The 57,671-nt window shown below is 64.9% G+C and carries 47 protein-coding genes and 3 tRNA genes; 25 read left to right on the forward strand and 25 right to left on the reverse strand.

Features of this window, described 5'->3' with window-relative positions; all coding sequences use genetic code 11:
* Window positions 1-487: 487 nt before the first annotated feature.
* From CXR03_RS00005 to CXR03_RS00015, 3 genes are all read right to left on the reverse strand, one after another.
* On the reverse strand, window positions 488-1,273 hold the full coding sequence (locus CXR03_RS00005) for an MBL fold metallo-hydrolase (protein WP_104101128.1): 786 nt from the start codon (window positions 1,271-1,273) through the stop codon (window positions 488-490).
* A 24-nt stretch (window positions 1,274-1,297) separates the two neighbouring features.
* A complete protein-coding gene (locus tag CXR03_RS00010) occupies window positions 1,298-2,404 on the reverse strand; it encodes a branched-chain amino acid aminotransferase (RefSeq protein ID WP_104101129.1) in 1,107 nt (368 codons plus the stop codon).
* A 61-nt stretch (window positions 2,405-2,465) separates the two neighbouring features.
* The gene (locus tag CXR03_RS00015; protein ID WP_104101130.1) at window positions 2,466-3,527 is read right to left on the reverse strand and encodes a 3-isopropylmalate dehydrogenase; all 1,062 of its coding nucleotides are present in this window, start codon (window positions 3,525-3,527) and stop codon (window positions 2,466-2,468) included.
* Between the two features lie 120 nt (window positions 3,528-3,647).
* Between CXR03_RS00015 and CXR03_RS00020 the strand changes: the two genes are divergently transcribed.
* From CXR03_RS00020 to CXR03_RS00045, 6 genes are all read left to right on the forward strand, one after another.
* Window positions 3,648-4,859, forward strand: coding sequence for a sensor histidine kinase (locus tag CXR03_RS00020; protein WP_104101132.1), 1,212 nt, complete (start codon window positions 3,648-3,650; stop codon window positions 4,857-4,859).
* Window positions 4,860-4,861: 2 nt separating this feature from the next.
* Complete coding sequence (locus CXR03_RS00025; RefSeq protein ID WP_181034452.1) at window positions 4,862-5,602, forward strand: response regulator transcription factor; 741 nt, start codon at window positions 4,862-4,864, stop codon at window positions 5,600-5,602.
* Window positions 5,603-5,641: 39 nt separating this feature from the next.
* Entirely contained in the window at window positions 5,642-5,956 is a 315-nt protein-coding gene (locus tag CXR03_RS00030) for an MmcQ/YjbR family DNA-binding protein (RefSeq protein WP_104101133.1), read from the forward strand.
* 69 nt (window positions 5,957-6,025) lie between these two features.
* Window positions 6,026-6,790, forward strand: coding sequence for an ABC transporter ATP-binding protein (locus tag CXR03_RS00035; RefSeq protein ID WP_104101135.1), 765 nt, complete (start codon window positions 6,026-6,028; stop codon window positions 6,788-6,790).
* 2 nt (window positions 6,791-6,792) lie between these two features.
* Window positions 6,793-9,291: an FtsX-like permease family protein gene (locus CXR03_RS00040; RefSeq protein WP_104101136.1), complete on the forward strand. Its 2,499-nt coding sequence runs from the start codon at window positions 6,793-6,795 to the stop codon at window positions 9,289-9,291.
* A 110-nt stretch (window positions 9,292-9,401) separates the two neighbouring features.
* A complete protein-coding gene (locus CXR03_RS00045) occupies window positions 9,402-9,932 on the forward strand; it encodes a hypothetical protein (protein ID WP_104101139.1) in 531 nt (176 codons plus the stop codon).
* Window positions 9,933-10,024: 92 nt separating this feature from the next.
* On the opposite strand, the gene metG is transcribed toward CXR03_RS00045, so the two are convergent.
* The 9 genes from metG to ilvD all read right to left on the reverse strand — a co-directional run bounded on the left by metG (window position 10,025) and on the right by ilvD (window position 22,010).
* Window positions 10,025-11,584, reverse strand: a complete 1,560-nt coding sequence (gene metG, locus CXR03_RS00050) for a methionine--tRNA ligase (RefSeq protein WP_104101140.1) — start codon at window positions 11,582-11,584, stop codon at window positions 10,025-10,027.
* Window positions 11,585-11,630: 46 nt separating this feature from the next.
* Window positions 11,631-12,404, reverse strand: a complete 774-nt coding sequence (locus CXR03_RS00055; protein ID WP_104101142.1) for a hypothetical protein — start codon at window positions 12,402-12,404, stop codon at window positions 11,631-11,633.
* A gap of 55 nt (window positions 12,405-12,459) precedes the next feature.
* Window positions 12,460-13,821 (reverse strand): FtsX-like permease family protein, encoded by a 1,362-nt coding sequence (locus CXR03_RS00060; RefSeq protein WP_104101144.1) that lies wholly within the window; start codon window positions 13,819-13,821, stop codon window positions 12,460-12,462.
* Window positions 13,818-14,543, reverse strand: coding sequence for an ABC transporter ATP-binding protein (locus tag CXR03_RS00065; protein WP_104101146.1), 726 nt, complete (start codon window positions 14,541-14,543; stop codon window positions 13,818-13,820). Before CXR03_RS00065 ends, CXR03_RS00060 begins: the two co-directional genes overlap by 4 nt.
* Window positions 14,544-14,640: 97 nt before the next feature.
* Entirely contained in the window at window positions 14,641-16,236 is a 1,596-nt protein-coding gene (gene serA, locus CXR03_RS00070; RefSeq protein WP_104101148.1) for a phosphoglycerate dehydrogenase, read from the reverse strand.
* A gap of 205 nt (window positions 16,237-16,441) precedes the next feature.
* Window positions 16,442-17,467 (reverse strand): ketol-acid reductoisomerase, encoded by a 1,026-nt coding sequence (gene ilvC / locus CXR03_RS00075; RefSeq protein WP_104052390.1) that lies wholly within the window; start codon window positions 17,465-17,467, stop codon window positions 16,442-16,444.
* A 69-nt stretch (window positions 17,468-17,536) separates the two neighbouring features.
* Window positions 17,537-18,052, reverse strand: coding sequence for an acetolactate synthase small subunit (ilvN, locus tag CXR03_RS00080; protein WP_104052391.1), 516 nt, complete (start codon window positions 18,050-18,052; stop codon window positions 17,537-17,539).
* 4 nt (window positions 18,053-18,056) lie between these two features.
* Entirely contained in the window at window positions 18,057-19,964 is a 1,908-nt protein-coding gene (locus CXR03_RS00085) for an acetolactate synthase large subunit (RefSeq protein WP_104101150.1), read from the reverse strand.
* Between the two features lie 342 nt (window positions 19,965-20,306).
* Entirely contained in the window at window positions 20,307-22,010 is a 1,704-nt protein-coding gene (ilvD, locus tag CXR03_RS00090; RefSeq protein WP_104052393.1) for a dihydroxy-acid dehydratase, read from the reverse strand.
* 161 nt (window positions 22,011-22,171) lie between these two features.
* Between ilvD and CXR03_RS00095 the strand changes: the two genes are divergently transcribed.
* Window positions 22,172-22,618: a hypothetical protein gene (locus CXR03_RS00095; RefSeq protein ID WP_104101152.1), complete on the forward strand. Its 447-nt coding sequence runs from the start codon at window positions 22,172-22,174 to the stop codon at window positions 22,616-22,618.
* A 33-nt stretch (window positions 22,619-22,651) separates the two neighbouring features.
* Here the strand turns inward: CXR03_RS00095 and CXR03_RS00100 are convergent, their stop codons facing one another.
* Window positions 22,652-23,608 (reverse strand): 2-hydroxyacid dehydrogenase, encoded by a 957-nt coding sequence (locus CXR03_RS00100; protein ID WP_104101154.1) that lies wholly within the window; start codon window positions 23,606-23,608, stop codon window positions 22,652-22,654.
* A gap of 565 nt (window positions 23,609-24,173) precedes the next feature.
* Between CXR03_RS00100 and CXR03_RS00110 the strand changes: the two genes are divergently transcribed.
* A tRNA-Lys gene (locus tag CXR03_RS00110) sits at window positions 24,174-24,249 on the forward strand.
* A 266-nt stretch (window positions 24,250-24,515) separates the two neighbouring features.
* Window positions 24,516-24,591 (forward strand) — tRNA-Lys (locus CXR03_RS00115).
* A gap of 228 nt (window positions 24,592-24,819) precedes the next feature.
* Here CXR03_RS00115 and CXR03_RS00120 read toward each other — a convergent pair.
* Window positions 24,820-25,347, reverse strand: a complete 528-nt coding sequence (locus CXR03_RS00120) for a MarR family winged helix-turn-helix transcriptional regulator (protein ID WP_308470569.1) — start codon at window positions 25,345-25,347, stop codon at window positions 24,820-24,822.
* Window positions 25,348-25,527: 180 nt separating this feature from the next.
* On the opposite strand from CXR03_RS00120, the gene bcp reads away from it, so the two are divergent.
* The 6 genes from bcp to CXR03_RS00150 all read left to right on the forward strand — a co-directional run bounded on the left by bcp (window position 25,528) and on the right by CXR03_RS00150 (window position 31,135).
* The gene (gene bcp, locus CXR03_RS00125) at window positions 25,528-25,995 is read left to right on the forward strand and encodes a thioredoxin-dependent thiol peroxidase (RefSeq protein ID WP_104101159.1); all 468 of its coding nucleotides are present in this window, start codon (window positions 25,528-25,530) and stop codon (window positions 25,993-25,995) included.
* A gap of 69 nt (window positions 25,996-26,064) precedes the next feature.
* Window positions 26,065-26,146 (forward strand) — tRNA-Leu (locus tag CXR03_RS00130).
* 269 nt (window positions 26,147-26,415) lie between these two features.
* Window positions 26,416-27,117: a fasciclin domain-containing protein gene (locus tag CXR03_RS00135; protein ID WP_104101160.1), complete on the forward strand. Its 702-nt coding sequence runs from the start codon at window positions 26,416-26,418 to the stop codon at window positions 27,115-27,117.
* Window positions 27,118-27,391: 274 nt separating this feature from the next.
* Complete coding sequence (locus tag CXR03_RS00140; RefSeq protein ID WP_104101162.1) at window positions 27,392-29,089, forward strand: ABC transporter substrate-binding protein; 1,698 nt, start codon at window positions 27,392-27,394, stop codon at window positions 29,087-29,089.
* 94 nt (window positions 29,090-29,183) lie between these two features.
* Window positions 29,184-30,188 (forward strand): ABC transporter permease, encoded by a 1,005-nt coding sequence (locus tag CXR03_RS00145; protein WP_104052401.1) that lies wholly within the window; start codon window positions 29,184-29,186, stop codon window positions 30,186-30,188.
* Window positions 30,185-31,135 carry an ABC transporter permease gene (locus CXR03_RS00150; protein ID WP_104101164.1) on the forward strand — a complete coding sequence of 317 codons (951 nt, stop codon included), beginning with the start codon at window positions 30,185-30,187 and terminating at the stop codon, window positions 31,133-31,135. The genes CXR03_RS00145 and CXR03_RS00150 overlap by 4 nt, the downstream gene beginning before the upstream one ends.
* 70 nt (window positions 31,136-31,205) lie before the next feature.
* Here the strand turns inward: CXR03_RS00150 and CXR03_RS00155 are convergent, their stop codons facing one another.
* The gene (locus tag CXR03_RS00155) at window positions 31,206-33,005 is read right to left on the reverse strand and encodes an ABC transporter ATP-binding protein (protein ID WP_104101166.1); all 1,800 of its coding nucleotides are present in this window, start codon (window positions 33,003-33,005) and stop codon (window positions 31,206-31,208) included.
* 152 nt (window positions 33,006-33,157) lie between these two features.
* On the opposite strand from CXR03_RS00155, the gene CXR03_RS00160 reads away from it, so the two are divergent.
* From CXR03_RS00160 to CXR03_RS00195, 8 genes are all read left to right on the forward strand, one after another.
* The gene (locus tag CXR03_RS00160) at window positions 33,158-34,840 is read left to right on the forward strand and encodes an ABC transporter substrate-binding protein (protein WP_308470570.1); all 1,683 of its coding nucleotides are present in this window, start codon (window positions 33,158-33,160) and stop codon (window positions 34,838-34,840) included.
* A 68-nt stretch (window positions 34,841-34,908) separates the two neighbouring features.
* A complete protein-coding gene (locus CXR03_RS00165) occupies window positions 34,909-36,432 on the forward strand; it encodes a malate:quinone oxidoreductase (RefSeq protein WP_104101168.1) in 1,524 nt (507 codons plus the stop codon).
* A 150-nt stretch (window positions 36,433-36,582) separates the two neighbouring features.
* Window positions 36,583-39,729 carry an efflux RND transporter permease subunit gene (locus CXR03_RS00170; protein WP_104101170.1) on the forward strand — a complete coding sequence of 1,049 codons (3,147 nt, stop codon included), beginning with the start codon at window positions 36,583-36,585 and terminating at the stop codon, window positions 39,727-39,729.
* 109 nt (window positions 39,730-39,838) lie between these two features.
* Window positions 39,839-40,852 carry a hypothetical protein gene (locus CXR03_RS00175; protein ID WP_104101171.1) on the forward strand — a complete coding sequence of 338 codons (1,014 nt, stop codon included), beginning with the start codon at window positions 39,839-39,841 and terminating at the stop codon, window positions 40,850-40,852.
* 102 nt (window positions 40,853-40,954) lie between these two features.
* On the forward strand, window positions 40,955-41,758 hold the full coding sequence (locus CXR03_RS00180) for a hypothetical protein (RefSeq protein ID WP_104101173.1): 804 nt from the start codon (window positions 40,955-40,957) through the stop codon (window positions 41,756-41,758).
* A gap of 101 nt (window positions 41,759-41,859) precedes the next feature.
* Window positions 41,860-42,969 carry an LLM class flavin-dependent oxidoreductase gene (locus CXR03_RS00185; RefSeq protein ID WP_104052408.1) on the forward strand — a complete coding sequence of 370 codons (1,110 nt, stop codon included), beginning with the start codon at window positions 41,860-41,862 and terminating at the stop codon, window positions 42,967-42,969.
* Between the two features lie 9 nt (window positions 42,970-42,978).
* Window positions 42,979-43,446: a MarR family winged helix-turn-helix transcriptional regulator gene (locus CXR03_RS00190; protein ID WP_104052409.1), complete on the forward strand. Its 468-nt coding sequence runs from the start codon at window positions 42,979-42,981 to the stop codon at window positions 43,444-43,446.
* Between the two features lie 42 nt (window positions 43,447-43,488).
* A complete protein-coding gene (locus CXR03_RS00195) occupies window positions 43,489-44,400 on the forward strand; it encodes an oxidoreductase (protein ID WP_104101175.1) in 912 nt (303 codons plus the stop codon).
* A gap of 13 nt (window positions 44,401-44,413) precedes the next feature.
* Here CXR03_RS00195 and CXR03_RS00200 read toward each other — a convergent pair whose 3' ends face one another.
* On the reverse strand, window positions 44,414-45,928 hold the full coding sequence (locus CXR03_RS00200) for an MFS transporter (RefSeq protein WP_104101177.1): 1,515 nt from the start codon (window positions 45,926-45,928) through the stop codon (window positions 44,414-44,416).
* A complete protein-coding gene (locus CXR03_RS00205) occupies window positions 45,928-47,334 on the reverse strand; it encodes a M20/M25/M40 family metallo-hydrolase (RefSeq protein WP_104101178.1) in 1,407 nt (468 codons plus the stop codon). Before CXR03_RS00205 ends, CXR03_RS00200 begins: the two co-directional genes overlap by 1 nt.
* A gap of 88 nt (window positions 47,335-47,422) precedes the next feature.
* On the opposite strand from CXR03_RS00205, the gene CXR03_RS00210 reads away from it, so the two are divergent.
* Window positions 47,423-48,094 (forward strand): GNAT family N-acetyltransferase, encoded by a 672-nt coding sequence (locus CXR03_RS00210; RefSeq protein ID WP_104101180.1) that lies wholly within the window; start codon window positions 47,423-47,425, stop codon window positions 48,092-48,094.
* Here the strand turns inward: CXR03_RS00210 and CXR03_RS00215 are convergent.
* The 7 genes from CXR03_RS00215 to CXR03_RS00245 all read right to left on the reverse strand — a co-directional run bounded on the left by CXR03_RS00215 (window position 47,991) and on the right by CXR03_RS00245 (window position 55,423).
* A complete protein-coding gene (locus CXR03_RS00215; RefSeq protein ID WP_104101182.1) occupies window positions 47,991-48,509 on the reverse strand; it encodes a universal stress protein in 519 nt (172 codons plus the stop codon). The two genes, CXR03_RS00210 and CXR03_RS00215, sit on opposite strands and share 104 nt — an antisense overlap.
* 84 nt (window positions 48,510-48,593) lie before the next feature.
* Window positions 48,594-49,859 carry a cysteine desulfurase family protein gene (locus CXR03_RS00220; RefSeq protein ID WP_104101183.1) on the reverse strand — a complete coding sequence of 422 codons (1,266 nt, stop codon included), beginning with the start codon at window positions 49,857-49,859 and terminating at the stop codon, window positions 48,594-48,596.
* A complete protein-coding gene (gene nadC / locus CXR03_RS00225; RefSeq protein ID WP_181034453.1) occupies window positions 49,856-50,746 on the reverse strand; it encodes a carboxylating nicotinate-nucleotide diphosphorylase in 891 nt (296 codons plus the stop codon). The genes CXR03_RS00220 and nadC overlap by 4 nt, the downstream gene beginning before the upstream one ends.
* A 23-nt stretch (window positions 50,747-50,769) precedes the next feature.
* On the reverse strand, window positions 50,770-52,410 hold the full coding sequence (nadB, locus tag CXR03_RS00230; RefSeq protein ID WP_258073428.1) for an L-aspartate oxidase: 1,641 nt from the start codon (window positions 52,408-52,410) through the stop codon (window positions 50,770-50,772).
* On the reverse strand, window positions 52,407-53,720 hold the full coding sequence (nadA, locus tag CXR03_RS00235) for a quinolinate synthase NadA (RefSeq protein ID WP_104101187.1): 1,314 nt from the start codon (window positions 53,718-53,720) through the stop codon (window positions 52,407-52,409). The genes nadB and nadA overlap by 4 nt, the downstream gene beginning before the upstream one ends.
* Before the next feature lie 3 nt (window positions 53,721-53,723).
* Window positions 53,724-54,482, reverse strand: a complete 759-nt coding sequence (locus CXR03_RS00240; protein WP_104101189.1) for an NUDIX domain-containing protein — start codon at window positions 54,480-54,482, stop codon at window positions 53,724-53,726.
* A 437-nt stretch (window positions 54,483-54,919) separates the two neighbouring features.
* Window positions 54,920-55,423: an Lrp/AsnC family transcriptional regulator gene (locus tag CXR03_RS00245; RefSeq protein ID WP_104052419.1), complete on the reverse strand. Its 504-nt coding sequence runs from the start codon at window positions 55,421-55,423 to the stop codon at window positions 54,920-54,922.
* Window positions 55,424-55,674: 251 nt separating this feature from the next.
* Here CXR03_RS00245 and CXR03_RS00250 point away from each other — a divergent pair, with 251 nt between their 5' ends.
* On the forward strand, window positions 55,675-57,015 hold the full coding sequence (locus CXR03_RS00250) for an amino acid permease (protein WP_104102711.1): 1,341 nt from the start codon (window positions 55,675-55,677) through the stop codon (window positions 57,013-57,015).
* A gap of 278 nt (window positions 57,016-57,293) precedes the next feature.
* Here the strand turns inward: CXR03_RS00250 and CXR03_RS18085 are convergent, their stop codons facing one another.
* Window positions 57,294-57,575, reverse strand: coding sequence for a hypothetical protein (locus tag CXR03_RS18085; protein WP_146070438.1), 282 nt, complete (start codon window positions 57,573-57,575; stop codon window positions 57,294-57,296).
* Window positions 57,576-57,671 lie beyond the last annotated feature (96 nt).

Raw genomic sequence — 57,671 nt, forward strand, 5'->3', positions numbered from 1 at the left:
CGGAAACAACCAGTTCAACCAATTAAAATAATTGGTATCAATAAACTTGGCACACTATTGAGTTCTCAAACAACAGATGCATCCGAAATACTCGGAAAAACAAACAATGTTTTTCTTTTCTCTTCGCTGCAGTGTTTCTTTATTCTATTTCATCCGGACCGTATTAGCAATTCCGCGATATTCGCGGTAATTGGCTGAAACAACCGTTTGAACCCGCCACAAAGCACTCGGATGAAATCCGCTGCTGTGTTTTTGGGCTGTTGCCGGATCCGGGAGCCTTGCCAGCGGAGCATGTCCGCCAGGCACTCACCGGGGCAACTCACTAAACTTTACACAGACTTGCCGGTCCTTGCAAACCGCCGGAGTGTGACCTCCTGCACTCTGCCGGACCCGGACGTCTGCGCTAAATCTGCGCGTTGCCGAACCAACTTCTAATAGTTTGCGACGGAAGTCCAGGTCCCTGCAAGTTCGGCGGCCGTTGTCTCACTCACAGTGGATCGTTGCCCCGCAGATACTGCAGCTGGGCAGCCACTGACAGTTCCGCCGCTCCGCGGACGTTGGCCGGCACATCGGCGTAGACCAGGTCCGCCACCTCGGAAACAGAGGCCCCTTCTCCTGCTTCATCCAGCGCGGCACGAATCTGCTCCAAACGCTCCTGACGGTGGTCCCGGTAGGTCAGGACCACTGTGCTGAGGTCGGAGAGCACAGGCCCGTGCGCCGGAAGCACCGTTGCATGCCCCAGCTCTGACAACCGTTCCAGGCTGGCGAAATAGTCTCCGAGTGTTCCGTCCGGGAAGTCCAGAACTGTGGTGCCGCGCCCCAGGATCGTGTCGCCGGTCAGGACGGATCCGCCCGGCCCGTCGGCGGGAAGGTGGAAACAGACAGAATCCGAGGTGTGGCCGGGGGTGGCCAGGACCGTGATGTCCACTCCCCCGGCATGCACCACTTCACCGTCAGCGAGCGGATCTCCGTCCACGCAGTAGGCAGGGTGGAAGGCACGGACCGGAGCCCCGGTCATTTCGGCGAACCGTACGCTTGCCTCGGTGTGGTCGGGGTGCCGGTGCGTAATGAGGACCAGTTCCACAGTCCCGGCGGAGGCCAGCAGCTGCAGGTGCGCTTCATCCAGGGGCCCAGGGTCCACCACCACCACATGGTCTGAATCCTCGGCAGCAATGACATAGCTGTTGGTTCCCTCCAGGCTCATCGGACCGGGGTTCGGCGCCAGGGCAAAGCGGGTCAGCGGGCTGCTGCGGGTCAGGGTGGTGGTGGACATCGGGTTCCTTTGTTGAGCCGGCGTTTAGGCCAGTCGGGTCAGCCAGCCGTGGGTATCTTCCACGGTGCCGGTCTGGACGCCCAGAAGCTGTTCGCGGATGGACATGGTGACCGGGCCGGCAACGGCGTCGGCCGATCCAATGGTCTCGGTTTCAGTCTTCAGCTCGCCCACCGGCGTGATGACAGCAGCAGTGCCGCACGCGAAGACCTCGGTGATGTCCCCGGAAGCAACGCCGTCGCGCCATTCATCCAGGGTGATCTTGCGTTCCTGGACATTCAGGCCGCGGTCGCGGCCGAGCTGTAGAACCGAGGAGCGGGTAACACCGTGCAGGATGGTGCCCGACAGTGCCGGCGTGACCAGGCTGCCGTCTTTGAAGACAAAGAAGACGTTCATCCCGCCGAGTTCTTCCACGGCGTTGTCATTGGCCGCGTCCAGGAACAGCACCTGCTTGCAGCCGTGCGCCTCGCCTTCCATCTGGGCGATCAGGGAAGCAGCGTAATTGCCGCCGCACTTGGCTTCGCCGGTGCCCCCGATGCCTGCGCGGGCGTACTTGGTGGACAGCCAGATGGAAACGGGCTTCAGCTCGCCGCCGAAGTAGTTGCCGGCGGGCGAGGCGATGACACGGTAGGACACCTCGCGTGCCGGGCGAACGCCGAGGAACGCTTCGGTGGCGATCATGAAGGGGCGCAGGTAGAGCGCGGCGCCGTCGCCTTCGGGGATCCAGTCCGAATCCACCGACACCAGCCGGCGGAGCGATTCCAGGAACAGCTCTTCGGGCAGTTCCGGCAGGGCAAGACGGAGGGCGGAGAGGTTCATGCGGGCGGCGTTGGCTTCCGGGCGGAACGTCCACACCGAGCCGTCGGCATGCCGGTACGCCTTGAGTCCCTCGAAGATTTCCTGGCCGTAGTGCAGCACGGCCGCGGCCGGATCCATGGCGATGGGACCGTACGGTTCAATCCGGGCGTTCTGCCAGGTACCGGTTCCGGTTTCATCGGCCTTGTAGTCGATGACCGCGGTGTGGTCCGTGAAGTAGTCTCCGAATCCGGGGTTGGCCAGTATGGCCGCACGCTCCTGCGCCGACTTGGGGTGGGCAGAGAGCTGCTGGGAGAATTCCAGAGCGCTGACAGACATTTTTCCTCCACGGTGGGCGGCGCGGGCCGTCCGACGAATTGGTTATTGATACTCCCCGAGCTTATGACACCGCTGCGGCTATCGCATTGCCGACTTCCGCCGTCGTACGCGGTTTCCCGGTGCGTGCGGCGAGGTCCTCCTCCACCGCCTGTTCCACGCGGGCGGCTTCTTTTTCCAGCCCGAGGTGGCGCAGCAGCAGTGCCGCGGAGAGGATGGCTGCCGTGGGGTCGGCTTTCTGCTGTCCCGCGATGTCGGGGGCGGAACCGTGCACCGGTTCAAACATGGAGGGAAAGGTGCCGTCCATGTTGATGTTGCCGGATGCTGCCAGGCCGATGCCGCCGGTCACAGCGGCGGCCAGGTCCGTGATGATGTCGCCAAAGAGGTTGTCCGTGACGATCACATCAAAACGTGAGGGATCAGTCACCAGGAAAATGGTGGCCGCGTCCACATGCAGGTAGTCGTGGCTGACCTCGGGGAATTCGACGGCGACGCGTTCCACGGTGCGCTTCCAGAGCCTGCCGGCGTAGACCAGCACGTTGTGCTTGTGCACCAGGGTGAGCTTTTTGCGCGGACGCTCGTTGGCGCGGCGGAAGGCATCCCGGACCACGCGTTCCACACCGTAGGCCGTATTGAGGGAAACCTCGGTGGCAACCTCCTGCGGCGTTCCTTCGCGCAGCACTCCCCCGTTGCCGGTGTACGGGCCCTCGGTGCCTTCGCGGACCACAATGAAATCCACGTTGCCGGGGTTGGCCAGCGGACTGGCGACGCCGGGATAGAGCCGGAACGGACGCAGATTCACGTAGTGGTCCAGGTTGAAGCGCAGCTTAAGCAGCATTTCCCGCTCCAGGAGCCCGGACGGAATGCTCTTATCCCCCGGAGCCGCCCCGACGGCGCCGAACAGGATGGCGTCATGGCCCTTGAGTGCTTCCAGCGTGGAGTCCGGCAGGGTTTCACCCGTGGCCAGCCAGTGCTCGGCGCCGAGCGGATACTCAGTCAGTTCGAGGCGCACGGGGCCGCCGTCCGTCACCGCAAGGAGTACCTTGACGGCCTCGGCAGTAACTTCAGGACCAATGCCGTCACCGGGAATGACGGCCAGGGAAACAGTGGAGGACTCTTCGCTCATGCCGCCATTCTAGGAAGGGTGTCCATATCGCGGGCAAACCGTTCCACATACTGGACGCTTCCGGAGATCAGCCCCTGGCATGAGGACCTGCATGCGGGTCAGGCCCTAAAGTTGTTGTCCATGCTCGTGCACCGCCGAATCCAAGCCTGGCTGCAGGCCAATCCCTTCAAGGTAGACACCACTCTCATGTTTTTCGGTGTCCTCTTTTTTGTGCTTTCGGCAACGGCGGTCGGAAGCACGCATCCGGTATTCGACATCGTCGTGTCCCTGGGCATTGTGGTGCCCCTGGCGTGGCGCCGGACCCGGCCGGTGCTGTCCGGCAGCATCACCGCCTTTTTCTGTTTGGTGCAGGTAATCTTCAGCAGTTTCCCCCTGCCGGCGGACATCGTTGCGCTGGCAACCGTCTATGCCCTTGCCGCCTATGCGCCGCGCTGGGCCAGCCTGGGCGGGCTGGCCCTGGCGCTGGTGGGCGGGGTGCTGTTTGTTATGCGCTACTTCGCCACTCCCTTTGACGGCCCCGGGAGCATGAGCACGGCCATGTTCGTTTTCAACGTCATTGCCATTGACGCCGTGATCCTGGTGGCCTGGACCTTCGGCGATCTGACCCGCACCCGCAGATTGGCCCTCCAGGCACTGGAGGACAGGGCACGGAGGCTGGAGACCGAGCGGCAGCAGGAGCGCGATCTTGCCGCCGCTGACGAGCGGACCCATATTGCCCGGGAAATGCATGACATCGTGGCCCATTCCCTCTCGGTCATCATCACCCAGGCGGACGGCGCCCGGTACGCGAGCGCCCAGGACCGCGAGATTGCCGCCAAGACGCTGGGCACCATCGCTGAGACGGGCCGCGCTTCGCTGCGTGAAATGCGGCGCCTGCTCGGAGTGCTGCGCGGTGACGAACTGGCTTCCACCCGCCCGCTGCCCTCGCTCGCCGACATCGATTCCCTGGTGGATGCGGTCAAGCGAGCCGGTCTGGAGGTGAACGTGCATCGGAGCGGAACCATGCGCCGCCAGCTTCCCGCCGGAGCGGAGCTCACTGCGTACCGGGTCATCCAGGAGTCGCTCACCAACGTGCTCAAGCACGCCGGTCCCTCGGTGCGGGCGGACGTGGATCTGGAGTGGACGTCCCGCGGCCTGGAGGTCCGGGTATTCGACGACGGACGCGGCGCCGGAGCGGATGCCCCGCCGCCGGCTCCCCCAGCCGCCGGTTCCGGCCAGGGCATCAATGGCATGACGGAACGGGTGGCCCTCTACGATGGAAAACTGGTGGCCGCACCCGCAGTCGGCGGAGGATTCCGCGTTACCGCATTCATTCCCTATACGGAGGCCTGAGCATGACCGGCACCCTGTCCAACCCTTCCGGCAGCGACATCCCCGATCCCGCCCCCATCCGGGTGGCCCTGGTCGATGACCAGCAACTGGTCCGCGGCGGCTTCAAGATGCTGATCAATTCCCAGCCCGACCTGACCGTGGTTGCGGAGGCAGGCAACGGTGAGGAAGCGGTGCGTGTGCTTTCCGCCGTGCGCGCCGACGTCGTCCTCATGGACGTGCGCATGCCCGGGATGGACGGCATCGAGGCAACCTCCCGGATCCTGGAGCGGGCGGCGGCGCAGCCCAAGGGATCCAGCGACGCCGAGCTCAAGGTGGTGGTGCTGACCACCTTCGACCTGGACGAGTACGCCCTGTCCGCGATCCGCGCAGGAGCCAGCGGTTTCCTGCTCAAGGACGCCCCGCCGGAAGAACTCCTCGACGCCATCCGCACCGTGTACCGCGGCGACGCGGTGATTGCGCCGTCGACCACCCGCCGGCTGCTGGACCATGTGGCGCCCCTGCTCCGCGAGCCCACCGCCGAGGTCAGCCGGCATGCGGCCGATGTCGAACGCCTTACCCCCCGCGAGCGCGAAGTCTTCGGACTGATCGCGCAGGGGCTCTCCAATCCGGAAATCGCCGCGCACCTGTTCCTCTCCGACGCCACAGTGAAAACGCACGTGGGCCACATCCTGGCCAAACTCGGCGCCCGGGACCGCGTGCAGGCTGTGGTGATCGCCTACGAGACCGGTATCGTCGCACCGTAGACAGGGGTGCCCCGGCGCCCCGGAGCTAGGGAGGCTGCCGTGTCCGCTGAAGCCGACGTCCGTTCCTTCTGCCTTGGCCTGCCCGGCGTCACCGAACGGCTCAGCTGGCAGCAGCCCGCGTGGTTTGCCCGCACGCTCATGGCCCGCATGTGGGAAGACGGCGTGCTGACCGTCAAGACTCCGGAACGGGACGCCCTCGCGGGCACCAACCCGGACACCTTCTTTTGGACGCCGCACCACGACCGTTCCCCGCTTTTGGTGCTGGTGCGGCTGGACCGGGTGGACCGCGGTGAACTGGAGGAACTGCTGCTGGAGTCCTACCGGCTGGCAGGACCGCTTCCACCCACGGTATGAGAAGGAGGACGGCCGATACCCGCCCCTCCTCCGATGCCGCGGCAGCCGTTCGGAAATAGCGTAGTCGGTATGACAACCCTTACTGAGAAATCTTCCGTGCCCGGCGGCACCACGGCCGCCGCTGCCGCCCGGTCCCTGAACAAGACCTATGGCTCCGGGGACACCGCGGTCCACGCGCTGGCCAACGTTGACGTCACCTTTGACGCCGGTACTTTCACCGCCATCATGGGACCGTCCGGATCCGGCAAATCCACCCTCATGCACTGCCTCGCGGGACTCGACACGGCTGACTCGGGCAGGATCTGGATCGGGGACACGGAGATCACCTCGCTCAAGGACGCCGAGCTAACCCGCCTGCGCCGCGACAGCGTGGGCTTTGTATTCCAGTCCTTCAACCTGGTGCCCACCCTCACGGCCGAGCAGAACATCACGCTGCCCGTGGCCCTGGCCAACGGCAAGGTGGACTCCTCATGGCTGGATTACATCACGGAGACCCTGGGCCTGACCGGCCGGCTCAAGCACCGCCCCCACGAGCTCTCCGGCGGGCAGCAGCAGCGCGTCGCCGTCGCCCGCGCCCTGCTGACCCGCCCTCATGTGGTCTTCGGTGACGAGCCCACCGGAAACCTGGATTCGAAGTCCGGCGCCGAGGTACTCTCCCTGCTGCGCCGCTCCACCCGGGAAATGGGCCAGAGCATCATCATGGTCACCCATGATCCGGTGGCTGCTTCCTACGCAGACCGCGTGGTCCTGATGAACGACGGCGCACTGGTGGGCGAACTGGCCAACCCGACGCCGGAGACCGTGCTCGCTGCCCTGACCAAACTGGGAGCCTGAGCATGCTGCAGGTAGCCCTGGCGCAGGTGCGCCTCAATGCCCGCCGGTTCATCGCCGTCTCACTTGCCGTGATGATCGCCGTCGGATTCCTGACCGCCACGCTGGTCATCAACTCCTCGTCAAAGGCCTCGCTGACCCAGAGCGTGGGTGAAGGTTTCCGGAACGCGGATCTGATCCTCAACGGCGACCCGTACCGCGCCGACCCGGTGGTGCTGAACGAAGACACCCTCGACGTCGTCAGCAACCTTCCCGGGGTGGAGGGCAGCTACGCCGTTCAGCAGGGGTACGCAAAATTTGGTACGGGCCGGGACACCGTGTTTGCCCAGCTGGACAGCATTCCGGAGCACACACCGCTCTTCCCCGCCGAGGTCATCGACGGTTCGCTGCCGGAATCCGACGGCGAGGTGGCCGTGGACAGCAACACGGCCGAGCGGCAGGGCCTGGCTAAAGGCTCCGTACTGAACCTCACCGGCGGCCCCGATGAAGCTGCCGCAGAGCTGACCGTCACTGCCCTGGTTGCACCCTCCAACGATCCGAACAGTATGGGCACTCCCCAGCTCTATGCCACCGGTGCCACCGCGGCGTTGTTCGCCAACACCGAAGACGGGTTCGACACCATCCAGCTGGCACTGGCCGACGGCGCCAAGGCGGACGAGGTCCGGGCCACCGTGGAGCAGGAGCTTTCAGCCGCCGGCATGGACGAGGTTGTTGTCCGCACCGCCCCGGAACAGACCGACGCCGTGGTAGCCATGTACACCGGCGGAGACGACGCCCTGACCCTGATCCTGCTGGCCTTCGCGGCCGTGGCCGTGCTGGTCTGCGCTCTGGTGGTCTCCAACACCTTCTCCGTCCTGGTGGCCCAGCGAACCCGGGAACTCGCCCTGCTGCGCTGCATCGGTGCGGAACGTTCCCAGATCCGCCGCTCCGTTCTCGTGGAAGCCCTGGTCGTGGGCATCGTGGCGTCAGTTGCCGGTGTCGTGGCCGCCGTGGCTCTGGTGGGCGGCATCGTGGCCTACCTGCAGACCATTCCTGAAAGCGGCTTCGCCACGCTGGCGGTCTCCCCTGTGTCGGTCATTGTTGGGCTGGTGGTCGGCGTCCTGATGACTGTCCTGGCCGCGCTGGTTCCGGCCCGTGCCGCGACCGCGGTTGCCCCGCTGGCTGCCCTGCGGCCTGCCGAAGACGTACGGGCCGGATCAAAACGCGGCCGGGTCCGCCTGATCGCCGGGCTGGTGCTGCTGGCTGGCGGTGCTGCCCTCCTGGCAGCCGGCGCGATGTCCGCGGATCTCCTGGTGGCGCTTCCCGGCGGCATCCTCAGCTTCGTGGGCGTGCTGATGTGCGCCACCCTGTTTGTTCCGTCGCTGGTGCGGACTGTCGGTTCGCTGGCCGCACCGCTGGGGGTCCCCGGAAAACTCGCCGCCGTCAACGCCGTCCGGAATCCCCAGCGCACCTCGGCCACGTCGTCCGCCCTCCTGATCGGCGTCACCCTCGTGACCATGATGATGACCGGAGCCGCAACCGTTCGGACTTCCCTGGACAGTATGCTGGCCGGGGAGTTCCCGGTGGATGTGAGCGTCACCGGGCAGGACCGTGCGTTTACCGCAGCTGATGCGGATGCCGCACGTGCCGTCGAGGGCGTACAGGATGCCGTCCTGGTACCTGTGGCAGGGACCACCGATACGAAAACCTACGGGGCGTATGACGTTTACGCTCTGGACCCTGCCGACGCGGCGAAGGTATTGCAGGATTCCAACCTGGTCCTGGCGGATGACACCATCCTGATGCCGCAGGGCGTCAAGGATGAAACCCTGACGGTTGCCGGGGCAACCTCCAGCGTGGAGCTGAAGGTCCTGGTCTCGGAGGACAAAATGCTGCGTCCGCTGATCACGTCCAACACGGCCGCGGCCCTGGGCGGCCCCGCGCCGGTAGCCGCTTCCGCGGACTACGTTCCGATGCCGCAGCTCTGGCTGTCCGTGGAGGACGGTTTGAATACCACTGCCCTGATCGACCTGCGCGCCGAGCTGGCTGAACGGCTGGACGTGGAGGAGTACACCGTGAACGGCTCCGCTATTGAGCGGGCTGCGTTCGAACAGGTCATCAATGTCCTGCTGATGGTGGTCACCGGGCTGCTGGGCGTCGCCGTGGTGATTGCCCTGGTGGGCGTGGCCAACACGCTGTCCCTGTCTGTACTGGAACGCACCCGCGAATCCTCATTGCTGCGGGCACTGGGCCTGACCCGCGGACAGCTGCGCGGCATGCTGGCGCTTGAAGCCGTCCTCATTGCAGGGGTCGCGGCGCTGATGGGCAGCGTGCTGGGATCGGTGTACGGCTGGCTCGGAGCACAATCGGCGCTGGGCTCCTTTGCCTCCGTGGCGCTCTCACTCCCGTGGCTGCAGCTGCTCGGCGTCCTGGCCGTGGCACTGTTGGCCGGGCTGGCCGCCTCGGTCCTCCCGGCCCGCCGTGCCGCCCGCCTCTCCCCGGTGGCTGGACTGGCCGCCGACTAGCCGCCGCTGCGGGTTCCCGGACCGGTCACGCCGCCCGGGAACTCGCGGCAGGTAGGGTGATCTGACAGGATAGTAAGCAAGCTGATCAGCATGAGTCGAAGGAGTATGAGATGTCCAACCCCGGGGCCGCCTGGAAACCCAAGCATGCATCCCTGTCCGCTTATCTGGATGACCATCTGCTGGGCGCTGAAACCGGGGTTCGGTTATTCAGCGCAGCCCGCCGAACCTGGGAAGGGTCCGAGTATGAGCAGACCTTCGCTGACCTGGAATCCGAAATCGCCGGGGAACGGGACGAGCTGGAGCAGCTGATTCTGGCCCTGGGCTACCGGCGGAGCAGGTTCAAGAAGGCCCTGGCGATGGCCGGCGCCGTAACCGGGAAGCTGGGGCCGATCAATCCGCTCAGCACCGGAGGCGGCACCACGGGTCAGTTTGAACTGGAAACCCTGCAGTCCATCGTCCGGGCCAAGGAGTGCCTGTGGCGGACCCTGCTGGCGCTGTCCGCGCACGACCACAGGTTCAATCCGACCCGGCTTCAGGAAATGATCGACATGGCCGGCCGGCAGCAGGATGCTGTGGCCCGGGTGATGGAGGAAACCGCACCGGCCCGGTTCCTGACGGGTACCCTCGCCGCGCATTCCTAAGACTCCAGCGCTGCAACCAACGAAAGAGTGCCCTTTTGACCAGGTCAGAAGGGCACTCTTTCGTTGGTTAATCCGAGTGTTTGACGGTCGCGTTACTCGGCCGGTTCCTCGTACTTCGGGAAGATCGGCGCGGGAGCCGGCAGCGGTGTACCCGGGACCAGCGGAGTACCGATCGCGCTGAACCGGCGGGCGGCGTCGTCGTTCTGGCCCAGCACCGTCAGGAGCTTGGCGGCGCTGTCCGGCATCACCGGCTGGATGAGGATGGCCACGATGCGCAGCACCTCCAGTGTCACGTAGAGCACCGTGTTCATTCGCTCGACGTCGGTCTTCCGCAGCACCCACGGTGCCTGCTCGGCGAAGTACGCATTGGTGTCCCCGAGGACCTTCCAGGTGGCTTCGAGTGCACCATGGAAGTCTTGAACGTCGTAGGCCTTGCGGGAGATTTCCAGGAGCTCGCCGGCGGCGGCCAGAATGGCTTCGTCCTCAGCGGTAAAGTTCCCCGGCTGCGGAACGGCCGCACCGCAGTTCTTGGCCACCATGGACAGCGAGCGCTGGGCCAGGTTGCCCAGATTGTTGGCCAGGTCCGAGTTCATCCGGCCCACCACGGCCTCGTGGCTGTAGGAGCCGTCCCCGCCGAAGGGCACCTCGCGCAGCAGGAAGAACCGCACGGAGTCCAGGCCGTACTGGTCCGCCCATTCCTTGGGCGCCACCACGTTGCCCAGGGACTTGGACATCTTCACGCCCTTGTTGTGCAGGAACCCGTGAATCATGACGCGCTTGGGCAGTTCCAGGTCCGCGGACATGAGGAACGCGGGCCAGAAGATGGCGTGGAAACGCGAGATGTCCTTGCCGATGACGTGGACGTCAGCCGGCCAGTACTTCTGAAAGGACTCCGACTCGGTGTCCGGGAAGCCGACGCCGGTGAGGTAGTTCGTGAGGGCATCCACCCACACGTACATCACGTGCTCCGGGTTGCCCGGAACCGGAACGCCCCAGTCGAAGGTGGTGCGGGAAATCGACAGGTCCTCGAGGCCGCCCTTGACGAAGCTGATGACCTCGTTGAACTTGGACTGCGGCGCGGCGAAGGTCGGCTGGGCCTCATAGAGTGCCAGCAGCTTGTCCTGGTACGCGGAGAGGCGGAAGAAGTAGCTCTCCTCCTCGGTCCACGTCACCTCGGTGTCCGTCTCCTTCGAATACCGGATGCCGTCTTCGCGGACTTCGGTTTCATCGTCCGTGTAGTAGGCCTCATCCCGGACCGAGTACCAGCCGGCGTACTTGGAGAGGTAGATGTCACCCTTCTCCTCCATCCGCTTCCAGATGGCCTGCGCCGCGGCGTAGTGGTCCTTATCCGTGGTGCGGATGAAGCGGTCATGGGAAATGTTCAGGTCCCGGCTCATCTGCTGGAACGCTGAGGAGTTGCGGTCGGCCAGCTCCTTGGCGGTGATGCCTTCCTTGTCCGCCGACTGCTGCATCTTCAGGCCGTGCTCATCGGTGCCGGTCATGAAGAAGACGTCGTAACCGTCCAGGCGCTTGAAGCGGGCCATGGCGTCGGTGGCGATGGCCTCGTAGGCATGGCCGATATGGGGCACTCCGTTGGGATAGGAGATGGCCGTGGTGATGTAGAACGGGGTCTGGGAATCGGAAGAAGTCACATAAGAAAATTACCTTGTTTCGCCTGCGCTTGTCGCTTCGGTCCTTTCAAGCCTCGATGCCGGAGCGCGCCTGCCGGGCGGCACCGCGGCGTTCGGCCCTTGTTTGATACCCCGGAGTATCGAACCTGGCGTAATAACCCAGGCCGAGAAGGGCGAGGGTGTAAAAACAGCTGATGGTGCAGGCAGTACCGACAACGGCCCGGTACGGCAGCCAGGAGTCCCCCTGGGGCAGGATGGCGAACTCCGCCCCGATGCACGCTGCAAGCAGGACCGCGAGGAAAAGCTCCGCCGTCATCCTCAGCTTTCGTTGCCGGTGGCGCGGGGAAAGCAGGAGCAGCAGGGGCGCGACGGGCATAAGCCATACCGCTTCATTGATCCAGACGGTGGCGACCAGCAGAAACGCCGCCACTCCACTTCCGGCATAGAGCAGGACGAACTTCCAGCCCTTCGGCAATCCGCCCCGAACCCCGTAAAGAGCCGTCAACAATGCCCAGGGCGGGAGAGCAGCGTGCACGAGTTCCATGGGACCGGACGGGATCAGCCACAGCAGCAGGGCTGACGGAACCAGGTAAACCGCCAGCCGAACTCCCACGGAAGGCGGGCGGATGGGTGCAAAAACCATCAGCCCGGTCAGGAGCACTGCCAGGGCAAACACCAGACGGTAGACCTGAAATTCAGTGCTCCGGCTGTCCAGTCCGGAAAAGGCCAGCGTGTTGATGAAGACGGCGGTATAGACGCCAATTCCCACCAGCAGCAGGGAGGCCATGGTCCAGGACCGCTCGAGCGGTGTTGCGGCTTGCTCCGCCGGAAGCTGTGACATGGGCCCAGTCTAGGTGCGTTCAGGGCAGACTACCGGGGCATCCAGCGGCCCCTGGCTAAGGCTCAGCGTCCAGTACACCCGTCAGCACCGGGCCTGTCGCCGCAAGCCCCGCGCGCACCAGCGCCACCCCGGCTGCAACCGACGCCGCCAGGAAGATCATGGACACCGGCGCGAACAGCACCGCGGCTCCGGTGAGCGGGAAGAGCAGCAGGGCAGGCACCGCCGTGGACACCACGCTCACCAGCAGAAGCGGCTGCATGACGGCTCCAATGCGGGCATCGTCTATGACGCTGCGCGGCATCCCCATCCGGTCCAGGCTGCGGTACAGGTCCGCACGGTCCAGCACGGTGGCGGCCTGGTTGATGCCGGCCGAGCAGGCGACCATGAGGAATCCGGCAACCACGGTGATCAAAACGCCTGTCATCACGTCCCCGGGCAGGAAATCCTCAGGTCCCTCCGTCTGCACCCCCTGCAGGACCGAGGCACCCGCTCCGGCAACGACGGCGGTGAAGCACACCATGGACAGTGCGCTGACCTGCCGCCAGGCCGCTTTGGGCGCGTCCAGCACAATCCGGGCAGCAAGCAGGGCCTGCGGCGTTGCCGCCCGGCGCAGCCGTCGGCGTGCCGAGACAGCCACCAGCCACGGCCCCACCAGGTTCAGGACCGCCAGCCCGGCGGCAAAGGCACCGAACAGTACGGCCAGTGCCAGGGCGGCCACAGCGATGGGAGTCATCAGAGCCAGGACACAGCCGGCAATGATGACCACGGCTGCGACGGCCCGGCGCCCCCGCACCTTTTGCGGCACGGCACGGGTGCGGACGCCCAGCGGCGAAACCGTCACCCGGCGCAGGCCGACGGCGGAGCTGACCGCGGCCAGGAGCACCACCGCCAGCACCGTTGCGGCACCGGCCGCCGGGTGCAGCCAGTAGGCGGTGCCCAGCGCTGCTCCGCGGAAATGAATCAGCTGGACAAACGGCGCGAGCACCAGATAGCCGGCCACGCCTCCCAGGGCACCCGCGAACGCCTGGGCACTGGCCTCCAGCACCGTCACCCGGCGGACCGTCTTCGCGGAAGCACCCAGCAGGCGCAGGGTTGAGAGGTGCTCGTCGCGGCGGCGGGCGGAGAGCCGCGCAGCCGAACCTCCCAGTGTGATCAGGGGCAGCACCAGGAGGATGAAGGCAAAGCACGCCAGCAGCAGGTACAGGTCCCCCTCCTCGTCCCCCCACTGCAGGAAGGACAGGGCACCGGCGAGGACCGTCAGCAGCAAGGTGGTGACCACGGCGAAGGACGCGGCCGGCAGCAGCGCGGCTGTCCGTCCGGCGGTACCGGGGCGGTTCAGCAGCCAGGTAATACGCAGGGGTACGGCCAGCGGAGAGGAGTCCACTGCGCGGATCAGAGCGGAGGCCACGGCGCTCATCGGCGGATTCCCGCGGCACCGGAAGTGTCCGCCACCACGACGCCGTCGGCCAGGGTGATGATCCGGCTGCACCAGCGGGCAACGTCGGAATCGTGGGTGACAACCACCAGGGCCCGTCCGGTTCCCTGCACCGTTTGCAGCAGCTGTCCCATGACTTCTGCTGAAGTGCGGGAGTCCAGGGCGCCCGTGGGTTCGTCAGCGAACAGCATCCGGGCGCCGGTGACCTGCGCCCGGGCGATGGCTACCCGCTGTGCCTGTCCCCCGGAAAGCTCACCGATCCGCCGTGCCTCCATGCCGGCAAGTCCCAGGGCAGCCAAGGCAGCGGCGGCAGAATGCTCGGCCTGCCGGCGGTCCGTGCCGTCAAGCATGAGGGCGAGGGCCACGTTCTCTCCCGCGGTGAGCTCGGGAATCAGCAGTCCCTGCTGGAACACGAATCCGAACTCCCGCCGGCGCAGGGCGGACCGGGCGTCGTCGTTCAGGGCTGTGACCTCGATCGGCAGCGCGGTATCCCTGAACAACCGGACCCGTCCGGCGTCGGGCGAGATGATGCCGGCCAGGCAGTGCAGGAGCGTGGTCTTTCCGGATCCGGAGGCTCCCATGACGGCGAGGGACTCACCGGGGCGGACAGTGAGGCTGACCCCTGCCAGGGCCGGAGCGCCGTCATACGTCTTTACAAGGTTCTCGGCCGCCAGCAGGGGCGCACCGGACATGGATGCAGTCATGCCTCCATGTTGTCCCGCCGCGGGTAGGCGGCGCCTCGGAGCCCGGCATGAACTCCGAGCCAGGCGCCTCCTACCCTGGGCGGACCCGGCAGGGCTGTTAGCCCTGCAGGTCAACCTCGCGGACCACGGTGGCACCGATTTCGGTGCGCAGCGTTTCCAGCACGTCCTGCGGAACGGAGGAATCCACGGTCAGCAGTGACAGGGCCTGGCCGCCCTCGGTGTTGCGGGCCACCTGCATGCCGGCAATGTTGATGTTCTTCTCCCCCAGGACCCGGCCCAGGGCGCCGATGACGCCGGGGCGGTCAGCGTAGATGAGCACCAGCAGGTGCTCACTGATCGGGATCTCGAGGTCATAGCCGTTGACGCCCACAAGCTTTTCGATCTGCTTGGGCCCGGTCAGGGTACCGGCGACTTCCAGCTGGGTGCCGTCCGAGAGGGCGCCGCGGATGGTCAGTACGTTGCGGTAGTCATCCACATCGGGGGTCTTGAGCAGACGGACCTCGATGCCGCGCTGCTCGGCCAGGACCGGAGCGTTCACGTAGGAGACCTGCTCGGAGACGATGTCCGTGAAGATGCCCTTGAGTGCTGCCAGTTCCAGGGCCTTGACGTCCAGCGCGGCGATCTCGCCGGCCACCTCAATGTCGATGGCGGTGACGGAGTCGGAGGAGAGCGCGGTGAAGATGCGTCCCAGCTTTTCGATCAGCGGGATGCCCGGGCGGACGTCCTCGGCAATGATGCCGCCGGCCACGTTCACGGCGTCGGGCACCAGTTCGCCGGCGAGGGCCAGACGGACCGATTTGGCGACGGAGACGCCGGCCTTTTCCTGGGCTTCCTCGGTGGAGGCGCCCAGATGAGGGGTGACAATGACGTTGTCCAGGGCCTGGAACGGCAGGTCGGTGGAGGGTTCCTTCACGAAGACGTCCACACCGGCACCGGCGATCTTGCCCTCGGTCAGCGCGGTGTAGAGGGCATCCTCATCCACCAGGCCGCCGCGGGCCACGTTCACCACGTAGGCGGTGTCCTTCATCTTGTCGAAGGCCTCGGCGCCGAGCATCCCCACCGTCTCGGGGGTCTTGGGCATGTGGATGGTGACAAAGTCAGCCTGCTCCAGCAGCTCGTCCAGCGTCACTAGGCGGACATTCAGCTGGGCGGCGCGGGCCGGGGTGATGTACGGGTCATAGGCGAGGATTTCGGTGCCGAAGCCCTGCAGCCGGGCGGCCACCAGGGCGCCGATGCGGCCCAGGCCGATGATGCCGATCTTCTTTTCGAACAGCTCAATGCCGGAGTACTTGGAGCGCTTCCACTCGCCGCCCTTGAGGGCTGCGCTGGCCTGCGGAATGTGGCGGGCCAGGGAAAGGATGTGGCCGACGGTCAGTTCCGCGGCGGAGATGATGTTCGACGTCGGGGCGTTGACCACCATGACACCGGCCTGGGTGGCGGCCTTGATGTCCACGTTGTCCAGGCCGACACCGGCCCGGGCAATGACCTTGAGGTTCTTCGCGGCGGCGATGGCTTCGGCATCCACCTGGGTGGCCGAGCGCACCAGGATGGCATCCACGTCCGCAATGGCGGAGAGCAGCTGCGTCCGGTCCGCTCCGTTGGTGGAGCGGATTTCGAAGTCCGGGCCCAGGGCCTGGACCGTGGCCGGGGAAAGTTCTTCCGCAATGAGTACGACGGGCTTGGTGGCTGTCACCGGTGACCTCTTTAGCTGTGGTGGATTCTGGTGGGGATCTTGGTGAAACCCTTTTCTGCGCAAAGAGGCCGGACCCGTTCAACCGGGCCCGGCCTCTTTACCGAAACGGCTTGCTCTTGCGAGCTTATCGTTTCGCTGTTGGGCGCACTCAATCGTGTGCCCTGTGTTACCGGCAGGTTACCGGCCTCCGTTTAGCGGGATCTGCCTAGCGGGAGACGGAGCCTTCGGTGTAATCGTCGTCGGACTTGATCCAGGAGAAGAGCTTGCGCAGTTCGCGGCCGGTGGCCTCGATCGGGTGGTCTTCGCCCTTCTGGCGCAGTGCCTTGAACTCCGTAGCGTCGGCGTCCTGGTCATCGATGAAGCGCTTGGCGAAGGCACCGTTCTGGATGTCCGCCAGGACGGCCTTCATGTTTTCCTTCACGCTCTCGTCAATGACGCGGGGTCCGGAAACGTAGTCGCCGTACTCGGCGGTGTCCGAAACGCTCCAGCGCTGCTTGGCGATGCCGCCTTCGACCATCAGGTCAACGATGAGCTTGAGCTCGTGCAGCACCTCGAAGTACGCGACCTCGGGCTTGTAGCCGGCTTCGGTCAGGGTCTCGAAGCCGTACTGGATCAGCTGTGATGCACCGCCGCAGAGGACAGCCTGCTCGCCGAAGAGGTCCGTTTCGGTCTCTTCGGTGAAGGTGGTCTCGATGACGCCGGCGCGGGTGCCGCCAATGGCCTTGGCGTAGGACAGGGCCAGTTCCTTGGCCTTGCCGGAGGGGTTCTGCTCGACGGCGATGAGGTCGGGAACACCGCGGCCGGCTTCGAATTCGCGGCGCACGATGTGGCCCGGACCCTTGGGGGCAACCAGCGCGACGTCGACGTCCGCCGGCGGCTGGATGTAGCCGTAGCGGATGTTGAAGCCGTGGCCGAAGAACAGGGCGTCGCCGGCCTGCAGGTTCGGGGCGATCTCCTCGGCGTACACGAAGCGCTGGACCTGGTCCGGGGTGAGCACCATGATGAGGTCAGCTTCGGCAACGGCGTCTGCAACGCTAAGGACACGCAGGCCCTCAGCTTCGGCCTTGGCGCGGGACTTCGAGCCTTCCTTGAGGCCAACGCGGACGTCAACGCCGGAATCGCGCAGGCTGAGAGCGTGGGCGTGGCCCTGGCTTCCGTAGCCGATGACCGCGACGGTACGTCCCTGGATGATGGACAGGTCGGCGTCGTCGTCGTAATACATGTCAGTCACAGTGTTCTCCTACTGAAGTTTGTTGCTGGGTTCTTGGATAAAGGTTTGAAGCGGAACTGCAGCGAAAGCCTAGGCGGTGCGCAGGTGCGCACGGTCGCCCATTGACTTGGAGCCGCGGCCGATGGCCAGCGTTCCGGATTGAACTATTTCGCGGATGCCAAAGGGTTCAAGCACTGCAAGGAGTGCATTGAGCTTTTCGGCGGTGCCTGTGGCTTCAACGATCAGCGAGTCGGTGGACACGTCAACCACTGAAGAACGGAACAGCTCGGCTGCCTGGGTTACCTGCAGCCGGGTTGCGGCATCCGCGCGAACCTTGACCAAGATGTGGTCGCGTTGCACGGAAGACTCGGGAACCAGCTCAACAATCTTGATGACATTGACGAGCTTGTTCAGTTGTTTGGTGACCTGTTCCAGCAGGTCGCCCTCGGCCTCGACCACCACGGTGATGCGGGACAGTCCCGGCACCTCCGAGGGGCCAACGGCCAAAGAATTGATGTTGAATGCCCGGCGGGCAAACAGGGACGCGACGCGGGTCAGGACACCGGGAACGTCTTCAACCAGTACGGAAAGGGTGTGGCGTGCCATGGCCCTAGTCCTCCTCTTCCCAGGTGGGTGTCATGTTGCGGGCAATCTGGATCAGGTCATTGGAAACGCCGGAGGGCACCATCGGCCAGACCATTGAGTCGCGGCTGACCACAAAGTCAATGACCACCGGGCGGTCGTTGATCGCCAGGGCCTGGCGGATCGTATCGTCAATGTCCTCTTCGCGCTCGCACCGCAGTCCGGCGCAGCCGTAGGCGTCCGCAAGCTTCACGAAGTCCGGAACCCGGACGGTGTCATGGCCCGTGTTCAGGTCCGTGTTGGAGTAGCGGGACTCGTAGAAGAGGGTCTGCCACTGCCGCACCATGCCCAGGGAGGAGTTGTTGATGATGGCAACCTTGATCGGGATCTTGTTGATCAGGCAGGTGGCCAGTTCCTGGTTGGTCATCTGGAAGCAGCCGTCGCCGTCGATGGCCCAGACCACGCGGTCCGGGTTGCCGACCTTGGCGCCCATGGCTGCGGGCACCGAATAGCCCATGGTGCCCAGCCCGCCGGAGTTCAGCCAGGCGCGGGGACGTTCGTACTTGATGAACTGGGCGGCCCACATCTGATGCTGGCCCACGCCGGCCACGTACACGCCTTCCGGCCCGGTGAGCGCACCAATGCGCTCGATGACCTTCTGCGGGGCAATGTGGCCGTCCTCGGGTTCGCTGTAACCCATGGGGTAGATCTCGCGCAGGCGGTCAATGACTTCCCACCAGGGGGCAATGTCGGGGCGCTCGACGGCGAACTGAGCGCGTACGGCGTCGGACAGTTCAGGGAGGATCTCCTTGACCGACCCCACAATCGGCACGTCCGCAGGCCGGTTCTTGGAGATTTCGGCGGGGTCGATGTCCGCGTGGATGACCTTCGCCCCGGGGGCAAAGGAGGACAGGACGCCGGTGACGCGGTCATCGAAGCGGGCACCGAGGGTGATAAGCAGGTCCGACTGCTGCAGGGCCGTGACCGCCGAGACGGATCCGTGCATGCCGGGCATGCCCGCGTGCTGACGGTGCGAATCGGGGAAGACGCCGCGGGCCTGCAGCGTGGTGACGACGGGCGCGCCCACCAGCTCGGCCAGTTCCAGCAGCTCTGCAGAGGCATCGGCCTTCAGCACGCCGCCGCCAACGTAGAACACGGGACGGTGCGACGCCGCGATCAGGCGTGCGGCTTCGCGCACCTGCTTGGAGTGGCCGCGCACCACGGTGCGGTAGCCGGGCAGATCAATCCGGGGCGGCCAGGAGAACATGGTCTTGGCCTGCTGGGCGTCCTTGGAGATGTCCACCAGCACCGGTCCGGGGCGGCCACTGGTGGCAATGTGGAAGGCCTCGGCCAGGACCCGGGGTATGTCATCCGCGTTGGTGACCAGGTAGGAATGCTTGGTGATGGGCATGGTGATACCCACGATGTCCGCTTCCTGGAAGGCGTCGCTGCCGATGAAGGCGCTGGAGACCTGGCCCGTGATGGCAACCATGGGAACCGAGTCCATGTGTGCATCCGCAAGGGCGGTCACCAGGTTGGTGGCGCCGGGCCCGGACGTGGCGATGCAGACGCCGGCACGGCCGGTAACCATGGCGTAACCCTCTGCGGCGTGTCCGGCTCCCTGCTCGTGGCGGACCAGGATGTGCCGGAGCTTGGTGGAATCCATGAGCGGGTCATACGTCGGAAGGATTGCGCCGCCGGGCAGGCCGAAGATGTCCTCAACGCCCAGCTCTTCCAGCGCCCGGACAATAGCCTTGGAGCCGGTCATCTCGGTGGGCGGAACAACATTGTTGGAGCCCTGCACCCGGGTGTCCACAGCTTCGGACGCTACGGAAACGGAAGAGGCAACATCACGCGTCTTGGCAGCGGCTGCCTTGGCGGCAACGCTGGCCTTGTTGGCCATCAGCGACGGGCTGATTGGCGATCCCTTACTCATAAATTCTTCCTTACGGATACTTATTCATGTGATCTGCTGCGGCGGCCGGCCGGACGATTAGCCCGGGACGGCTTTTCTGCTTTGTCTGAAGCCAATAAAAAAACCCCTCGTGCCGGTTGGCTCCGTAGGGGTTCGCGCGTGACGTTCTTGCAAGCTCGGCGGTTAGGCCACGCGCTTGATAAGGACGACGGGTACGATCTGCATGCCCTTCAGTCTTCCCGTCCCCTGCGGGGGTGTCAAACTTATGAGACTGCCGTCTCATTATGTGGACAACGTGTCCGTTCTTTGGACGTCCAAGGGCAGAACGGCAGGCGCCGGAACGCCTGCCACTCTGTCCGCATTTCAGCCGCAGTAGGCGCCGGTGGAGGCAGAGTTGACCAGTTTGGTGTACTTGCCCAGAACACCGGTGGTGAACTTGCCCGGCAGCGGCTTCCAGCCAACCTTGCGTGCTTCCAGCTCGGACTCATCGACCAGCAGGTCGAAGCTGCGCGCGGCGATGTCCACGCGGATCCGGTCGCCGTCCTTCACGAAGGCAATGGGACCGCCGTCGACCGCTTCCGGCGCCACATGGCCGATGCACAGGCCCGTGGTGCCGCCGGAGAACCGGCCGTCAGTGAGCAGCAGGACGTCCTTGCCCAGACCCGCTCCCTTGATGGCACCGGTGATGGCGAGCATTTCGCGCATGCCCGGTCCGCCCTTGGGTCCCTCGTAGCGGATGACGACGACGTCGCCGGCGTGGATTTCTCCGTTGTCCAGGGCATCCAGTGCACCCTGTTCACGTTCGAACACGCGGGCGGTGCCTTCGAAGACATCCGCGTCAAAGCCGGCGCTCTTCACGACGGCGCCCTCGGGTGCCATGGAACCGTGCAGGATGGTGATGCCGCCGGTCTTGTGGATGGGGTTGTCCATGGCGCGCAGGACCTTGCCGTCGGGATCCGGCGGATTGATGGAGGCCAGGTTTTCCGCAACGGTCTTGCCCGTGACGGTGAGGCAGTCGCCGTGGATCAGGCCGGCGTCGAGCAGTGCCTTCATGATCACCGGCACGCCGCCGATCTTGTCGACGTCGTGCATCACGTAGCGGCCGAAGGGCTTCAGGTCCCCCAGGTGCGGAATCCGGTCACCGATTCGGTTGAAGTCCTCCAGCGTGAGGTCCACATGAGCTTCGCGGGCGATGGCCAGCAGGTGCAGGACGGCGTTGGTGGAACCGCCGAAGGCCATCGTGACGGCAATGGCGTTTTCGAAGGCCTTTTTGGTCATGATGTCGCGGGCGGTGATGCCCTTGCGCAGCAGGTTGACCACGGCTTCGCCGGACTTGCGGGCGAACTCGTCGCGCCGGCGGTCGGCCGAGGGCGGCGCGGCGGAACCGGGAAGGGACATACCCAGAGCTTCACCGATGCAGGCCATGGTGTTGGCCGTGTACATGCCGCCGCAGGCGCCTTCGCCCGGGCAGATGGCACGTTCGATGGTGTCCAGGTCCTTGAGGCTCATCTTGCCGGCGGCGCAGGCACCCACAGCTTCAAAGGCGTCGATGAGCGTCACTTCCCGCTCAGTGCCGTCTTCCATCTTGGCGAAGCCGGGCATGATGGAACCGGCGTACAGGAAGACACTGGAGAGATCCAGCCGCGCGGCAGCCATCAGCATGCCGGGCAGGGACTTGTCGCAGCCAGCCAGGAGGATCGATCCGTCCAGGCGCTCGGCCATCATCACGGTTTCCACGGAGTCGGCAATGACTTCACGCGACACCAGGGAGAAGTGCATGCCCTCATGTCCCATGGAAATGCCGTCGGACACGGAGATGGTGCCGAACTGCATGGGGAAACCGCCGCCGGCGTGGACGCCTTCCTTGGCGCCCTGGGCCAGGCGGTTCAGGGACAGGTTGCAGGGGGTGATTTCATTCCAGGAACTGGCGACGCCGATCTGCGGCTTTGCGAAATCGTCGTCCCCCATCCCGACGGCCCGAAACATGCCGCGGGCCGGGGCTGCATGGATCCCGTCCGTGACGACTCGGCTGCGGGGTTTGATGTCAGGGGTATTCTCCACACTCATGTTCCGATCTTAGAACCTATCGGAGGCCGTTCCGGGGCATGTGACGGATGCATGCCCCGGTTGTTACGGCGCGTGAAGAGCACGTGACAAGTGGATGACCAACCAAGGCGTTGCCGTGGCGGGCTTCCATTGTCCGGGGCTGATGTTCATAGACTGGGCAAATGACTTCGGCACCAGAATTCCGCGACCAGCCCTCAAGCGATGACATCAAGGCTGTGCTCCGGCATGTGTTTGAATCTCAGATCCCCAACTATGGGGACTACAACCTGGTCTGCGCCGTCCCGGGCGGAGACGGCGCCGAAACCTACTATGTGGTGGGTTACCGGTGGCGCCCCGCAGAGCTGGTGTTCGCACCGTTCGATCCCGAAACCCTGGCCGGTACGGAAGCTCCCACAGCAGTTAATTCGACCAACCTCTCCCACACGGATGAAGTGAATTCAGGTGATTACGAAGTGGGAACGAACACCGGACGCCTTTTCCGGTTCCGGGTGCTGTCCACGGCTTTGCTGCCAAAAAACGGCGACGGCGGAGAGCGCCGGATCATCGAACAGGCCGGGGACCTGGAGGATTTCAGCGCTTTTCTCGACCACTTCGTGACTCTGGCCTGAGGCCGTGCCTGGCCGCGCCCAACCCCGGCAGGCTCAATCCCACGGCCCCCGCAGGACAAGGTTCATTGGTTCCTCGCCCCGGGCCAGCCGGCCCACCTGCTCTTTGAGCAGCTTGCGGATGCGCCGCACAAAGGCCTCTGTGTTTCCTCCGACATGCGGGGTGATGATTGCGTTGGGTGCCTTCCACAGCGGATGATCCGCCGGCAGCGGTTCCGGATCGACGACGTCGAGCGCGGCTGACAGACGGCCAGAGACCACCTCCGCAGTGAGCGCCTCCGTATCAACAACGGCGCCGCGCGCCACGTTCACAACCAGCGCCCCGTCAGGCAGCGCAGCCAGGACGTCACGGCCAATGAGGTGCCGTGTTTGCTCGTTCAGCGGGGTAATTACCACCAGGACATCCGCTGTGGCTGCGAGTTCGGCCAATTCATCGACCCCGTGCACCAATCCGTGCTCATCGGTGCGTGCCCGGCTTCCCACCCGGGTGAGTTCAACTTCGAAGGGCTCCAGCCGGCGCGCGATGGCGGATCCTATTCCACCCACACCCACCATCAACACCCTGGAGTCGGCCAGCCCGCGGTAACGCCTGCTGCCCCACGTGCCGGTCTGCGCATTGCGCACGGCGTCATCAACTCCGCGCAGACTGGCCAGCATCAGGGTCAGTGCAAGCTCCGCGGTCCCGGCCGCATGGACGCCCGCAGCGCTGGCGACGGCAACGCCGGGGCCGGCGAGCTCCGGCAGCCCGTCATACCCGGTGGTCTGGGCCTGAATCATCCTGAGGTTGGGTACGCGGCCCAGTGCCTCGCCCCACTCGTTTCCGGCCGCGTACGGCAGGACGACGGCGTCAATCTCGCCGTAGGTTAGCCCGCTGGGCTCCCCCACCAGGTCCCAGACGCCGGCACGGAAGCCGTCAGGCAAAGGTTCCAGCGCATCGAGGAGATCTTCGCTGGGCACGGTCAGGGTGCGGACGGGGCGGAATTGCTCATTCATGCCTGACAGCCTAGCCCCGGGGCTGCACCGCACCGTGCACTCTGGACACCGCTGCGGCGCCGCCGTAACGTCGAAGACTGGTTCAGTGTTGTTGTCCCCGCGGGCCATGCCTGCTGCGGCACACCAGTGGAAGGGCGGGTTGAGTGAAACGCTTGTCTCGGCTTACAACGTCCGCAGCTGCCGCCGCTGCCGGGCTCAGTGCCGGTGCCGCTTTTGGCCTGTTGAGGCGGCTCCTGAACAACAAGGTAGTGGAACAGGCCGGGGGCCTCCCGGTCACCCCGGTCCCCCGGGATACCGTTTCAGCCACTGCCGCGCAAGATTCGGACGAGCCGGCTTCCGGCGCCCCCGGACTTCCCTCCCGAACGTGGATTGTCGATAACAGTGCGGATTGGGACGGCAGTCCGCTGGAACTCGTGGTTCCGGCGGGCCGACACAGGAAGGCAGGTACGCCCAATCCCTGAAATTTCCACCCGATTTCTCTTTTCCCCGGAAGTACTGGTAATGTTTCATGTCGTTGCGGAGAGCAAATCGAGCAAAAAAGCACGGTTGGCACTCTGAGACAAATGCACCTCTAGCTCAATTGGCAGAGCATCTGACTCTTAATCAGAGGGTTCCGGGTTCAAGTCCCGGGGGGTGCACCAATGAGAACCCCGGCTGTTTGGCATTATGACCAAACAGCCGGGGTTTTTCTTTTGTCCGGGAGATACCTCCGGCGCACCCCGTAACGGTCAAGCTGCGCATCCCCTGCTCGCTGTACCGCGAATGCAGGGACGCCGTATGAAGTGCGTCTCAATTGCCCGATTCCACGCCCCCGCGTTCGCGGTCAGGGAAAAAGGCTGGTAATGTTGTCTGTCGTTGCGGATGACAAATCGCCGGTTTGACCGGCGGTACGGCATCCCGGCAAGATGCACCTCTAGCTCAATTGGCAGAGCATCTGACTCTTAATCAGAGGGTTCCGGGTTCAAGTCCCGGGGGGTGCACCACGTCAAGGAGAGCGGTTCTGTCCGGTGAATACCGGTGGGGCCGCTCTCCTTTTTGGTTGGCACAGGGGTGTTGGTCGGCACAGGGTGTTGGTCGGCACGAACCCCGCCCCTTTTGACCCCTCCTGCCGCCGGCAACCCGCACCGGCTGCCTTTAAACAGGAAAGGCACGCTTCCCGCTTGGGTGCGTGCCTTCCTGTAATTGTTACCTCAGAGATACCAGGCTCGGGGTTATTTTCCCGCCTCAACGCCTTCGGTTTCGCCGGACGCCTCGCCCTGGACCTCGCCCGCCGGATCGATCGGAGCTGCAATGGCTTCGATTTCTTCCGGGGCCACCGCCGGAATAGGCAGTCCGGGTACATCCACGGCAAGTTGCCACCGGGGATTGCCCAGCTCGCGGATAACGTTGCGCAGCTGTCCGCGCAGTTCGGGCGACATGAGTTCCTGGCCCTCGGTCAGCGTGCGCTCAATGTCCTGGGCTTCCTGCAGCGCTTCAAGGCCCTGCGGGGTGATGGACACCATGTGGCTGCGCCGGTCGAGGTCATTGCGCACGCGGGTTACGTGGCCGTGAGCTTCAAGCCGGGAGAGAGTCTTACCCATGGTCTGCGCCTGCACACGGACAATTTGTGCAAGGCGTGCCTGCGTCATGGGTCCCTGGGATTCAAGGACTCCAAGCGCGATCACTCCCGCGTGGGTGACCCCTATCCGGACCAGCCTCTCATTCCAGGCATGTTCGACCAGACGTGCGGCCGTAGACAAGAGGCGACCAGTGGGCCAGTGCTCCATATCGGGCATAAAACTGAACTCTTCCTTTCAGGGTGAGGAGGCATCGGCCGATCGGATAACCTGCAAATCCACCACCTACTATGATAGTCACCATGGCCTCCCACTGTCTCGCCGAGGCGTGGTGAGCCGCGCATTGATACCAAGGAGAGACCTATGACCCGCCTGTCCCCCGGTGAAACAGCCCCGGACTTCACCCTTCCGGCCACAAACTCGACTTCCGTCTCGCTCTCCGGATTCCGCGGACGCAGCACCATTGTGTACTTTTACCCCGCTGCCGCCACCCCGGGCTGCACCAAGGAAGCCTGCGATTTCCGGGACAACCTGAACAGCCTGCAGGACGCCGGGTACGCCGTCGTCGGCATCTCCCCCGACTCCGTGCCCAAGCTGGAGAAGTTTGCCGAGGCGGAGAACCTCAACTTTCCCCTGCTCTCCGATCCCGACCACGCCGTGGCCGAGGCGTACGGAGCCTGGGGCGAGAAAAAGAACTACGGCAAGACGTATGAGGGCCTGATCCGGTCAACCGTGGTGGTGGACCCGGAAGGCAAGGTTTCCCTCGCCCAGTACAACGTGAAAGCCACCGGCCACGTTGCCAAACTATCCCGTGATCTGGGACTCGCCTAACCTCGGGTACACTGGAGGCTGGTTTTAGGGCTTTGCGCAACAATTGCGGCAACATCCTGAAAGCAGTGCGCGCGAGTGGCGGAATTGGTAGACGCGCTGGATTTAGGTTCCAGTGTCTTCGGACGTGTGGGTTCAAGTCCCTCCTCGCGCACCGTTTGTGATGAGTCGAGACATCGTTTCCGGATGAGTCGCGACGTAGGTAACACCCCGGTCTTCGGACCGGGGTGTTTTCTTTTCCCCTCCTGCCCCCTTCCTCCCCCGACCGTCCTCAGCCTGTGACGCGGGTCAAAACTTTTCCGGTGTTCCACCCATCCGGCTCCGGAGTCCGGCCGAAGACCTTCTGAGACCTCGCACCAAGAGGTGTTCACCCCAACCACGAGGTTCCGCCGCAACGGGGGCTCTCGCCAGAAGGAGAAAATCATGGCTTTCAAAACCCGCCGAAACATGTCCATCCTCGGAATCGCCGCTGTCTCCATGCTGGGTATGGCCGCCTGCAGCACCGACTCCACCGACACCTCATCAACAAGTTCCGAATCAGGCATGGCATCAGAGTCCAGCATGTCCCCCTCGGCTTCGGAATCCATGAGCTCCGATCCCGGCGCCAGCGAGTCCATGAGCGCTGACCCGGCGGCCAACCTGGTGGGCGCCAGCTGCGCCGACTACGCGGCAGCCGTTCCCGAAGGCGCCGGTTCCATTGAAGGAATGTCCCTTGATCCCGTGGTCACTGCGGCTTCCAACAACCCCATGCTCACCACCCTCACGTCAGCTGTCTCCGGCGAGCTAAACCCGGATGTAAATCTCGTGGACACCCTCAACGGCTCCGAGTTCACCGTCTTTGCCCCCACCGATGATGCATTTGCAAAGCTGGATCCGGCCACCATTGAGGCGCTGAAGGCTGATCCGGACCTGCTCTCCAGCATCCTGACCTACCACGTGGTTCCCGGCCAGATGACACCCGATGAGCTGTTCGGCTCATACGCCACCGTCAACGGCGAAGAAGTTGAGGTCACCGGTTCCGGAGACAGCCTCATGGTCAACGACGCCACAGTGGTTTGCGGCGGCGTCCAGACTGAAAACGCCACCGTTTACCTGCTGGACACCGTCCTGATGCCCGGAATGTAACCAAAGCGGCCGGTTAGCGCCGGCAGGCTGTGCCGACCTTCGCAGCCGAGCAAAAGGCGGGTGCCCCTCCGGGTGCCCGCCTTTTGTGTGCCCGCCCCGCCTCTTGTGTGACCGAATTGTGACCGCGCCGCCGGGCGTTCAAATACCGTCGGAATCCCGGTCACCCATTAGGCTCTGGTCCATACGTTTGTGTCGCACGACACACATCGGATGACACGCCCCGCACGGCACCCGCCACACGCACGGGTATCTCTCGCCCCAGAGGAGTACGACCATGTCATATGCCGGCCGATCTACGAGCGGTTCGCGCCCTAAACGGCGCGCCGCGGCCATCACCACAGGGATCGCGCTCAGCGCCCTGATTCTCTCGGGCTGTGCCCAGAGCGAGCGCGACGAAGGAACGGGCGACGCCGGGGCGTCGTCGGACGTTGACGGAACCTTTGTGTTCGCAGCGTCCTCGGATCCCAAGTCGCTGGACCCCGCCTTCGCTTCCGACGGCGAGTCCTTCCGCGTCAGCCGCCAGATCTTCGAGGGCCTGGTGGGCGTCAAGCCGGGCACCGCGGATCCGGAGCCGCTGCTGGCCAAGTCCTGGGAGACTTCCGAGGACGCCCTGACGTACACCTTCGAGCTGCAGGACGGCGTCACCTTCCACGACGGCACCGCTTTCAACGCTGAAGCCGTTTGCGCCAACTTTGACCGCTGGTACAACTTCACGGGTATCCAGCAGGCCGAGAGCCTGGCCTACTACTACAGCAAGCTCTTCAAGGGCTTCGCCGATACCCCGGAAACCGCCACCTACGAGTCCTGCGAAGCCACGGGCGACACCGAAGCCGTAGTCACCCTGGCCAAGCCGTTCGCCGGGTTTATCGCTGCATTGTCGCTGCCGGCCTTCTCCATGCAGAGCCCGACGGCGATGGAAAAGTATGCGGCCAACGAAGCCTCCGGCACGGCCGAAGCTCCCACGCTGACCGAGTACGCCAAGAGCTATCCCACCGGGACCGGTCCGTTCAAGTTCGAGAGCTGGGAAGTGGGCAACCAGGTCACCCTCTCCGCCTATGACGACTACTGGGGCGAGCAGGGCCAGGTCACGGACATTATCTTCCGCGTCATCGACGATCCCAACTCCCGCCGCCAGTCCCTCGAGGCGGGCACCATTGACGGCTACGACCTCGTGGCTCCGGCCGACACAAAGTCCCTGGCTGATGCCGGATACAACGTCATGGCCCGCGAGCCGTTCACCATCCTCTACCTCGGGATGAACCAAAAGGTGGAGCAGCTGGCGAACCCGCTGGTTCGTCAGGCTATTGCCCACGCCATCGACAAGCAGGCGCTGGTGGACCAGACCCTGCCCGAGGGCACCAAGGTGGCTTCCCAGTTCATCCCCGACGTGGTCAACGGCTACAACGAAGACGTCACCGAATACGAATACGATCCCGAGAAAGCCAAGTCTCTGCTGGCAGAGGCCGGCTACCCGGACGGCTTCACCTTGGACTTCAACTACCCGACCAACGTTTCCCGTCCGTACATGCCGACGCCGGAGCAGGTCTACACCAACATCACCGCCCAGCTCGAAGAAGTGGGCATCACCGTCAATCCCCAGCCGAACAAGTGGTCCCCGGATTACCTGGACCGCGTCCAGGCCTCTGAAGACCACGGCATCCACCTGCTGGGCTGGACCGGCGACTACAACGACACCGACAACTTCGTGGGCGTGTTCTTCGGCGGCGAGAAGCCCGAGTTCGGCTTCAACAACCCGGAGATCTTCGGTGCACTGGAGGAGGCCCGCCAGGTCAGCAGCCTCGAAGAGCAGACTCCCCTGTACGAACAGATCAACGAGGACATCGCCGAGTTTGTGCCTGCCATTCCGCTGGCACATCCGGCTCCCTCACTCGCCTTCAACGAGCGCGTGGTTTCCTACCCCGCCAGCCCGGTGAATGACGAAGTGTTCAATAAGATCGAACTCAGCAAGTAAGCAGCACAGGGCCGGGGTCTCTTCGGAGACCCCGGCCCTTTCCCTGTTTCTTTTTCCTTCTTCCAGCGCCTTTACCCGCTGAGAAAGGACAACTGTGCTGCAAGTCATCGGCAAACGCCTTCTCATGCTGATCCCCACACTCATCGGTTTGTCCATCCTCTTGTTCGTCTGGGTCCGCAGCCTTCCGGGCGGCCCCGCCACTGCTCTGCTCGGCGACAAAGCAACACCCGAGGCCATTGCGCGGATCAATGCCGCCTACGGCTTTGACCGGCCCCTCCTGGAGCAGTACTTCGTCTATGTGGGCAAGCTCCTGCAGGGCGACTTCGGCGTCTCCACGGTCACCGGCCGGCCTGTCCTGGAGGAATTCGCCACACGTTTCCCAGCGACACTGGAACTGTCCCTGGTGGCGCTCATCTTTGCCATCGGCATCGGGATCCCGCTCGGCTACCTCGCGGCCACCCACTACGGACGTTTCTGGGATCATTCCTCGGTGGTGCTCTCGCTTGTGGGAATCACCATTCCGGTGTTCTTCCTGGCCTTTATCCTGAAGTGGCTCTTTGCCATCCAGCTCCCCTGGTTTCCCCCGGACGGCAGGCAGAACCCGCGTATTGACGCCACCCACATCACGGACTTTTACGTGCTGGACGGGTTGCTGACCCGGGAATGGGACGCTTCCTGGGACGCACTGATGCACCTGGTGCTGCCCGGAATTGCCCTGGGTACCATTCCGCTGGCAATCATCGTGCGCATCACCCGCGCCTCCGTACTGGAGGTCCAGGGGGCTGATTACGTACGTACCGCCCGCGCCAAGGGCCTGATGGAGAAAACCATCCGCGGCAGGTTTGTGCTGCGCAACGCCATGCTTCCGGTGACCACCACCATTGGCCTGCAGACGGGCCTGCTGATTTCCGGTGCCGTGCTGACCGAAACGGTGTTTGCCTTCAGCGGCATCGGCAGATTCCTCCGTGATGCCATCTTTAACCTGGACTATCCCGTGCTGCAGGGATTCATCATTTTCATCGCCATCGCCTATTCACTGATCAACCTCATTGTTGACGTGTCCTATGGCTTCATCGACCCGAGGGTGAGGGTGCAATGAGTACAGTTCTCCCACCGGCTCCCGGCGGCGCGATCCGCCCCGACGAGCCCGCAGCACCGGTCCAGGCCAACACCCGCGGAACCGGCATGTGGCAATCGGCCTTCAAGCGGCTGCGCCGCAACCCTGCGGCCATTGCCGGCGCAGTGATTATTGGGCTGTTCATCCTGGTCTCTATTTTGGCGCCCGTGCTGGCACCGTTCGGCGGTGACGATCTTCCGGGCCGGACGGACATCACGCCCACGTCCATCCCCGGGCCCGGCGACATCGATGCCTACCCGCTGGGACTGGACCGGTTCGGAGGCGACGTCCTGTCCAAGCTCATTTGGGGCGCCCGTGCCTCGCTGATCATCGGTGTCATTTCCACCGCGCTGGGACTGGCGGGCGGAATGCTCCTGGGCATCATCGCCGGCGGGATCGGCGGTTGGGTGGACAACGTCATCATGCGTTTCGTGGACATCCTGCTCTCCATCCCGAACCTGCTGCTGGCGGTGAGCATTGCCGCCATTCTGGGCCAGAACACCTACGCGATCATGATTGCCATTGGTGTTTCCCAGATTCCCATCTTTGCCCGGCTGCTGCGCTCATCCATGATTTCCCAGCGCAGTGCGGACTACATCCTCTCGGCGCAGTCCCTGGGTTTGAGCCGGCGCACCATCACCATGAGCCATCTGCTGCCCAACAGCATGGGTCCGGTGATCGTGCAGGGCACCCTGACCCTGGCGACGGCTGTCATTGACGCCGCCGCCCTGTCCTTCCTCGGCCTCGGCGGCGGCAAGCCGCAAACGGCGGAGTGGGGGCGGATGCTGACCTACGCACAGAACGAACTGGCCGTGGCACCGCAGCTGGCGTTCCTGCCGGGCATCTGCATCGCCGTCACGGCCCTGGGATTCACCCTGCTGGGCGAATCCCTGCGGGAGGCCCTGGATCCCAAGACCCGGAAGAAATAGCCGGTCCGCCCCACGAGAAAAGCGCCGCTCCTGTTCACAGGGGCGGCGCTTTTCTCGTTCGTCGAGCAGATTAGGAAGCCAGTTCGTCATCCTCGATGTTCAGCTCGTTGCCCGGAATCGAAGCCAGCAGTTTCCGGGTGTACGGGTGGCGGGGGTTGGAGAAGACTTCCTCCGACGACGCCGCCTCCACCAGTTCACCGTCCTTCATCACGCAGACATAGTCCGAGATCAGCCGGACCACGGCCAGGTCATGGGAGATGAAGAGGTAGCTCAGTCCCAGTTCCGCCTGCAGGTCCCCCAGCAGTTTCAGGATCTGGGCCTGGACCAGGACGTCCAGGGCAGAGACCGGCTCGTCACAGACGATCAGTTCCGGCTTGAGCGCCAGAGCACGCGCAATCGCCACGCGCTGGCGCTGCCCGCCGGAGAGCTCCGCGGGGTAGCGGCCCAGCATCGAATGCGGCAGCGCCACCTGGTCCATCAGCTCGCGCACGCGGGCCTCGCGCTCGCTCTTGGAACCCCGCTTGTAGGTCTTCAGCGGCTCGTCCAGGATCCGCTGAATCGTGAACATGGGATCCAGGGAGGAATACGGATCCTGGAAGATAGGCTGCACCCGCTGCCGGAAGTCCCTCAGCTTGGCCTTCTCCAGGGAACCCACGTCAACCCCGTCGAAGGTCATGGTGCCGCTGGTGGGTTCGACCAGCTTCAGCAGCATCCGGGCAGTGGTGGTCTTGCCGGAGCCGGATTCACCGACGATGGCCACCGTACGCCCGCGGGGAATGTCCAGCGTGACGTTTCGGGCGGCATAGAAGTCCTCGGAACGGCCGCGGATCTTGTAGACCTTGGTCAGATCCCGGATCTCCACAATGTTGTCCGGTGCCGCGGTTTCCGGCGAGCCCGCCTCGGTCACTCCGGCGCTGTGCTTCGGTGAAGGAACCGCATCAGCCGGGGCACCGCCGTCGTTCACTGGCGTGTTGGTTCCGTCCGACTGTTCGGCGTACACCTGCTCAGCGAGCCGCAGGCGCTGCGCCGCCGGGGCCTTAAAGGCCCCCGGGCTCAGGCGCACCGCTGCGACGCTGGGCGCCGCCGCCACCAGTGACTGGGTGTAGGGATGCTGGGGATCCTCCAGCAGCTGACGGGCGGGTCCGGTTTCCACCACGAGGCCCCGGTGCATCACGACAAGCTCCGAGGCGCGTTCGGCTGCCAGCCCAAGGTCGTGCGTGATGAGCAGCACCGAGGTTCCCAGCTCCTCGGTCATTTTTCCGATCTGGTCCAGGATGGTCCGCTGCACAGTGACGTCCAGGGCCGAGGTGGGCTCGTCGGCAATCAGCAGCCGCGGCCGGCAGGCCAGTCCAATGGCGATCAACGCGCGCTGGCGCATACCGCCGGAGAACTCATGCGGATACTGCTTGGCGCGCTCCGCGGCGTCCGGCAGCCCGGCTGCCGTCAGTACCTCGATGACCTTCCGGTCCACATCCTTGGACGTTGCCATGCCGTGGACCAGCAGGGTTTCCGCAACCTGGGTGCCAATCTTTGTGACCGGGTTCAGGTTGGACATGGGGTCCTGGGGCACCAGCCCAATGGACCGTCCCCGGATGGCACGCATCTTCGCCTCGGGCAGGCCCACCAGTTCCGTGCCGTCAAAGCGGATGCTGCCCTCGGCCACCTTGCCGTTTCCGGGCAGCAGCCCGATGACGGCCATGGCTGTGGTGGATTTGCCGGAACCCGACTCCCCCACAATTGCCAGCGTCCCTCCGCGGGGCAAGGTAAAGGAGGCGTTCTTGACGGCTTGGACCTCTCCGTCGGTGGTGCGGAAATTAACCGCGAGATCCGTCACCTCAAGCAGAGGTGAATCAAGGCTGATTTCAGTCATTTCCCTATCCTGCCCTACTTGCAGGGCAGCTGTGAGCCGTGTCTCACCGGCTGTTGCCGGATTTTTATCATTTAGACTGGCAATTCGTATAAGTACACCCGATAGAACCAAACGCACCGTTGACGGAGCGTCTCCGGAGGAGAACAACAGCTGTGACAAATTCCGGCATGGGCCGCCGCTCCTTCCTTCGGGCCGGTGCAATGATTGCCGCTGTAACTCTCGCCGGATGCACCGCCGCTCCGCCCGAGGGTACTGCCACGGCCTCAGCTTCGGCGACAGTAAGCGCAACGGGTTCAGAACCCACCGCCACCTTCACCTTCGCCACCGCCGCCCGCCCGTCCACTCTGGATCCGGCCCTGGCGACGGACACCGAAAGCCACCGGGTCACCCGCCAGATCATGGAGGGGCTGGTTGGTGTTGATCCCCTGACCTCTGCACCCACTCCCCTGCTGGCCGAGAGCTGGACCGAGTCCGAAGACGGACGCACGTACACCTTTACCCTGCGGCGGGACGTCACCTTCCATGACGGCGAGCCGTTCAACGCCGATGCCGTCTGCGCCAACTTTGACCGCTGGTACAACCTGCCTGTCTCCGCACGCGGATCCGGCAACCTTGCCTACAAAGCCGTCTTCAATGCCTTCTCGGACGCCCCCAATTTGGCTGTGTACAAGTCATGCACTGCCGTCGACGAGTACTCCGTCCAAATAGACCTGGCCACCCGGCTCAGCGGTTTCATTCCCGCCCTGGCATCGCCGGAATTTGCGATCTCCTCCCCCAAGGCTCTGCAGCAGTTCAAAGCCGACGTGCTGACCGTGGAAAAGGACGGCCAGAAAGTCTCCGACTACGCGCTGCACCCGACAGGGACGGGTCCCTTCACTCTCGAGTCCTGGGACGGCGACGAAGTGCGGCTGGCCGCCAACCCTGACTACTGGGGTGTCCGCGGGCAAATCGGCACCGTGGTCTTCTCCACCATCAGCAGCCCGGAAAGCCGCCTGCGGGCCCTGAAAACCGGGCAGGTGGACGGCTATGATCTGGTCACCGTGGCGGATGTGGACGATCTCGCCCGCAACGGCCTCCAGATCCTGCAGCGGGACCCCTATTCAGTGCTTTATCTCGGCATCAATCAGGCCTTCCCCGGCATGGATGACCTCAAGATGCGCCAGGCCATCGCCCACTCCATTGACAAGGGCGCGCTCCTGGACGGGCTCTTCCTTAACGGCACCAAGCAGGCGAACCAGTTTGTGCCGGAAAAGCTCGGGGTTTCCTCCGGGTCCGTCACCAACTACGGCTACGATCCCGAGAAGGCCGCCGAGCTGTTCAAGGAAGCCGGTTACGACGGCGCCGAGCTCCCCTTCTACTATCCGCGTCACGTGACGCGGGCCTATCTGCCCACCCCCGAACGGGTGTACGCGGAACTGAGCCGCCAGCTGACCGCTGCGGGGCTGAACATTAAACCCGTTCCGGTGGAGTGGTCCGATGATTATCTCTCCAGCGTGCAGACCAGCGGGGACCGCGCCCTGCATTTGTTCGGCATCAGCGGCACCTATGACGATCCGGACAACTTTGTGGGCACCCTTTTCGGCAGTTACACCGAAGAGTTTGCCTACGATGACACGCAGTTGCTGAGCAAGATCGACCGGGCACGGACCCTGCAGGAAGGTCCGGAACGGACGGAAGCGTACACCGCGATTACGGACCGCATCTCCACCCGGGTGCCGGCCGTTCCGCTGGCCTTCCCCATTTCCGCGCTGGCCCTGTCCCCCAGGATCGGTTCCTACCCCACGTCGCCGCTGCTCAACGAGGTCTTCAACCGGATCGAGCTTCGGGACGAGTAACGAGCGCGTATTCGCTCGTTGCAAACTGCAGGTGATTTTAGTAAGGCCCCTTGGAGCGATACGCTTCTATGGCTAGCGCCCACGCGACTGGAGATATGAAGTTGACTGCTAATAGCCCGGCGGATACGTCCGCAACAAAAACCGATGTACTGCTGATCGGCGGCGGCATCATGAGCGCGACCCTCGGGGCGTTCCTGAAGCAGCTGGCGCCGGACTGGGACATTTCCTTGTTTGAGCGCCTCGACCGCGCCGGACTGGAAAGCTCGGACCCTTGGAACAACGCCGGAACCGGCCACGCCGCACTGTGCGAACTGAACTACAGCCCCGCAGCTGCGGACGGCTCAGTGGATTCGGCCAAGGCGGTGGGCATCAACGAGCAGTTCCAGGTGTCCCGCCAGTTCTGGTCCCATATGGTCTCATCCGGCCATATCTCCAACAGCTTCATCAATCCGCTGCCGCACATGAGCTTTGTGTGGGGTGACGCGCACTCCGAGTACCTGCGCCGCCGGTACGAGTCGCTGAGCGCCCAGCCGCTGTTCAAGTCGATGGAATTCTCCGAAGACCACTCCAAGCTGGCCGAATGGGCTCCGTTGATCATGGAGGGACGCGATCCTTCCCAGCGTGTTGCCGGTTCCCGCGTCGTCGGCGGCACCGACGTCGACTTCGGCGCGCTGACCCGCGAACTGACCGGTTACCTGGCCGGCAGCGGCGTGGAGATGAATTACGGCCACGAAGTCAGCAACGTCACCCGCTCCTCCTCCGGCGGCTGGGATGTCAAGGTCAAGAACCGCGCTACCGGGGCCTCCCGCACGGTGTCCGCACGCTTCGTCTTCATCGGCGGCGGCGGCGGTGCCCTGCACCTGCTCCAGGCCTCCGGCATTCCCGAAGGCAAGGGATTTGGCGGGTTCCCGGTCTCCGGCCAGTTCCTGCGCTCCACGGACGAGTCCATCATTGCCCGCCACAACGCCAAAGTGTATGGCCAGGCCTCAGTGGGCGCCCCGCCCATGTCCGTCCCGCACCTGGACACCCGCTTCGTCAACGGCAAGCGCTCGCTGCTGTTCGGCCCGTACGGCGGCTTCTCCCCCAAGTTCCTGAAGACCGGCTCCTATCTGGACCTGCCTGCTTCGGTACGGCCGGGCAACCTGGTTCCGATGCTGGCCGTGGCCAAGGACAACATGTCCCTGGTCAAGTACCTGGTCACCGAAGTGATGAAGACCCGCGAGGGCAAGACGAAGGCGCTCCAGGAATTCATGCCGCAGGCGGGTACCGAAGGCTGGGAGCTCATCACCGCCGGGCAGCGTGTGCAGGTCATCAAGAAGGACCCGAAGAAGGGCGGCGTGCTGCAGTTCGGCACCGAACTCATCACCGCAGCGGACGGCTCCATCGGGGCCCTGCTGGGTGCTTCCCCGGGTGCCTCCACAGCCCCGCCCATCATGATCAACCTGCTTAAGCGTGCCTTCCCGCGCGAGTTTGGCGGCTGGGAGCCGAAGATCAAGGACATGATTCCGGGATACGGCGTCAAGCTCAATGAGAATGAGTCCCTGCTGGATGAACTCACCTCTGACACCAACCGTGTTCTGGGCCTGAACTAAGCCGCAGGTACTCTCCGAAAAAGTTTCACCCGTTGGACCGGGCTGACCCATCCGGTCGGCCCGGTCCAACGAACGTTAAGTACCGGAACCGGGTTGGTTCCGGGATGTTTTGCCGATCTGCGTTAGTTCAGCCCTTCCGAAGGCAGGCTCATGGACCGTTTGGCTAAGTTTTCCCTCTCCAACCGGGCGCTCATTGCCCTGATCACGGTGTTCATTGCCGTCTTCGGGGTGATCTCCATGGGATCCCTGAAGCAGGAGCTCATTCCGTCGCTGGAGTTCCCGCAGATCACCGTGATCACCGCACTGCCCGGCGCCTCACCGGAAGTGGTGGACAAGCAGATCAGTGAACCCCTGGAAGGTGCGCTGACCGCGGTGGAAGGCCTGGAGGATTCCTCCGCCACCTCCCGCAGCTCGATCTCCACCATCAGCCTGACCTTCGCCTACGGCACGGATCTGGACCGTGCCCGCGGCCAGGTGGACCGCGCCATCTCCAACGCGCGCCAGCTGCTGCCCGATGACGCCAACCCGCAGTCCCTGGCCGGCAGCATCAGCGACTTCCCGATCGTGTACCTTGCGGTCTCCTCGGATGAGCCGCTGGCCGAACTCAACGCCGACCTGCAGCGGCTCACCGTTCCGCGGCTGCAAAAGATTGAAGGGGTACGCACCGCTGAAGTTACCGGCGGATCCACCCGGAGCATTTCCATCCTGCCCGATGAGGCGGCCCTCGCCGCCCTGGGCGTCACGCCGTCGGCGATCTCCTCCGCGCTGGAGAACAGCGGCGCCCTGGTGCCCGCGGGTACCGTCGCTGAAGACACCCGCACTCTGTCCATCCAGATCGGCAGTCCGCTGGACAGTTTGGAGAAGGTCTCCGCCCTGCCGGTGGAGTCCACCCGCAGCGGCGGCTCCAACGCTTCCACGGATCCGGTAACCATCGGCGATGTTGCCTCGGTGGAGATCGTGGAAGACGAGAACACCTCAATTACCCGCACCAATGGACAGCCGACGCTGGCGGTGTCCATCACCAAGACTCCCGCGGGCGACACAGTTGGCATTTCCCACCAGGTGACCGATCTCCTGCCCGCCTTGGAATCAGAGCTCGGCAACGGCGCCAAGTTCACCGTGGTCTTTGACCAGGCCCCGTTCATCGAAGAATCCATCTCCAACCTCACCACCGAAGGCATCCTCGGCCTGGGCTTCGCCGTCCTGGTGATCCTGGTCTTCCTGCTCTCGCTGCGCTCCACTCTGGTCACCGCCGTCTCCATCCCGCTGTCCCTGCTGGTGACCTTTATTGGCCTGCTGGCGTTCGGTTATTCGCTGAACATCCTGACCCTGGGCGCGCTGACCATTGCCATCGGCCGGGTGGTGGATGACTCCATTGTGGTCATCGAGAACATCAAGCGGCACCTGGGGTACGGCACGGACAAGCGGACGGCCATCCTTACCGCCGTGCGCGAAGTCGCCGGCGCCATTACCGCCTCAACCCTGACCACCGTTGCCGTCTTCGCTCCGATCGCCTTTGTGGGCGGGCTGGCCGGTGAGCTATTCCGCCCGTTCGCCATCACCACCTCCCTGGCGCTGCTGGCGTCCCTGCTGGTTTCCCTGACCATTGTTCCGGTGCTGGCGTACTGGTTCCTGAAGTCCGGCCAGCCGGTGGCAGACCCGGCGGCGTACCGCGCCGAAGTGGAAGCTCGGGAAACCAAAACCTTCCTGCAGCGCGGCTATGTGCCGATCCTGCGCACCACCCAGAGGCATCCGGTGTACACCGTGGTGGCCGGCGTGATTGTCCTTGCCGCCACGGCGGCCATGACCCCGCTGCTGCAGACCAACCTGCTGGGCGACACTGGGCAGAACACCTTCAGCGTCCGGCAGGAACTGCCCCCGGGCACCTCGCTGGAAACCACCTCCGCCGCAGCCGAAGAGGTGGAGGAGGTGCTCCGCGGCACTGAAGGCGTCAAGGACGTCCAGGTCACTATGGGCACCTCCAGCGCCGGTTTCGCCGCCTTCAGCTCCGGCGGATCCGCGGTGGCCTCCTACACGGTCATCACCGAGCCGGGTGTTGACCAGGTGGCGCTGCGGGAAACGGTTAGCAGCGAACTGGATTCCCTGGACGACGACGCCGGGAACATCACCCTGGGCAGCACCGGCGGCGGTTTCGGCACCTCCAACACGGTGGACATCAGCCTGTCCGCCGGCGATCCCGGTGAACTGCAGCCGGCGGCCGATGAGGTAGTGGAAGCGATGTCCTCGCTGCCTGCCGCAGGTGAAGTCACCAGCAACCTGTCATCCTCCTCCCCCGTGGTCCAGGTGTCGATTGACCGTGCCAAGGCAGTGGCTGCAGGTTTGAATGAACAGCAGATTGCCGGTCTGGTGGCCTCCACGCTCAGTCCGCTGCCGGCCGGAACCATCCGCATCGGCACCGACGACTTCCCCGTGCTCATCGGCGAAGGAACGCAGATCACCAGTGTGGAGCAGCTCAGCCGGGTTCCCGTTCCCGCCGGGTCCGGCACCGTTCCGCTGAGCTCGCTGGCCACGGTTGAGGAAGTGGACGTCCCGACGTCGATCTCCTCCTCCGGCGGCGAGCGCACCGCCGTCGTCTCCGTGTCCCCGGCGGGAGAGAATCTGGGCGCGGCCATTACCGAGGTCCAGGACAAGCTGGCGGAGCTGGACCTGCCCGCCAGCGTCACGGCCACGCTCTCCGGCGCCGCCACCCAGCAGAACGAGTCCTTCACCCAGCTGGGACTGGCACTGCTGGCGGCGATCGCCATTGTCTACGTGATCATGGTGGCCACGTTCAAGTCCCTCATTCAGCCGCTGATCCTGCTGGTATCCGTGCCGTTTGCGGCCACCGGCGCGATCCTGCTGCTGCTGGTCACCGGAGTGCCGCTGGGTCTGCCCTCCCTGGTGGGCATGCTGATGCTGGTGGGCATTGTGGTCACCAACGCCATCGTGCTGGTGGACCTGATCAACCAGTACCGGCGCCCGCACAACGGGGAGCCGGGCATGAACGTGGCCGATGCCATCATGCGCGGCGCCCGGCAGCGGCTGCGGCCCATCCTGATGACCGCGCTGGCAACTGTCTTTGCCCTGACCCCCATGGCCTTGGGTGTCACCGGTGAAGGCGGCTTCATTTCCCGTCCGCTGGCGATCGTGGTGATCGGCGGCCTGGTCTCCTCCACCGTCCTGACCCTCGTTCTGGTGCCGGTCCTGTACCGGCTGGTGGAAGGCTCCCGGGAGAAGCGGGCCGGCCGGCGCCGCCACTCGGCGAATCACGCCGCCAACCGTTTAATTAGTGATTGACGCAGGCCGGACCGCGGAGGAGCGTTAGTCTCATGGACGCCCGTTCCCGACCCTTTCAGGGAGCCGCCGTGACGCCCATAAGGTCACTCCTTGGTAGGGGAGGCAGGCTATGGATGACGAACCCAAGCCGAAAGCCAATACGCCGTGGTATCGCCGCGGCACGTCCCTGATTCTCACCGTCGGTGCCCTCGCCGCCGCAGCCGCCTCCGTCGTCGGGCTCTGGGACCGTTTCAACCCTGGCGACACCAAGGACGAAGCGACCGTTGAGGTGACCGAAGAGAGCAGGCCGTTGGCGCTTCGTGATTTCATGACCGAAACCCTCGGCGATTACGTGACCCTTGTGCGCGACAGTGAGGGCGCCGCGGCTCACCCGATAACCATTGACGGCGCAGCCGGGGCGGCCCATGCCGTGGCCCCCTCTCTCCTGCCGACGCCGGCGGTGCCCGGGATATCACCCGTTCCGCCTGAACCCGCCGTACCCACCGGATCATCCGATACCGGTACCGGTGGATCCAGTGGCCCCAGTGAGTCAGCCACCGAATCGACTGACCCGGAGAGTCCTTCCACGAGCCCTCCCGGCACAGTTACGGACGTAGTGCTGGAGAACACTGCCAGGGATGTTGGGGGAATCCTTTTTAATGACCCAGGCTACTTTGAGCCATCCGACATGAAAATCTTCCTACAAGCTGCCCCGGCCCAAGACGCTCCGCCGGCAGATCCGGCTGCGCAAGAGTTCTTCGAAGATGCGGTTGCCCAAACGTCTTCGGGAGACGCTGCACCACTCATCGTTGATGCCCTCAGCATGGTCGAGGGAACATATGACGCCAGCCCGGAACCACACGGTTGGGTTATTCCCGTAAACCTGGATTTTGAGAAGCTGTCCGGGGACAGGCTCTCCCTCATCTGGTCCCTCGAAGGCATTGATGTGCCCCAATCCTGGTCCGGCGACAAACTTGCCTACAGAGTGCAGGCCAAGACAGACCAGGCTTCTTCGTCAACGGAGGAGATCTGGGTTCCGGATCTCACGGTCCCCGGTACGTATAAGCTCACTGTGAAACTAGTCAAGGAGACGGATAGGGACTTCGTCATTGCGGAGGATTCGTCGGGGCTGCTAAACCAGTAGCGGGATCGGCTTTTTCTTCATCTGGACTAGGCGCACACCTCTGCGCAGCCGGCCGATTCAGCCGCTAGGGTGGGACGACTGTTTACGATTCCCGGAGGAACCATGAGAAAAGCCGTCGCCGTCCCTGCCCTTACACTGCTGTTCCTGACCGGCTGCGGTGCGGCGGCCGCTGAGCCCGGCGCGCTGCCTGCTTCCGGCTCGGCCACCGCCGCACCGTCCGCCGAAGTGGTCTCGCGGGACTCCGAAGAGCAAACCTGCGCAAAGCTCCTCGAGACCAACGGCGAAGGCCCCCTCTATCAGAGCATCTATCTCCTGAAGGTTGGTGACGGAACGAGCGGGTTTGGGGGAAGTGTCGAAACAGCCAGCACGCTGGGCCAAGAAGTCCATGGCATAGCCGGTCGGGCTCCGCATGACATGGAAGCCCCGGTGGAAGAGCTGGCCTCCCCCATGGACGCCACCGTCCAGCGGGCTGAGAACCCAGACGCCGCCTGGAGCGTCACCATCGAGACGTGGCAAAGCGCCGTCGCGGAACTCCTGACCCGCTGCGCACCCTATGAGACCGCTACGGACAGTGCGGCATCCACATCGGCATCCCCCGCGGTCCCTGCCCCGGTCACCGCGGACACAACCAGCGCCGCCTACCCCGGTTACCCGTTGATCGTGGACGCCGCATCCCTGGACTACCGGGTCGCCGCGTGGTTCAGCGGCAGACTCATCGACGGCCGGGTTACTGCTCTTGCGCCGGGGCTCTACGCGCCTTATGACCCCAATGTCCCCGATCTGTCGTCCTACTACACGGCGGACCGGGCGGTCGGAGACGGAGTCATGAAGCACATCGTCTTCCCCGGCTCCGGTAGCGCCGCCACATGGTCAGCAGTTCGGCCCGGGAGCCAGGAACCCCGGTAGGCATCCTGGCGCCGGGAATGTTCCACGGTTGAGCATCGTTGTCGCACATGTAGATGCAAATGCATATACTTGTAGCTGCACCAGCCACATCGGAGGACACCATGCAGATCGGCGTATTCAGCGTCAGCGACATCACCCGCGATCCCGTCACCGGACGGATCCCCACGGAGGGCGAACGGATCAAGGCCGCCGTCGCCATCGCCAAGAAGGTCGAAGAAATCGGCATGGATGTGTATGCCACCGGTGAGCACCACAACCCGCCGTTCTACGCCTCCTCCCCCACCACACTGCTGGGCTACATTGCCGCGCAGACCGACCGGATCATTCTCTCCACGGCCACCACGCTGATCACCACCAATGATCCGGTAAAGATCGCCGAGGACTTCGCCATGCTCCAGCACCTCGCCGACGGCCGGGTGGACCTGGTCCTGGGCCGCGGCAACACCGCTCCGGTCTATCCCTGGTTCGGCAAGAACATGCAGGACTCGGTGGAACTGACGGTGGAAAACTACAACCTGCTGCGCCAGCTCTGGGACAAGGAGACGGTGAACTGGGAGGGCAAGTTCCGGACCCCGCTGCGCAACTTCACCGCTACTCCGCGCCCGCTCGACGGCGTTGCCCCCTTTGTGTGGCACGGTTCCATCCGCACGCCGCAGGTTGCGGAGATTGCTGCCTACTTTGGCGACGGCTTCTTCGCGAACAACATCTTCTGGCCGAAGGAGCACTACATGCAGCTCATCAGCCTCTACCGCGAACGCTACGAGCACTACGGCCACGGCCGTGCCGACCAGGCGATCGTGGGCCTGGGCGGACAGTTCTTCATGCGCAAAAACTCACAGGACGCCGTCAATGAGTTCCGGCCGTACTTTGACAACGCTCCCGTCTACGGCCACGGCCCCTCCATGGAGGACTTCACGGCGCAGACTCCGCTGACCGTCGGCAGCCCGCAGGAGGTCCTTGAAAAGACCCTGTCCTTCCAGGAGTACTTCGGCGATTACCAGCGCCAGCTGTTCCTGATCGACCATGCGGGCCTGCCGCTGAAGACCGTCCTGGAGCAGCTGGACCTGTTCGGCGAATACGTGCTGCCGGAACTCAGGCGTGAATTCGATGCCCGGCGTCCGGCAGATGTTCCCGAGGGGCCCACCCACGCCGCACGGGTAGCCGCAGCTCAGATGTCGTCACGTTCCGCCCCTGCCCCAACTCTTCAGTAGGCTAAAGACATGTCCCTGGATACCAGCAGCACCCCCGTTCGACAGGCAGCCGAGGCCTGGGAGTCCCTCTTCCGGACCCAGGTGGGAGTGATGCGCCGCCTGCAGCGGGATCCGGCCTTCAAGGAACTGTCCATGCGGGAGTATGACGTCCTGTTCAACCTCACCCGCTGCCCCACCGGCTGGATCCGCCTCAACGAGCTCAATGAGCACCTGCTGATCAGCCAGCCCAGCCTCAGCCGCATGGTGGAACGGATGGAAGCAAAAGGGCTGGTGCAGCGCCGGCCCGCCCAGCACGACCAGCGCGGTGTGGAGCTTTCCCTGACGGAGGAAGGGCTCGCCCTGCAGCGGCGGCTGGGCCGGGCACATGTGCGCGGTATCTACGAGCTGTTGACGCCGGCACTCACCGAGGCCGAACTGGCGGAGCTAAAATCGCTGACGGACAAGGTGCTGGCCAGCCTGGCAGACAGCGACAGCTAGGCAGCACTGAAGCACCCCTACCCGAACGGCGGCGGGAGCCAAGTGGAGAACTTCAGCATCGAGTCCATCCCGGACCTGTCCGGAACCACCGCCGTCGTCACCGGGGCCAACAGCGGACTGGGCCTGCAGACCTCGCTCGTCCTTGCCGCCAAGGGTGCCCGCGTGGATCTGGCCTGCCGGGACCGGCAGCGCGGCGAGGCTGCCCAGACGCGGATCCGCACTGAAACCGGAAACAGTGACGTTCATCTGCGGCAACTGGATCTCGCCTCCCTGGATTCCATCCGCCGGTTCGCAGCCGATCAGGACGGGCCGGTGGACCTGCTGATCAACAACGCCGGGGTCATGGCCACGCCGCACCGGACCACCGCTGACGGATTTGAACTGCAGTTCGGCGTCAACCATCTGGGCCACTTTGCCCTGACCGGCCTGCTGCTGCCGGCGCTGCGCCAGGCTCCCGCCGCTCGCGTCGTCACCGTTTCCAGCTTGGCCCACCGCGGGGGCCGGATCGATTTCGCGGACCTCACCGCGCAGCGCCGGTACCGCCCCTGGGCGCGGTACAACCAGAGCAAGCTGGCCAATCTGCTGTTCACTTTCGAATTCCAGCGACGGCTCCAAGCACACGGCGAAAAGCTGATCGCGGTCGCGGCCCATCCCGGTTTTACCAACACCAACCTCACCTCCGGCATGAATCACCCGGCCACTCTGGACATCTTAGGTTCGTTCTTCCGCCTGCTGGGCCAAAGTGGGGCACTCGGAGCGCTGCCTACGCTGTACGCGGCAACTGCCCCAGAGGTCCGGGGCGGGGAGTTCTACGGCCCGGGTGGTCCGGGCCAACTCCGTGGGCGGCCCGTGCTCGTAACACCGGCTCCGCAGGCCTTGGATCCGGATACGGCACGCCGCCTCTGGGACGTCAGCGCCGAACTCACGGGCGTCCGTTTTCCCGGACTCGACTAACGCCGTCGAACATCTAGCCGTTTGCGCCCCGGCCCTCCGGCGGTACTGAGATCCCAGGATCCGCCGCCGTCAGCGGCGGATCAGCGAAGGCGAGCCGCGGCACCAGGAGGAGCAGCCCGGCAGCAATGAACCCGGTCACCGAGCACACGGCCCAAACCACCAGATAGCCCGATAGCGGTGCCGCCGTTTCCGCTCTTTGGGCCCCGCCTGCCAAAGCGTCCGCGGCGGCGCTGGCCAGTGCAATGCCGAACACGGCGGAGGCGAACGAGCCGCCGATGGTTTTGGTGGTGTTGGTCAGCCCGGTGGCCATGCCCGTGCGGTTGGGCGGGGCTGCTGCGGCGGCGGCCGACGGCAGCGCCGCCACGAGTGCTCCCGATCCCAGTCCGGCAACGATCATGTTGGTCAGGGTCTGGGCCAGCGTGTCGTGGAAGGGCAGGAACAACAGGTAGCCAAATCCCACCAGGGCTGCCGCACCGCAGAGGGTCAGCCGCGGCGTAACGTACCGCGAGACCACCGGGAACAGCAGGGCGCCGATCAGCACGGACAACACGTAGGAGCCGATGATGATGGACACATCTCCGGCATCCAACCCCAGGCCGTAGCCGTGCATCTGCCGGTCAGTGCGGGCGAAGGTGGACATGGGCGCCTGGGCACCGAGCACCGAGATGCCAAACAGTCCGGCAGTCAGCTGCACCGGCCACATGGCCGGATCCCGCAGCATCCGGAAGTCCACCAGAGGATCCGTGCGGCCCAGTTCCCAGCGGACAAACGGCACAAACGCCGCCGCTCCTGCCAGCAGGATCCCCCAGACCCACCAGGTGCCCGGGCCGTTGATCCGCAGGAAGCTCAAACCTGAGGTAAGAAGCAGCAGCCCGAAGGCCAGCAGCAGGAAGCCCCTGCCGTCCAGGATGCCGCCGGCCCGCTCAGGAGTTTCCGGAACGCCGAACTGCACGGCGGCAATGCACAGGGTTACGGCCACCGCCGGAATCATCAGCGTCAGCTGCAGCCGTCCGGCAAAGACCTCTACCAGGACACCGGCGGCCAGCGCACCGGCAATGACTCCGAACTGCAGGGCCCCCACGAGGACACCGGCGGCCTTGCGGGTCAGGGCAGCGCCGCCCGGAGCCGCGGAGGCACGGCTGAAGATCAGCGCGATTTCCAGCGGCAGCCACACCACGTAGAAGCCCTGCAGCGACCATGCGGCCAGGAAGGTCCAGAACTCAGGGGCAAAGGCGACGCCCCAGGACGCCGCCGCCGTCAGGACGGTGGAGACCAGCAGGATCCGCTTATGCCCGTAGATGTCACCGAGTTTGGCGAGCACGGGAACGGCGAGCGCGCTGAGCATCAGCTGGGCGGCTTCAAACCAGTTGACGTCGCCGTCGTTGATCCCCAGGTTCCGCGCAATGTCAGTGAGGATGGGCGTGTAATACCCCTGGAGGATGCCGGAGGTGATTTCCGCCAGGGCCAGGAAGAGCACCACCGGTCCCAGCGAGCGCAGGCTGCGGTGCCCGACGTCGGCGGCCCGCATCACTGCCTGTTCCCGAGGGTGCGCAGCAGCCGGGTGTAGAAGAGGATTCCTTCGCCGAAAGTCTCAATGCACAGGGACTCGTTGTCCGCGTGGATGTTCGCGCGGTCCTGTCTGCCCATCCGGAACGGAGCAAACCGGTACACGGCATCGCAGATACCGGTGAAACGGCGGGAATCGGTACCTCCGAGCATGATGTACGGAGCGGTTACGGCGTCCGGGAACACCGCCGCAATGGCCTGTTCCAGCAGGGCGAACTGGGCATTGTCCGTGGCGGAGACCGGTGCCGGTTCGTTGCCTTCGATCACCCGCAGGGAAACGGAGGAATCGGCGATGATCCGCTCCAGCCGCTGCACCGTGCCGGCCACCGTCTCCCCCACTGCAACCCGGATGTTGGCGTTGGCCGTGGCCCGGGACGCGATGACGTTGGAGGCGGAGCTGCCCTGCAGTTGGGTGACGGCCACGGTGGTGCGGGTCAGGGCCCCGGGTTCACCGCCCATCCGGGCCAGCACCCGGGTCAGCGGCCTCCGGAAGATGCGCAGGTTGCCGAACACCAGCCGCGCCGGAAAGCGGGCCGACGAGGCCAGCCGGCCGATCATTTCCGCTGTGGGCTCGGGCAGGACCGCGGGCAGCGGTTTGGCATCCAGGCGGGTGATGGCGCGGGCCAGTCGTGCAGTGGCTCCGAGGCGGTGCGGCGTGGAGGCATGACCGCCGGCATCCTCGGTGGACAGCTCCACGTCCAGAATGCCTTTCTCGGAGACTCCGACCACCGCCACCGGACGGTCCACAAAGGGGAAGGCCTGCCCGGCCACGGCACCGCCTTCATCGAGCACCAGCCAGGGGCGGATGCCGCGGCCTTCCAGCAGTGCGGCGGCCGCTCCGGCGGTGTCGCCGGCGGTTTCCTCATTGTTGCCGAAGGACAGGTACACGTCCCGCGCAGGGATGAACCCCGCCGCCAGCAGCTGCTCCACCGCTTCCAGGATGGCGGTCAGGGAGCCCTTGTCATCCAGTGAACCCCGGCCCCAAATGCGGCCGTCCGCGATCTCTCCGGAGAAGGGCGGATGTGTCCACGAGGCAGGGTCTTCCACCGGAACCACGTCATAGTGAGCCATCAGGACCACCGGTCCTTGCCCCTCGCCCTGCGATCCCTGCGATCCCTGCCAGCGGTACAGCAGTCCGTGCCCGTTGACCCGTTCCCGCGACAGCTTCTCGTGGACCAGAGGAAACAGTTCGGGGAGGGCATCGATGAAGCCGTCGAACTCATCGATGCGGACCTGGCGCGGGTCCCGGGAGGAGACGGTCCGGTAGGTAATAAGCCGGGACAGCTTGGGGGCCGCTTCGGTGCCGATGGAGAGGGCCTGCCCGCCGTCGGTTTCCCGCACGCGGGATGACGTGGATTTGATGTGCATGCGCCGAGTGTAACGGCCATCACATAGGACACGGTTGAGGTAGCCTTGCTGCCACACCGCAGCCGTCGTCGCACATCAGGAGAATAAAATGACCAGCTCCACGGTCCTTGTTCGATCCCCGGTTGAACGCGACGCTCCCCGGCTGGCCGACATCCATATCTCGGCATGGCGGGCTGCCTACCGAAATGTCATGTCCGACGAGTATCTGGACGGCCTGAATCCCGAGGCGCAGACCAGAGGGTGGCGGCGGAACATTCTGGAGCCCAGGCCGGGAACGTTCCACTTGGTCGCGGAAACAGACAGCGGGGTCACCGGGTTCTGTATTGTCGGGCCCGCTGAGGGCGCGGCTGATTCTGATTCGAATGCCGGCTCAGCATCAGCAACCGGCCAGCTCTACGCAATCAACGTGCATCCGGACTCATGGGCACAGGGTGTCGGCTCGGCCCTGTTTGCCGCGGCGGAAGAAAAACTCCTGTCACTGGGATACACCAAGGCGTTCCTGTGGGTTGAAGCGAGCAATAAAAGGGCCATAGATTTCTACACCCGGCGGGGTTGGCTGGACGACGGCGGAACCCTGCAGGACACCCGGTTTGATCCGCCCGTGTCAGAGCGCCGCCACAGCCGGGACCTGCTTTCGGAAGTCGCGAGCGTGTCGTTCAATCACCTGGACTTTGCCACGGCAGCAACCCGTCGTCGAGGACCGGGTGCAACGGAACAGCCACCACCGGACGGTGCTGATGGTGGGCAAGCTGAACCATGACGGAGGTGGTGAAAAACTCTTCAATTGAGCCCCGGAAACCTGATTCGCGTGTGCCGACAACGATCATAGCCGCGTCCAGTTGGTCGGCCAGCCGGGCAAGCTCCTGCACCGGACCACCGGCCAGTGCACGGACGGACCACGTTACGGGGTGCGAATCCAATGCTCCCGCAATCTCTGCCCGAAGTCCGGGATCGAACATCTGGGTCTCTTCGAAAGGCAGGTCGGGATTGATGGGCTCGGACACCACCGTTCCGTCGGCTCGTTGCTTGACTTCCTCGCTGGAGGCGTCGACAGTGGCGCAGACCAAGTCCGCCCCGAGCCTGTCGGCTAACCCTCCAGCTACGTCGACCACCGCGGCAGCCGTACCGGGCACGACACCCACCAGGACCTGCGGCTTGGAATTGGGGTTCGTCATGATGTTGACTCCTTCTCTGGGACCGTCCATGAGTCTCATGTTGTACAGCTAAGGTGTCACAGCACTTCGAGCATGTGTACCGGATTAGAGCACCATCTGCCTCATGAGGCGCGGATTGCCGGCGGGCGCTTGACTCGTTGGGCCTTGCCCGCTGCAAGCGGGCCCCGGCGCCAGTCCTCCCACTGCTTCGACGGCGGCGGCGACCGCCCGCGCGGCCCGGTCGACGTCGTCCTCCGTGAGGGCAGCCGTAAACGTAAACCGCACGGCCGTCTGCGCAGTTGCCCGGTCCAGCCCCATCGCAGTGAGCACAGCCGACGGTTCATCGGATCCGGCAGCACAGGCCGATCCGCTGGAACACAGCACTCCGGCCCGTTCCAGTTCCAATAACACCGTTTCCCCCGAGGTGCCCGGAAAGCAGAATGAGGCGTGACCGGGCAGCCGTTCGCTCCGGTGACCGGTGAGCAGGGCACCGGGAACGTCTCGCAGCACGGTATCGATCAGCTTGTTCCGGAGCGTCGCCGTGTGCCGGGCGGCGTCGTCGCGCTCCGCTGCGGCCAGCGCCAGCGCCGCAGCCATCCCCACGGCCCCGGCCACATTTTCGGTCCCGGAACGCCGGCCGCGCTCCTGTCTTCCCCCGTGCATCACCGGCTCAAGTGCCGGCGCTCCGCGCAGGTACAGCAGCCCGATCCCCTTGGGCGTCCCCAGCTTGTGTCCGGACAGGCTCAGCGCGTCCACCCCCAGGCGAGTCACGTTCACGTCCAGCCAGCCTCCGGCCTGAACCGCGTCCGTGTGGAACGGCACGCCGGCCGCACGGCAGCGGGCGGCAATCTTACCCACGGGCTGGACGGTGCCGACTTCATTGTTGGCGTACATCACCGAGCAGAGGACCGTCCGGGGCGTCAGTGCCGCACTTACTGCCTCGGGGTCCACCCGGCCTGTTCCGTCCACCGGCAGCAGCGTCACGCTGAAACCGTGGCGTCGCTGCAGGTAATCCAGGGATTCCAGCACCGCCGGATGTTCGACGGCGGTGGAGACCAGGTGCGGTGCGGCACCTGCGCCTTCCTGCACTAGACGGTCTCGCCGGTCCATCCGGTCCATCCCCGCCAGCGCTAGGCCCTTCACTGCGAGGTTGTCCGCTTCGGTGCCGCCCGAGGTGAAAATGATCTCTCCGGGGCGGCAGCCGAGCACCCGGGCCGCTGTCTCCCGGGCTGCCGTCAACGCCCGGGCGGCGGATTCCCCGGCCGAGTGCGAGCTGGAGGGATTGCCGAACTCCGTGGTGAGGTACGGCCACATGGCCTCCAGCACTTCGCGCCGCGGCGGAGCGGTGGCGGCCGCGTCCAGGTAAATCACCTCAGGTCCAGTCCCAGGTCCAGGGCCCGGACGCTGTGGGTGAGCGCTCCCGCGGAAATCAGGTCCACCCCGGTGGCGGCGATCTCGGCGACGGTTTCCAGCCGGACATTGCCGCTGGCTTCGGTGAGGGCACGGCCGCCGATCAGCTCCACACCGCGGCGCAGATCCGCCGGGGAGAAGTTATCCAGCAGCACGGTGTCCGCGCCGCCGGCCAGCGCCGCATCGATCTGGTCCAGCCGGTCCACCTCCACCTCGAAGTGCACAGTGTGCGGCAGCCGCGCTTTGGCCGCTGCCAGTGCCTGCCCCAAATCCATGTCACCGGCGGCCAGCAGCGCCAGGTGATTGTCCTTGGCCATCACCGCGTCGGAGAGGCTGAACCGGTGGTTGTGCCCGCCGCCGCACCGGACCGCGTGGCGTTCCAGGATGCGCAGGCCCGGCGTGGTCTTGCGGGTATCCGTAATCCGGGCGGATGTGCCGGCAGCCTGCGCAACAAAGGCCGCGGTGAGGGTGGCGATGCCGCTGAGCCGCTGCGCCAGGTTCAGGGCCACCCGTTCACCTGTGAGCACCGCGCGGGCGGGTCCGGTGATTTCCGCCAGAACGGTTCCCGCTTCGAAGAACTCGCCGTCCCGGACCGGGAACTGAACTGATGTTTTCGCAGAGGCGAGACGGAACGCTGCCTCGATGACCTGGGTTCCGCAGAAGATGCCGGGTTCGCGGGCGGTGAGGACGGCCGAGGCCCGGGCTTCCACCGGGACCAGGAGTTCGGAGGTGATGTCTCCCCACGGTGCGTCTTCTGCGAGCGCCGCGGCAACGATGCGGTCCACGGCATCCTGCGGAACAGGTGCCGACGCATGAGCGGAATGGGGAAGCGCTGTGCTGGTGGTCATGGAGGTGTTTCCCTTCGGGGAGCTCATGCGGTGAGGTGCAGGGTGTCGCCGGCAGCTTGCATGCCGGCGACTTCCTCAGCCGGGCGGATCCCGGCGTCGGTTCGGTAGTGGGCACCCACGGATTCGGTGCGCCGCCGTGCAGCGGCCAGGAGCAGCCGTGCGCAGGTCAGCAGGTTCGCGTCTTCCAGCACCCGCACTTCCGGTGCCAAAAGGTTCGTTACTGCGGTCCCCGCCGCGTCCCGCTGCCAGCGGGCGACCTCGGCGGCGGCAGCAGCCAGCCCGTCGGCGCTGCGCAGCACCCCGGCCCGGGCGGACATGAGTTCCTGAAGGGCAGCACGGCTAAAAGCAGGCTCCTTCCGGCCCGTGTCCCCGGGGACAGGAGCTTCCCCTTCCGCGGCCGGTCCGGAGGCAGGCAAGACAGTGGGCAGGGCCGTGGGAAAGGCCCCGGTTTGCCCGTCCGCCACCGCAGCGGCGCCGGCCCGGGCGCCGAACACCAGTCCCTCCAGCAGCGAATTGGAGGCCAGCCGGTTTGCGCCGTGCACACCGGTGCAGGCACACTCACCGACTGCGTACAGCCCGGGCACCGTGGTGCGGCCCCAGAGATCGGTGGACACTCCGCCCATCCAGTAGTGGGCAGCGGGAACCACGGGCAGCAGGTCCCGTTCCCAGTCCAACCCGTGACTTCGGGTCATGGCATCCAGACCGGGAAAGCGCCGGGCCAGATACCCGGGACCGCGGGCCGCTGCAACACCGGTGGCATCCAGCCAGACGCACGGTTCCCCGCTGTCCAGCAGATAGGCGCTGACGGCCCGGGAGACGACGTCGCGCGGAGCCAGTTCAGCGTCCGGGTGGGGGGCCCGGGCATCCCAGCCGGCCAGCAGGAAACGTTCCCCCGCGGCATTGCGCAGTACCGCCCCCTCGCCGCGGACCGCCTCGGAAATCAGCGGATTCCCCGGCACGTCCAGCGAGGTGGGATGAAACTGGAAAAACTCAAGATCTTGCACCGCGGCACCGGCACCGGCCGCCAGGGCCACGCCGTCGCCCGTTGCCGAGTCCGGATTGGTGGTGTGCGCGTACAGGGCACCCGCTCCCCCGGCTGCGAGGATCACCGCGTCGGCCGCGAGCGGAGCCAGCACGCCGTTCCGGAGCACCTTCACTCCCGTGACGCCGCCCTGTTCGAGCAGCAGTCCGGCGGCAAAGACGTGCTCCGCGACGGCGATCCGCGGTTCCGCGGCCACGGCCTGCAGCAGCGCTGCGGCAATGCCGGCTCCGGTGCTGTCGCCGTTGACATGCAGGATCCGCCGGGCCGAGTGCGCCGCTTCCCGGCCCAGCGCCAGCGCCCCCGCCGGATCACGGTCAAAGGGTGTGCCCAGTTCCAACAGGCGGCGGATCTGTTCGCCGGCTGCCGAGCAGAGAACCCGCACCGCTTCGGCGTCGCCCCTCCCGGCACCGGCGGCCAGCGTGTCCGCCGCGTGGGCGGCCGCCGTGTCTCCGGGCGCCGCAGCTTCCGGCACGACGGCGGCGACTCCGCCCTGCGCCAGCCAGGTGTTGGACTGCTGCACCGCCCCCTTGGCGAGCACGGTTACTTCGGCCATCGGGTCCTCCTGCACCGCACTCAGGGCCGCCATCAGCCCGGCAATTCCGGCGCCGACGACGGCGATCACGGCCGTGCCGCCAGCATCCGTTCCAGGGCGGTGCGGGCCGGCACGGCAACGGTGGCGGGAACCGTGATCCGGTTCAGGACCTCGCCCCGGACCAGGCCCTCCAGCACCCAGGCCAGGTAGCCGGGATGGATTCGGTACATGGTGGAGCAGGGGCAGATGACGGGATCCAAACAGAAGATGGTGTGCTGGGGATACTGCGCCGCCAGCCGGTTGACCATGTTGATCTCGGTGCCGACGGCGAAGGTGCTGCCGTCCGGGGCGGCGTCGATGGCCTTGAGGATGTAGTCGGTGGAGCCTGCCTCATCGGCGGCGTCCACCACGGGCATGGGGCATTCCGGGTGCACGATCACCCGCACTCCGGGGAAGTCCGCGCGGGCCTTTTCGATCTGGGCGACGGTGAAGCGTTTGTGTACCGAGCAGAAGCCGTTCCACAGCAGCACCTGTGATTGGCGCAGTTGCTCCACGGTGTTTCCGCCCAGCGCCAGCCGGGGGTTCCACGTAGGCATGGCCTCCAGCGGGATCCCCATTGCCTTGGCGGTGTTCCGGCCCAGGTGCTGGTCCGGGAAGAAGAGCACCCGGCGCCCGCGTTCGAAGGCCCATTCCAGGACGGCTGCGGCATTGGAGGAGGTGCAGACAATGCCGCCGTTCTCGCCGCAGAAACCCTTCAGCGCGGCCGAGGAGTTCATATAGGTGACCGGGATGACGGGAAGCCGGCCGTCGTCGTCGGGCTCTGCACCAAAGAGTTCGGTGAGCTGGTCCCAGCACGCGGTCACCGAATCGATGTCCGCCATGTCCGCCATGGAGCAGCCGGCGGCGAGGTTGGGCAGCACCACGGCCTGGTCCGGTCCGGAGAGCAGGTCAGCGGTTTCAGCCATGAAGTGGACGCCGCAGAAGATGATGGCCTCGGCATCGGGCTTGGACTTGGCGGCCTTGGCCAGCTGGAAGGAATCGCCGACGAAGTCCGCGTGGCGGATCACTTCGTCCCGCTGGTAGAAGTGGCCCAGAATGACGGCCCGCCCGCCGAGCTTTTCCTTGGCCGCTTCGATCCGCAGGTGCAGCTCGTCGTCGGACGCCTGCCGGTATTCCTCCGGCAGGCTGCCCTGCCGGGGCGTGGCGGGCGGCGCGGGATCATGCATCGAGGCGCCGGGCCCGTAGTCCGGCAGCCGGGCGCCGTCGAATTCCCACGGCGGCATGGCCAGGGCCGGAGTGCAGGTGGATGTCGAGGATTGTCCGTGGGCGGCAGCTGCGGCCGAAATCAGTTCGACGGCGGTGGCAACACTGGGCGTCGAGGTACCGGGGGCATTACTCATGGGTTAGTGCTCCGTTGCTGGGTTGGTCCGGGCGGGCGGGTCCGCCGGTGTTTCGGGTTGTCCGGTCAGGAGGGCACCGGTGTAGCGGTACAGGCGCGGCGGACGGTGCCTGCCGCCCTGCAAATACTGGTCCGTGGCTTCGATGTCCGCTGCTGCACGCAGCTGGCGCCGGAAGTTGGCCGGTTCCAGCTCGCGGCCCAGCACGGCTTCGTACACTTCCCGCAGCTGCGCCAGGGTAAAGGTGTCACCCAGGAAGGCATAGGCGATGGAGCCGTACTCCATCCGGTTGCGCAGCCGCCACAGGGCGTACTCCACAATTTCGTTGTGATCGAAGGCCAGCTCCCCCACCGCCGCGGCCGGAAACCAGCGGACGTTGTCATCCTCCCGGGACAAAGCTGCTTCGTCGGGCTGCACGAGGGCCCAGTAGACGATGGATACCACCCGCGGCGACGGCGACCGGTCGGTCCCGCCGAAGGCATAGAGCTGCTCCAAATACTTCGGTGCGAGTCCGGTGGTCTGCGCCAGGTTGCCGGCTGCTGCCTCCTGCAGGGACTCGCCTGCGCCCAGCGGTCCGCCGGGCAGTGCCCACAGGCCGCGGAACGGCTCGCGGATGCGGCGCACCAGCGGCAGCCACAGTGCGGGGCGTCCGGTGTCGGGGCCCGGGCGGAGAGCAAAGATGACGGTGGAGATGGCCAGTGCCGGGGGCTGCCGTGCCCGTTCGGAAACGTTCGCGTATCTGTGCGCCGGATGCTGGTAAACCACTGGGCCCTTTCCGGCCGGTCCCCCGGGCCAAGCCTGGAGGAAAGAGTAAAAGTCAGGATGACTCTAACTTATTTCGGGCCAAAGGCGTGCGAGGTGTGTCACATTTTTGGCTGCGGGCCGGACGCAGCGTTGTCCGTCCGGGCACGCCACTGCGGGACGAGGCCAGCAGAGATGGCCGCCTCCACGGCCAGCTGGGAAACACGCAAACCGTGTCCGCGGAATCTATCACCCGGCGCCGCGAGGACTCCCTTGTGAGCGAGTGCGCCTGCCCACTTCCTCCGCGCCCTCAAGCAGGCAGGCACTTTCGAGCATGACCGCGTCATTGCGTCCCAGGCTCACCGGCAGCGGAGGATCGGCGGCCGGGGGCACGGTATCGCAAAAGAAGAGGAAGGCTTCTCCCAGCGCCTGCCCGTTATACGGACGACTCAATTCCAGGATTAGGCAGGATCAGCAGCCTGCTGCTCGGCCGGGTCCGCGCCGGACGCCGCCTCCAGCAGCGGAAGGGTCCGGCCGTCAAAATGCGTGTTCAGCACGATCACGGATGAGGACCGCACAATGGTGCGGGTCGCCACGATGGAATCAATGACGCGCTGGAGGTCCGAGTTGGAGCGGGCGGCAACCCGGGCCAGCAGATCACTCTCGCCGGAGACGGTGTGAATCTCCTGGATTTCCGGGATACGGGCCAGCGCGGCAACCACGGCATCGTGGCCAATGTCCTGGCTGATGGTCAGCGAGCAGTAGGCAAGCACCGAGTAGCCCAGTGCCGCCGGATCAATCCGCGGCCCCCATCCGGAAATGACTCCCGCCTTCTGCATTCGGTCCAACCTTGCCTGCACGGTGGCGCGGGCCACCTGCAGCGTGCGCGAGGCTTCAAGGACGGACATCCGGGGCTCGTCAGTGAACAACGCAATAATGCGTGCATCCAGGGCATCTGTGGGCATGCTTTCCTTCCCCCGCACGGCGAAATGCTGTGCAAACTGCAAGCATAGTGGCACAAATCATACGCATACTGAGCGACGTGCACTCACGGCATAAGATGGTTAGCTATGGCCGCGGCCGGTTTTCGGCACTCCACTCTTTCACGGCATCCCCAACTTCAAAGGTGTCTTTTTTCATGACCACCCGAACGTCCGCGACCGGTTCAACCGGACCAGCCGCACCGGCACCGGCAGGATCTCCCACCGTGCGCAAGATGCGCCCCCGCCATTTGGTCTTCATGAGCCTGGGCAGCGCCATCGGCACCGGACTGTTTGTCGGTTCCGGCGCCGGAATCCAGGCGGCAGGACCCGCGGTCCTGCTGTCCTTCCTGATTGCCGGCACCATGGTCATCCTCGTCATGCGGATGATGGGCGAAATGGCCGCGGCAGACCCCAGCAGCGGAGCCTTCTCCGTATATGCCGAGAAGGCACTCGGCCGCCCGGCCGGAACGACCATCGGATGGTTGTGGTGGCTGCAGCTGGTGATCGTCATCGCCGCCGAGGCAACCGCTGCGGCGGCAATCGTTGCCTCCATGTGGCCCGGTTCGCAGCAGTGGCTGCTGGCGCTGGTGTTCATGAGCCTGTTTACGGCCATCAATTTGGGCGGCGTCGCCAGCTTCGGAGAGTTTGAGTACTGGTTTGCACTGCTCAAAGTACTGGCGATCGTGGCGTTCCTCGCCATCGGCGTCGCCTTCATTGCCGGCTGGCTGCCCAACGTTCCGGCTCCCGGGCTGAGCAACCTCACCGGCAACGGCGGCTTCATGCCGCACGGATGGAGCGGGGTCGGCGCCGGACTGCTGCTGGTGGTCTTCGCGTTCGGCGGCACCGAGATCGTGGCCGTCGCTGCCGCCGACACCGAGGAGCCCGAAACCAACATTGCCAAAGCCATCAGCTCGGTGGTCTGGCGCATCCTGGTTTTCTACATCGGGTCAGTCCTGGTGATCGTCACGATCCTGCCGTGGGACAGCGAATCCCTGAGCACCGGGCCCTTTGTGGCCGCACTGGCGGAGGCACGTGTTCCGGGTGCAGACGTTGTGATGGCCGTGGTCATTGTGGTGGCACTGCTCTCGGCGCTGAACGCAAATCTTTACGGCGCTTCACGGATGGTGTTTTCCCTCGCCGAGCGCGGCAGGGCTCCCCGGGCGCTCGCCCGCAAGGGCGCCAGCGGTGTCCCCCGTGCCGCCGTGGCGGCCTCAGTGGCTTTCGGTTTCCTGACGGTGGCACTGAACTATCTGTACCCCGAAACGGTTCTCATGATCCTGTTGAACCTGGTGGGCTCAACCTGCCTGGTGGTCTGGGGCGTTTCGATTGTTTCGCAGATTATCCTGCGGCGCCGTGCCGAGTCCGCGGGCGTGGAACTGCGGTTCAAGATGTGGGCGTTCCCCTGGCTTTCCTACTTTGCGCTGGCCCTGCTGGCCGGCATTGTGGTGCTCGGCTTCCTGGACCCGGCGGTCCGGGTTCAGCTGCTGGCAACACTCGCCCTGACCTGCGCACTGGCTTTTGCCGCGTGGCTCATGGACCGCAGCGCGGTGAAGTCCGGCCGCCAGCTTAAATAGCTGAAATTCACCGGACCCGCATTTTTGCGTTTATGTGTGCGGGTAATTTGCAGCAATTAGCAAAGACTGTCATATTCAGCGGAGCAAGAAGCAGCACGGAATGTTATAGAAAATCTCGCTGCGCATAAAAAGCCGCAAGGATAGTTCGTAATTAATGGGGCCGGCATTATTACCCCGTGGCCAACAGCCGCGAAGAAACTTTCTTGAAAACTTCGCGGCTGCGGGCGTTCCGGGGAGCTGCCTACAGCACGCTGCCCCTGGCGCTAGTGGGCCTGGGGCTAGTTACCCTTGCGCTTCTTGGGTGCGAGCTCCGACTCGGCACTCATCTTGGCCCTTTTTTCGGCCCGCTTGTCCTTGATGGACTTGCCGGGCTTTTTCTCGTTTGAACCCTGCGGGGATTTACCTGACAATTTAGGCTCCTCTGAAAGAACAAATACGGATAGTCTCGACCATACCCGGTAAAAAAATAAAAGCCAGTCCTCGCTGCTTCCGCCTTCACCGACCCGGCAGAAATACTCTCCCAACAGTTGACCGTCGTAAAAATGCCACTTGGAGTTCACGAAAAGGGTGCCGTCGCAGCACTTCACGGAAGAGGCCGGTCACGGCGGCTCCTTCCGTGAAGGACCACACCGCGCGGCGCGGCAGGGGAACTTCCG

It is taken from the genome of Arthrobacter sp. 08Y14 (genome assembly GCF_002929455.1).
GTDB classification, from domain to species: domain Bacteria; phylum Actinomycetota; class Actinomycetes; order Actinomycetales; family Micrococcaceae; genus Arthrobacter_B; species Arthrobacter_B sunyaminii.

What these genes read in the sequence shown, in the direction of transcription:
- CXR03_RS00205 (WP_104101178.1), bottom strand. Translation starts at nt 47,334, where the DNA reads ATGCACATCAAATCCACGTCATCCCGCGTGCGGGAAACCGACGGCGGG.
- CXR03_RS00155 (WP_104101166.1), bottom strand. Translation starts at nt 33,005, where the DNA reads ATGACTGAAATCAGCCTTGATTCACCTCTGCTTGAGGTGACGGATCTC.
- ilvD (WP_104052393.1), bottom strand. Translation starts at nt 22,010, where the DNA reads ATGAGTGTGGAGAATACCCCTGACATCAAACCCCGCAGCCGAGTCGTC.
- CXR03_RS00200 (WP_104101177.1), bottom strand. Translation starts at nt 45,928, where the DNA reads ATGCGGGCCGCCGACGTCGGGCACCGCAGCCTGCGCTCGCTGGGACCG.
- CXR03_RS00095 (WP_104101152.1), top strand. Translation starts at nt 22,172, where the DNA reads ATGACTTCGGCACCAGAATTCCGCGACCAGCCCTCAAGCGATGACATC.
- CXR03_RS00025 (WP_181034452.1), top strand. Translation starts at nt 4,862, where the DNA reads ATGACCGGCACCCTGTCCAACCCTTCCGGCAGCGACATCCCCGATCCC.
- CXR03_RS00055 (WP_104101142.1), bottom strand. Translation starts at nt 12,404, where the DNA reads ATGTCACAGCTTCCGGCGGAGCAAGCCGCAACACCGCTCGAGCGGTCC.
- CXR03_RS00035 (WP_104101135.1), top strand. Translation starts at nt 6,026, where the DNA reads ATGACAACCCTTACTGAGAAATCTTCCGTGCCCGGCGGCACCACGGCC.
- bcp (WP_104101159.1), top strand. Translation starts at nt 25,528, where the DNA reads ATGACCCGCCTGTCCCCCGGTGAAACAGCCCCGGACTTCACCCTTCCG.
- CXR03_RS00060 (WP_104101144.1), bottom strand. Translation starts at nt 13,821, where the DNA reads ATGAGCGCCGTGGCCTCCGCTCTGATCCGCGCAGTGGACTCCTCTCCG.
- CXR03_RS00215 (WP_104101182.1), bottom strand. Translation starts at nt 48,509, where the DNA reads ATGACGAACCCCAATTCCAAGCCGCAGGTCCTGGTGGGTGTCGTGCCC.
- ilvN (WP_104052391.1), bottom strand. Translation starts at nt 18,052, where the DNA reads ATGGCACGCCACACCCTTTCCGTACTGGTTGAAGACGTTCCCGGTGTC.
- CXR03_RS00185 (WP_104052408.1), top strand. Translation starts at nt 41,860, where the DNA reads ATGCAGATCGGCGTATTCAGCGTCAGCGACATCACCCGCGATCCCGTC.
- CXR03_RS00190 (WP_104052409.1), top strand. Translation starts at nt 42,979, where the DNA reads ATGTCCCTGGATACCAGCAGCACCCCCGTTCGACAGGCAGCCGAGGCC.
- CXR03_RS00065 (WP_104101146.1), bottom strand. Translation starts at nt 14,543, where the DNA reads ATGACTGCATCCATGTCCGGTGCGCCCCTGCTGGCGGCCGAGAACCTT.
- CXR03_RS00005 (WP_104101128.1), bottom strand. Translation starts at nt 1,273, where the DNA reads ATGTCCACCACCACCCTGACCCGCAGCAGCCCGCTGACCCGCTTTGCC.
- CXR03_RS00140 (WP_104101162.1), top strand. Translation starts at nt 27,392, where the DNA reads ATGTCATATGCCGGCCGATCTACGAGCGGTTCGCGCCCTAAACGGCGC.
- CXR03_RS00170 (WP_104101170.1), top strand. Translation starts at nt 36,583, where the DNA reads ATGGACCGTTTGGCTAAGTTTTCCCTCTCCAACCGGGCGCTCATTGCC.
- CXR03_RS00040 (WP_104101136.1), top strand. Translation starts at nt 6,793, where the DNA reads ATGCTGCAGGTAGCCCTGGCGCAGGTGCGCCTCAATGCCCGCCGGTTC.
- CXR03_RS00250 (WP_104102711.1), top strand. Translation starts at nt 55,675, where the DNA reads ATGCGCCCCCGCCATTTGGTCTTCATGAGCCTGGGCAGCGCCATCGGC.
- CXR03_RS00175 (WP_104101171.1), top strand. Translation starts at nt 39,839, where the DNA reads ATGGATGACGAACCCAAGCCGAAAGCCAATACGCCGTGGTATCGCCGC.
- CXR03_RS00020 (WP_104101132.1), top strand. Translation starts at nt 3,648, where the DNA reads ATGCTCGTGCACCGCCGAATCCAAGCCTGGCTGCAGGCCAATCCCTTC.
- CXR03_RS00045 (WP_104101139.1), top strand. Translation starts at nt 9,402, where the DNA reads ATGTCCAACCCCGGGGCCGCCTGGAAACCCAAGCATGCATCCCTGTCC.
- CXR03_RS00135 (WP_104101160.1), top strand. Translation starts at nt 26,416, where the DNA reads ATGGCTTTCAAAACCCGCCGAAACATGTCCATCCTCGGAATCGCCGCT.
- CXR03_RS00210 (WP_104101180.1), top strand. Translation starts at nt 47,423, where the DNA reads ATGACCAGCTCCACGGTCCTTGTTCGATCCCCGGTTGAACGCGACGCT.
- CXR03_RS00100 (WP_104101154.1), bottom strand. Translation starts at nt 23,608, where the DNA reads ATGAATGAGCAATTCCGCCCCGTCCGCACCCTGACCGTGCCCAGCGAA.
- CXR03_RS00180 (WP_104101173.1), top strand. Translation starts at nt 40,955, where the DNA reads ATGAGAAAAGCCGTCGCCGTCCCTGCCCTTACACTGCTGTTCCTGACC.
- CXR03_RS00150 (WP_104101164.1), top strand. Translation starts at nt 30,185, where the DNA reads ATGAGTACAGTTCTCCCACCGGCTCCCGGCGGCGCGATCCGCCCCGAC.
- CXR03_RS00245 (WP_104052419.1), bottom strand. Translation starts at nt 55,423, where the DNA reads ATGCCCACAGATGCCCTGGATGCACGCATTATTGCGTTGTTCACTGAC.
- CXR03_RS00165 (WP_104101168.1), top strand. Translation starts at nt 34,909, where the DNA reads ATGGCTAGCGCCCACGCGACTGGAGATATGAAGTTGACTGCTAATAGC.
- CXR03_RS00015 (WP_104101130.1), bottom strand. Translation starts at nt 3,527, where the DNA reads ATGAGCGAAGAGTCCTCCACTGTTTCCCTGGCCGTCATTCCCGGTGAC.
- nadA (WP_104101187.1), bottom strand. Translation starts at nt 53,720, where the DNA reads ATGAGTAATGCCCCCGGTACCTCGACGCCCAGTGTTGCCACCGCCGTC.
- CXR03_RS00010 (WP_104101129.1), bottom strand. Translation starts at nt 2,404, where the DNA reads ATGTCTGTCAGCGCTCTGGAATTCTCCCAGCAGCTCTCTGCCCACCCC.
- nadC (WP_181034453.1), bottom strand. Translation starts at nt 50,746, where the DNA reads ATGACCACCAGCACAGCGCTTCCCCATTCCGCTCATGCGTCGGCACCT.
- CXR03_RS00085 (WP_104101150.1), bottom strand. Translation starts at nt 19,964, where the DNA reads ATGAGTAAGGGATCGCCAATCAGCCCGTCGCTGATGGCCAACAAGGCC.